Genomic DNA, 56651 nt, shown 5'->3' on the forward strand with positions numbered 1-56651 from the left:
GGCGGAAGACAGTTCAGCTCTTCAGGCCGAGCTGGTGCAGGGCTTGGGCTCGACGCTCAGCGTCAATGGCATTCAACTGACCAGTCGCCACGACCGGGTCCACGAAGCCCGCATCCAGGCTGCCAGTCTGGCGGAAAAGCCGCAGTTGCACGTCTATGGCACCGGCCTCGGCGATTTGCCAACGGTGCTGCTGGAGCGCGCCGGCCTTGAGCGGTTGTACGTGCATATCCTCAATGGCGCGTTGTTCGCGCTGGTGCTGCAACTGCTCGATCAGCGCCCGTGGCTGGAAGATCCGCGTGTGCAGCTGTTCTATGCCGGTGATCTGTCAGACATCTGCACACCGTTTTTCGCCCTGCCGGCCGAGATGCTGCTGGCTGATGACTTCAACGCGAAGATCCGCGATCGGCTGGTCAGCGAAGTGCACCTGAGCTTCAACAATCGTGAGTTCGATCCGCACTTGCCGTTCATTCAACAGCGTTTGCAGGACTGCCTGCCGGTGTTGCTCGGCGATGATGATGTGGCGCAGTTGTTCGGCAGCGCCAATGGCCGGGAAATCTATGTGATCGGCACCGGGCCGACGCTGGAAGGGCATTTCCAGCGTCTGGCGGCGGTGCATGCGCAGGCTGAACGTCCATTGTTGATGTGCGTCGATACCGCTTACCGGCCACTGCGCGAACACGGCATCGTCCCGGATCTGGTGGTCACCATCGATCAGCGCATCAGCTTCCGGCATTTGCCGTTCGAGGACTCCGCTGGCATCCCGCTGGTGTATCTGCCTATGAGCGATCCTGCGGTGCTGACCGCCTGGAAAGGCAAGCGCTATGGCGGTTACTCGGCCAGCCCGGTGTACGCCGCGTTGCGTGAGCAATATCCGCGCGGACAACTGCATGTCGGTGGCAGCGTGATTCATCCGGCGGTGGATCTGGCGGTGAAGATGGGCGCGTCGCGCATTACCCTGTTTGGCGCTGACTTCGCGTTCCCGATGAACAAGACCCATGCCGGTTGGAATGACGGTGATCTGGGCCCCGGTGTTGATCAGGCGCGGCATTGGGTGCAGGACGGCCATGGCCAGCGGGTCAGCACCCAGCTGAATTTTCGCGGCTATCTGTGCGTACTGGAGCGCTATATCGCCGCGCATCCGCAGGTGCAGTTTTTCAACAGCAGTCGAGCGGGCGCACTGATCGCCGGGACGCAGTTCAATCAGGAGTTTGTGCAATGAAGACGATTGAGCGCTGCGTCGACGAGTGCCGCCACTGCGCCGGGCTGTTTCGTCTAGGGCGTGATGTCGAGGCGGCGCTGGATATGGTCGAGGTGTTCGAGGGCGCGCAGCAGTTGTTGATAGCTGCGTCTACGCCGATTCAGCAGGACTGGTCCTTTGTACTCACGCACATGCTCGATTGTCAGGAGCGTCAGGACTGGTTGGGGCTGGCTGACTGGATGGAGTACGAGCTGATCGAAGTGTTGCAAAAAGCACGATCGGCAAAATGAGCGACCGCACTGGCCCGCGGCTTTGCGCGCGGGTCGGTTTTATGGCGTCATTTTTTCGCAGGTGGGAGGGCGCTAAGCCCTTGTTTTCTCGGGGGTGGCAGGGTGATGGCAAATTTTTTTCAAAAAGCCCTCAAGCAACTTGCCAACCCGACGATAACTATTACGAAGGTTCTCTAGGCCATTCCAGGCGGTTGCCAGGGCCGGAAGCCGCAGTACCCAACCAACGAGGAATTCGTCATGGCTTTAACAGTAAACACCAACACCACGTCGCTGAACGTTCAAAAGAACCTGAACCGCGCTTCCGACGCTCTGTCGACTTCGATGCAGCGCCTGTCTTCCGGCCTGAAAATCAACAGCGCAAAAGACGACGCTGCTGGCCTGCAGATCTCGAACCGTATGTCTTCGCAGATCCGTGGTAACACCCAAGCCATCCAGAACGCCAACGACGGTATCTCCGTTGCTCAGACCGCTGAAGGCGCTCTGCAAGCTTCGACCGACATCCTGCAGCGTATGCGTGAACTGGCTGTTAAAGCACGTAACGGCACCAACGGCACTGCTGACCAGACCGCAACCAACGCTGAATTCGCTCAGATGTCTGACGAAATCACCCGTATCTCGGCTGCTACCAACCTGAACGGCAAAAACCTGCTGGACGGTTCGGCTGGTACTGTAACCCTGCAAGTTGGCGCAAACACCGGTTCGGCTAACCACATCGACCTGGTACTGAGCTCCAAGTTCGACGCCGTCAGCCTGTCCGTAGGTAGCGGTACTGTAGTTCTGACTGGTACCACCGGTACTGGCGCTGGTTCTGCTTCGCAGAACATCGACAACGCGATCACTGCAATCGACGCCGCTATCGCTGCAATCGGTGCAACTCGTGCCAGCCTGGGTGCTTCGCAAAACCGTCTGACCAGCACCATCCAGAACTTGCAGAACATCACCGAGAACACCACTGCTGCACAAGGTCGCGTACAAGATACCGACTTCGCCGCAGAGACTGCTAACCTGACCAAGCAGCAAACCCTGCAACAGGCTTCGACCTCTGTTCTGGCTCAAGCCAACCAACTGCCTTCCGCTGTACTGAAGCTGCTTCAGTAATTTCGGAATGAGTTTGGGCGGGAGGGTGCGCTGGTCGCGCTCTCTCGCTTTTTTACGTTAGGAGGTGATGAGCATGGACATGAGCGTAAAGCTTAACGTGTCTTATCCGGCTCCCAAGCCAGCGACGCCTGTTGCTGATAAGCCGTCGGAGACGCCAAAAGTTGCACCGGTCGACGCTCCGGTCGCTGACAGGAAAAGTCAGCAAACGGATGACGCCAAGTTGAAACTGGCCGTGCAAGAGATCGAGAAGTTCGTTCAATCGATCAAGCGTAACCTGGAGTTCTCGATCGACGAGCACTCTGGCAAGGTCATCGTCAAGGTGATCGCAAGCGAGACGGGCGAGGTGGTACGCCAGATCCCCTCCGCAGAAGCACTCAAGCTCGCAGACAGCCTCGCCAACGCAAGCCATGTGTTGTTCGACGCCAAAGTCTGATAGCTGGCATGAATAGTGTTTGTCTTTCTTGAATGACGCCTGGATGGGTCAAAAGTCTGGCAACAATCTGAAGGGAGATGCACATGGCAAGTCCAATTCTACCGGGTTCCGGACTGGGTTCCGGCCTGGACATCGGCGCGATCGTGACCGCGCTGGTCAACGCCGACAAGTCGCCGAAGCAGACGCAGATCGATTCCGCGACCAAGACCAATACCCTGAAGATTTCCGGTGTCGGCACGTTGAAGAGTGCGCTGACCGCGTACCAGACGGCGATGACCAACCTGGGCAGCAAGACCAACCCGGCGTTTGCCGGTTTCACGGCAACCTCGAGCAACACAGCGATTCTCGGCGCCACCTCCGATAACACCGCGGTGTCGGGGACTTACAACGTTGTTGTCAATCAATTGGCCACTGGCTCGAAAGTTGCCAGCGCTTCTTTCGCCGGCGGTGCTGCCAGTGCCATTCCGAGTGGTACCCTGAAAATCAGTCAGAATGGCACTGATTACAATGTCACGATCCCGGCCAATGCGACCTTGCAGAGCACCCGTGACGCAATCAACACGGCTCAGGGCTCAAATGGTATTTCTGCCAACATCGTGACCGACAGCAGCGGTGCTTCACGCCTGGTGATCAGCTCGAACAAGACGGGCGCAGGTACCGACCTCTCTGTCAGCGGGATTGCCGGTCTGGAGATCGACGGTACTCAGCCGATGGGTACCAATCCGGCGGCAGGCGCCTCTGGCAACGTCAATGGCCCTGCACAAGATGCCAAGGTGACCATCGACGGCCTGCAGGTTTCCAGCAAGAGCAATACGGTCAGTGGTGCAATCAGCGGCCTGACCCTGAATCTGACCACTGTCAGTCCTCTCGTTGGTGGCGTTGCCACGCCGACCGTTGTCAGCGTCGATACCAACACCAAGGGGCTGCAGGCCTCGGTTCAGGCGTTTGTTGACGCCTACAACACCCTGAAGACCACCATCGACACGCTTTCCAAGGCTACGCCTGATGAAGACGGCAAACTGACAGTGCAGGCGGCGTTTACCGGTGACTCGTTGCCGCGTTCGCTGATCGCCGACATCCGTGGCCAGTTGACTGCTCCTGGTGCTGGTGCAAAGGGTTCTTTGTCCTATCTGTCGGAGATCGGTGTGATGACCGACCGCAACACCGGCAACCTGACATTTGATACTGCTGCGTTCACCAAAACCATGGCTCAGCCCGGCAAGGCTGGCCAGGTGCAGCAGATGTTCACCGGGACCGACGACACCAACGGTCTGCTGGCGCGCATGAACAAGGCAGTGGATCCGTATCTGAAGGCGCCTGCCGGTAGCGCCCCTACTGCCGTAGGCCTGCTTGATCAGCGCATGTCCATCCTGAACAACAACACCAAGAGCCTGACCAGCCAGCAATTGGCGCTGGATCTGCGTGTTGCCAACCTGACCAAGACGTTGACTGCCAAGTACAACGCCATGGACTTGCTGGTAGGGCAGATGAAGGCGACGGCGAGCAATATCACGTCGTTCTTCAGCTCGCTGAACGCTCAGCAATCCGCGAAGTAACAGGCAATAACGACAAAAACCCGGCTACGCTTTATCGGCGTGCGCCGGGTTTTTGTCTTTTGATCTAAAGTTCTGTGATTCGTTGGCGATACACTGGTTATACGAGTCATTGTGGCAATGAGGTAGAACATGAACCCAATGTTAGCCCTTCGGCAATATCAGAAAGTCGGCGCGCACGCCCAGACCTCCGAGGCGAGTCCGCACCGTCTGGTGCAAATGCTGATGGAAGGCGGGCTGGCCCGCATCGCTCAGGCCAAGGGTGCCATCGAGCGCAAGGACATTCCTGGCAAATGCACCTCGATCAGCAAGGCCATTGGCATTGTCAGCGGGCTGCGCGAAGGTCTGGATCTGGAAAAGTGTGCCGATGAACTGGCCGATCTGGACGGGCTGTACATCTACATGATGAAGCGACTCGCCGAGGCCAACATCAACAGCGATCCGCGCATTCTCGATGAGGTCGCGGGCTTGCTGAGCACGGTCAAAGAAGGCTGGGATGCCATCGCCCCCGAGCCTGCTCCGCAGTTTTAAAGGAGAGCACCATGAGTCTTGTATTGCAGCGAATCGCCGACACCCGTGAAGCGCTGGTCAGTGCGCTGGCCGAACGCAACTGGGAAGCCATTGGCGAGCTGGATCTGGCTTGCCGTTCCTGCATGGAAGACGTCATGGCCGAGGCCTCGCTGGATGAGGAGGCCTTGCGCAGTAACCTTGAGGAATTGCTCCATGTCTACAAGGAGCTTCTGGAGGCGGCGATGGGTGAGCGGCAGGCGATAGCCAATGAGATGTCGCAGATCACCCAAGCGCAAAAGGCGGCAAAGGTTTACCATCTGTTTGGTTAATTAACCCCCAGTTAATCCAGACATGTGCGCCATAAATTTGACTGTGCACGGTTTTTTGACTTAACTAGTGGCTGTTTTCAGATTTCAGGCGTCTACAGGCACAAGGTGTCCTGCAAGCGTCTCGCTTGCCCCATTTTTCGGGCATTGAGTTGACTAGGGAAGTTGCTATTGCATGTGGCGTGAAACCAAAATTCTGCTGATCGATGACGATAGCGTCCGCCGCCGCGACCTGGCGGTGATTTTAAATTTTCTCGGCGAAGAAAATTTACCCTGCGGCAGCCATGACTGGCAGCAGGCTGTCGGCTCTTTGTCATCGAGTCGTGAAGTCATCTGTGTACTGATCGGGACGGTAAATGCTCCGGGTGCACTTTTGGGCTTGTTAAAGACACTCTCGACGTGGGATGAGTTCCTTCCGGTTTTGCTGATGGGCGATAATTCTTCCGTCGACCTGCCGGAAGACCAGCGCCGCCGGGTGCTTTCGACCCTGGAAATGCCGCCCAGCTACAGCAAACTGCTCGACTCCCTGCACCGTGCCCAGGTCTATCGCGAGATGTACGACCAGGCCCGCGAGCGCGGTCGTCATCGCGAGCCCAACCTGTTCCGCAGCCTTGTCGGCACCAGCCGGGCGATTCAGCACGTCCGGCAGATGATGCAGCAAGTGGCTGATACCGACGCCAGCGTGCTGATCCTCGGCGAGTCCGGCACCGGCAAGGAAGTGGTTGCGCGCAACCTGCATTACCACTCCAAGCGTCGCGACGCGCCTTTCGTGCCGGTCAACTGCGGGGCGATCCCGGCAGAGCTGCTGGAAAGCGAACTGTTTGGCCACGAGAAGGGCGCCTTCACCGGTGCGATCACCAGCCGTGCCGGGCGTTTCGAGCTGGCCAACGGCGGTACGCTGTTCCTCGACGAAATCGGCGATATGCCGCTGCCGATGCAGGTCAAGCTGCTGCGCGTGCTGCAGGAACGCACTTTCGAACGCGTGGGCAGCAACAAGACCCAGAGCGTCGACGTGCGCATCATTGCCGCGACCCACAAGAATCTCGAAAGCATGATCGAGATCGGCACCTTCCGCGAAGACCTCTACTATCGCCTGAACGTGTTCCCGATCGAGATGGCGCCGCTGCGTGAGCGCGTCGAAGACATCCCGCTGTTGATGAACGAACTGATCTCGCGCATGGAACACGAAAAGCGCGGTTCGATCCGTTTCAACTCGGCGGCGATCATGTCGCTGTGCCGTCACGGCTGGCCGGGCAACGTCCGCGAGCTGGCCAACCTGGTGGAGCGCATGGCGATCATGCATCCATACGGGGTGATCGGCGTGGTCGAGTTGCCGAAGAAATTCCGCTACGTCGACGACGAAGACGAGCAGATGGTCGACAGCCTGCGCAGCGATCTCGAAGAGCGCGTGGCGATCAACGGTCATACGCCGGACTTCACCGCCAACGCGATGCTGCCGCCGGAAGGCCTGGACCTCAAGGACTACCTCGGTGGTCTGGAACAGGGCCTGATCCAGCAGGCGCTGGACGACGCCAATGGCATCGTGGCGCGTGCCGCCGAACGCCTGCGTATTCGTCGCACCACGTTGGTGGAGAAGATGCGCAAGTACGGCATGAGCCGGCGCGAAGGAGACGAACAGGCGGATGATTGACGCCTGTTTTTCAACGCCTTCATTTATAAGCAGTTTTTTTTAGGCACGGGTATTGCTACATCCCTCGCAACGTTCCGTTTAACTGACGGTCAGCCAAGCGAGAGAACACAATGCCCCACGCCCAGATGTCATCTGCCTCCCATGCCGAGGGGCAACCGTCGTCCGTAGAGCAGGCGAGCCGTCAGGGTCTTGAGCACGCGTTCGCGCTGTTCAATCAGATGTCCAGTCAACTGACCGATTCCTACAGCATGCTTGAAGCCCGGGTTACCGAGCTCAAGGGCGAGCTGGCGGTGGTCAGTGCCCAGCGCATGCAGGAGCTGGCCGAAAAAGAACGCTTGGCCAACCGTCTGCAAAACCTCCTCGATCTGTTGCCCGGTGGCGTCATCGTGATCGACGGCCACGGCATGGTGCGCGAAGCCAACCCGGCGGCGATCGATTTGTTGGGGCTGCCGCTGGAAGGCGAGTTGTGGCGCCACGTCATCGCCCGTTGCTTCGCCCCGCGTGAAGACGACGGTCATGAAATTTCTCTGAAAAACGGTCGACGCCTGTCGATTGCCACCCGCTCGCTGGATGCCGAGCCGGGGCAGTTGGTGCTGCTCAACGACCTGACAGAAACCCGCCACCTTCAAGATCAACTGGCGCGCCACGAGCGCCTGTCGTCGCTGGGACGGATGGTCGCCTCGCTGGCCCATCAGATCCGCACGCCGTTGTCCGCTGCGTTGCTCTACGCCAGTCATTTGACTGAGCAGGAATTGCCCGTCGCCACCCAGCAGCGCTTCGCCGGCCGCCTCAAGGAGCGCCTGCATGAGCTGGAGCATCAGGTGCGCGACATGCTGGTGTTCGCCCGTGGCGAGCTGCCACTGACCGACCGCATCACCCCGAATACTCTGATGCAGGCGCTGCAAGCGGCGGCGCTGACCCATGTGCAGGATCTGCCAATCCGCTGGCAGTGCGACAGCCATGCCGGCGAACTGCTGTGCAACCGCGACACCCTGGTCGGGGCGATTCTCAATCTGATCGAAAACGCGATTCAGGCCAGCGATGGCAACGTGCGCCTGAAGGTGCACTGCTACACCCGCGACAACAGCCTGCGCCTGTGCGTCAGCGACAGCGGCAGCGGCATCGAGCCGCTGGTGCTGGAGCGTCTCGGCGAGCCATTTTTTACTACCAAAGTCACCGGCACCGGGCTTGGCCTGACCGTGGTCAAGGCTGTGGCGCGGGCACATCAGGGAGAATTGCAGCTGCGCTCGCGAGTCGGGCGCGGCACGTGCGCGCAGGTGATCCTGCCGCTGTTTTCCGCTGTACACGGAGCTGAGTAAACGTCATGGGCATCAAGGTTTTGCTGGTCGAGGATGACCGCTCGTTGCGCGAAGCGCTGGCCGATACGCTGTTGCTGGCGGGCCACGACTACCATGCAGTCGGCAGCGCCGAAGAGGCGTTGCAGGCGGTCGAGCGCGAAGCGTTCAGTCTGGTGGTCAGCGACGTCAACATGCCCGGCATGGATGGCCATCAACTGCTCGGTTTGCTGCGTGCCCGGCAGCCGCAATTGCCGGTGTTGCTGATGACTGCGCACGGCGCGGTCGAGCGTGCGGTGGATGCGATGCGTCAGGGCGCGGCGGATTACCTGGTCAAGCCATTTGAACCCAAGGCGTTGCTGGATCTGGTGTCGCGGCATGCTCTGGGCTGCATCAGTGTGACGGAGAGTGAAGGTCCGGTGGCGGTCGAGCCGGCCAGTGCGCAGTTGCTCGAACTGGCGGCGCGGGTGGCACGCAGTGATTCCACGGTGCTGATCTCCGGCGAGTCCGGCACCGGCAAGGAAGTGTTGGCGCGTTACATCCACCAGCATTCCCATCGTGCCAATCAGCCGTTCATCGCGATCAACTGCGCGGCGATTCCTGACAACATGCTTGAAGCCACGCTGTTTGGTCACGAGAAAGGCTCGTTCACCGGCGCCATTGCGGCTCAGGCCGGCAAATTCGAGCAGGCCGATGGCGGCACCATTCTGCTCGACGAAATTTCCGAAATGCCCTTGGGCCTGCAAGCCAAGTTGCTGCGGGTGCTGCAGGAGCGTGAAGTCGAGCGTGTCGGTGCGCGCAAGCCGATCACCCTGGACATTCGCGTGGTCGCCACCACCAACCGTGATCTGGCCGGCGAAGTGGCGGCGGGGCGTTTCCGTGAAGACCTTTTTTACCGTCTGTCGGTTTTTCCCCTGGCCTGGCGTCCACTTCGCGAGCGCACTGCCGATATCCTGCCGCTGGCCGAGCGGTTGCTGAACAAACACGTCAATAAAATGAAGCATGCGGCGGCGAAACTTTCGCCGGAAGCCCAGGCTTGCCTGACCGGTTACCCATGGCCGGGCAATGTGCGTGAGCTGGATAACGCGATTCAACGGGCGCTGATTCTGCAGCAGGGTGGTTTGATCCAGCCGCAGGATTTTTGTCTGACGGGCGCGGTGACGTTCAGCGCAGCGCCGGTCGTTGCGCCGCTGCAGCCGTTGGTACGCGAGATCGAAGTCGAGGCCGAATCCGCCGGGGCGCTGGGCGATGACCTGCGGCGCCGGGAGTTTCAGATGATCATCGACACCCTGCGCACCGAGCGTGGCCGGCGCAAGGAGGCTGCGGAAAAGCTCGGTATCAGCCCGCGTACCCTGCGTTACAAACTGGCGCAGATGCGTGATGCCGGGATGGACGTCGAAGGTTATCTGTTCGCCACCTGAAAGTTGACGCGAATAACGGTGGGAGGGGGCTTGCTCCCGAAGAGGTCAGGTCTGTCACATCATTGTTGAATGACACGCCGCCTTCGGGAGCAAGCCCCCTCCCACAGTTGTTTTGCGGTGATCCCGACATAGCGCACAGACCACAACGGCATTTATGAAACAAGACCAGCCGAGCTGGCACCCTTGTTGCTAACACCTGTGTACCCGCCGAGTGAGTGTCAAAAAATTGCGGGCCGCCCAAGAGAGTAGACCATGAGCCAAGGTATTGAATTCAATCGGTTGATGATGGACATGAAGGCCATGAAAATGGACGCCATGGCCACGCCGAAATCGACTGCCGCCGTCCCTGAACTGGCAGGCAGCAGCTTTTCCGACATGCTCGGTCAGGCCATCAACAAAGTCAGCGATACCCAACAGGCGTCGACTCAGTTGGCCAACGCATTTGAAATCGGCAAGAGCGGCGTCGATCTGACGGACGTGATGATCGCCTCGCAGAAAGCCAGCGTGTCGTTCCAGGCTCTGACCCAGGTGCGCAACAAACTGGTTCAGGCTTATCAAGACATCATGCAGATGCCGGTTTAAGGACGAGATTGAGTCATGGCAGAAGCAGTCGCCGATAACGTTCCGGCCAAGGCCACCCCGATAGACGGCAAACCGCCGCTGTTCGGCCTGTCCTTCCTGGAAAACCTCTCCGAGATGACCATGCTGCGTCAGGTGGGCCTGTTGGTCGGCCTGGCTGCGAGCGTGGCGATTGGCTTTGCCGTGGTGCTGTGGTCGCAGCAGCCGGATTACCGTCCGTTGTACGGCAGCCTTGCCGGCATGGACGCCAAGCAGGTCATGGACACCCTGGCCTCCGCCGACATCCCTTACACCGTCGAGCCGAACTCCGGCGCCTTGCTGGTCAAGGCTGACGACCTGTCCCGTGCGCGGATGAAACTCGCGGCCGCTGGTGTCACTCCCAGCGACGGCAACATCGGTTTCGAAATCCTCGACAAGGAACAGGGTCTGGGCACCAGCCAGTTCATGGAAGCGACGCGTTACCGTCGCGGCCTCGAGGGCGAACTGGCGCGCACCATCTCCAGCCTGAACAACGTCAAGGGCGCCCGCGTGCACCTGGCGATTCCGAAAAGTTCGGTGTTCGTGCGTGATGAACGCAAGCCAAGCGCTTCGGTATTGGTCGAGCTGTACTCCGGGCGTTCGCTGGAGCCGGGTCAGGTGGTGGCGATCATCAACCTGGTGGCGACCTCCGTGCCTGAATTGAGCAAATCGCAGATCACCGTCGTCGATCAGAAGGGCAACCTGCTCTCCGATCAGGCGGAAAACTCCGAAATGACCATGGCCGGCAAGCAGTTCGATTACAGCCGCCGCATGGAAAGCATGCTCACTCAGCGCGTGCACAACATTCTGCAACCGGTACTGGGCAACGATCGCTACAAGGCTGAAGTCTCGGCCGACATCGATTTCAGTGCCGTCGAATCGACCGCCGAGCAGTTCAACCCGGACCAACCGGCGTTGCGCAGCGAGCAGTCGGTCAACGAACAACGCACCGCCAGCAATGGCCCGCAAGGTGTACCGGGTGCCCTGAGCAACCAGCCGCCGGCGCCGGCCTCGGCCCCGCAAACCACCGGTGGTGCGCAAGGCTCTACCGGGATGATTCAGCCAGGTCAGCCACTGGTCGATGCCAACGGTCAGCAGATCATGGACCCGGCCACTGGCCAGCCGATGCTCGCGCCGTACCCGGCGGACAAGCGTCAACAATCCACCAAGAACTTCGAGCTCGACCGTTCCATCAGCCACACCAAACAGCAGCAGGGTCGCCTGAATCGTCTGTCGGTGTCGGTGGTGGTCGACGATCAGGTCAAGGTCAATGCGGCCAACGGCGAAACCACCCGCGCGCCGTGGAGCGCCGATGAGCTGGCGCGCTTCACCCGTCTGGTGCAGGACGCGGTCGGTTTCGACGCCAGCCGTGGCGACAGCGTCAGCGTGATCAACATGCCGTTCTCCGCCGAACGCGGTGAAGTGGTTGCCGATATTCCGTTCTACTCCCAGCCATGGTTCTGGGACATCGTCAAACAAGTGCTGGGTGTGTTGTTCATCCTGGTGCTGGTGTTTGGTGTGCTGCGTCCGGTGTTGAACAACATCACCGGCGGCGGCAAAGGCAAGGAGCTGGCCGGTCTGGGCAGCGACGTGGAACTCGGTGGCATGGGCGGCCTGGACGGCGACCTGGCCAACGACCGCGTGAGCCTCGGTGGTCCGCAGAGCATTCTGTTGCCGAGCCCGAGTGAGGGTTACGACGCACAACTGAATGCAATCAAGAGCTTGGTGGCCGAGGATCCGGGTCGCGTGGCTCAGGTCGTGAAAGAGTGGATTAACGCAGATGAGTGATAACCGAGCCGCAACCGTCAAACTGAACAAGGTCGACAAAGCCGCGATTCTGCTGCTGTCCCTGGGTTCCACCGATGCCGCGCAAGTGCTGCGCCACATGGGCCCGAAAGAGGTTCAGCGGGTCGGTGTGGCCATGGCCCAGATGGGCAACGTCCATCGCGAGCAGGTCGAGCAGGTCATGAGCGAGTTCGTCGACATCGTCGGCGACCAGACCAGCCTCGGCGTCGGCTCCGACGACTACGTGCGCAAAATGCTTACCCAGGCGCTGGGTGAAGACAAGGCCAACGGCCTGATCGACCGCATCCTGCTCGGTGGCAACACCAGCGGCCTCGACAGCCTGAAATGGATGGAGCCGCGCGCGGTTGCCGACGTGATCCGTTACGAACACCCGCAGATCCAGGCGATCGTGGTGGCGTACCTCGATCCGGATCAGGCCGGTGAAGTACTGGGCAACTTTGACCACAAGGTGCGTCTGGACATCATCCTGCGCGTCTCGTCGTTGAATACCGTGCAACCGGCGGCGCTGAAAGAGCTGAACCAGATTCTCGAGAAGCAGTTCTCCGGCAACTCGAATGCCTCGCGCACCACCCTGGGTGGCATCAAGCGTGCGGCGGACATCATGAACTTCCTCGACAGCTCGATCGAAGGTCAGCTCATGGACTCGATCCGCGAAGTCGACGAAGACCTGTCCGGTCAGATCGAAGACCTCATGTTCGTGTTCAACAACCTCGCCGACGTCGACGACCGCGGCATCCAGGCGCTGTTGCGCGAAGTGTCCTCCGACGTGCTGGTGCTGGCCCTCAAGGGTTCGGACGAAGGCGTCAAAGAAAAGATCTTCAAGAACATGTCCAAGCGTGCGGCCGAACTGTTGCGCGACGACCTCGAGGCCAAAGGCCCAGTGCGCGTCAGCGACGTGGAAACCGCGCAGAAAGAAATCCTCACCATTGCCCGTCGCATGGCCGAAGCCGGCGAAATCGTGCTCGGTGGCAAGGGCGGCGAGGAAATGATCTAAGCCCATGGACAAGCATGACGAGTCAGTGACGGATCTGATCCGCGCCCGCGATGTCCGTGGTTTCGAATCCTGGGCACTGCCCAGCTTCGATCCGCCGAAACCGGAACCCGAGCCGGAACCGGAGCCCGAACCGCCGGAAATGGAAGAAGTGCCGCTGGAAGAAGTCCAGCCACTGACCCTGGAAGAACTCGAAAGCATCCGTCAGGAGGCTTACAACGAGGGCTTTGGCATCGGCGAGAAGGAAGGTTTTCACAGCGCCACCCTCAAGGTGCGTCAGGAAGCCGAAGTGGCGCTGGCGGCGAAACTCGCCAGCCTCGAGCAACTGATGACCCATCTGTTCGAGCCGATTGCCGAGCAAGACACGCAGATCGAAAAGTCGCTGGTCGACCTCGTGCAACACATCACCAGACAGGTGATCAAGCGCGAATTGGCCATCGATTCCAGCCAGATCGAACACGTCATGCGCGACGCGCTCAAGCTGCTGCCGTTGGGCGTGGACAACGTGCGTCTGTACGTCAATCCGCAGGACTTCGAGCAGGCCAAGGCCTTGCGCGAGCGTCATGAGGAATCCTGGCGCATTGTCGAAGACGACTCGCTGCTGCCGGGCGGGTGCCGGGTTGAAACCGAACACAGCCGCATCGACGCCAGCATCGAGACCCGCGTGACCCAGGTCATGGGCAAGCTGTTTGACCAGTTGCACGAACAGGCTCTGCACCCGGCCGCGCCGGACCTGAGCCTGGACATTCCTGAAGAAAGCCAACTGGCGGCTGCGCCGCAAGAGCCGCTCGCGGACACCCCCGATGCGCCTTGAACGCACCAGTTTCGCCAAGCGCCTCAGCACCTATGCCGACGCCACTGAAATCGCCGGCGCGCCGATTCTCGAAGGCCGCCTGCTGCGTATGGTCGGCCTCACCCTCGAAGCCGAAGGCCTGCGCGCCGCCATGGGCACGCGCTGCCTGGTCATCAATGACGACAGTTATCACCCGTCCCAGGTGGAAGCGGAAGTCATGGGCTTCTCTGGCAGCAAAGTCTTTCTGATGCCGGTCGGCAGCGTCGCCGGCATTGCCCCGGGCGCCCGCGTGGTGCCGCTGGCCGAAACCGGTCGCCTGCCGATGGGCATGAGCATGCTCGGTCGCGTACTCGATGGCGCCGGACGCGCGCTGGACGGCAAGGGCGGGATGAAGGCTGAAGACTGGGTGCCGATGGACGGCCCGACGATCAACCCGCTCAACCGTGACCCGATCCACGAACCACTGGATGTCGGCATTCGTTGCATCAACGGTTTGCTGACGGTCGGGCGTGGTCAGCGTCTGGGTCTGTTCGCCGGTACCGGTGTCGGTAAATCGGTGCTGCTGGGCATGATGACCCGCTTCACCGAGGCCGACATCATCGTCGTCGGCCTGATCGGTGAGCGGGGCCGAGAAGTTAAAGAGTTCATCGAGCACATCCTCGGTGAAGAAGGCCTCAAGCGTTCGGTGGTCGTCGCCTCGCCGGCGGACGATGCACCGCTGATGCGTCTGCGCGCGGCGATGTACTGCACGCGCATCGCCGAGTATTTCCGCGACAAAGGCAAGAACGTCCTGTTGCTGATGGATTCGCTGACCCGTTTCGCTCAGGCCCAGCGGGAAATCGCCCTGGCCATCGGCGAGCCGCCAGCGACCAAGGGTTATCCGCCCTCGGTGTTCGCCAAACTGCCGAAACTGGTGGAGCGCGCCGGTAACGCGGAAAAGGGCGGGGGTTCGATTACTGCGTTCTACACAGTGTTGTCCGAAGGCGATGACCAGCAGGACCCGATAGCCGACTCGGCGCGGGGCGTGCTCGACGGCCACATCGTGTTGTCCCGGCGTCTGGCCGAGGAAGGGCACTACCCGGCCATCGACATCGAAGCGTCGATCAGCCGGGTGATGCCGGCCGTGGTCTCGGCGGAGCACATGCAGCGCGCGCAGTACTTCAAGCAGCTGTGGTCGCGCTATCAGCAGAGCCGCGATCTGATCAGCGTCGGCGCTTACGTCGCCGGTGGCGACCGCGAGACCGATCTGGCGATCTCGCTGCAACCGCAATTGACCCGCTACCAGCGACAGGGCCTGAACGACAAGATCAACATGGGCGAGAGCCAGGCTTACCTCGAAACCCTGTTCGCGCCTGCGGCGGGCGGGTAACCGGCCATGGCCGTGAGCCGAGCTGCGCGTCTGGCACCGGTGGTGGAAATGGCCGAACAGGCCGAGAAAACCGCCGTGCAACGCCTGGGTTACTTTCAGGGTCAGGTCAAAGTCGCTGAAAGCAAACTCGCCGACCTCGACGCCTTTCGTCTGGATTATCAGGAACAGTGGATCGTGCGCGGCAGCGACGGAGTTTCCGGGCAATGGCTGCTGGGTTATCACGGCTTCCTCGCGCAACTGGACACCGCGATCGACCAGCAGCGCCAGAGCCTGGTCTGGCACCAGAACAACCTGATCAAGGCGCGCGATGCCTGGCAGCAGGCATTCGCCAAGGTCGAAGGCTTGCGCAAACTGGTGCAGCGCTACCGCGAAGAGGCGCAACGCCTCGAAGACAAGCGCGAGCAGAAGCTGCTGGATGAATTGTCGCAGCGCCTGCCGCGGCACGATCCGTATTAACGTGCCGCAGCAGTGGTGCTAGAGGATGGTCTGAGTCATTTGTCCAATATTGTGAAACTGAACATTGCGGAGAAACCTAGAAGCTTTGAGTCACTTACTACGGTGTAGAAAGCGAGTATCTGTTTGCCCACAATATCCCAATGATTGGCAGAATCGATATAAGCACCGTATGTCTCATGATCAGCAATGGTTGTATCAGTATGCAATGTGGGATAGACGGCGTCGCACACCAGGTAAAACGTGATTAGTTCGCCTTCTTTACCAGTGTATTTTGCCAGCAAGGCGGATTTACCCTTTAGGTATTCATCATGAGTGATGATGCTTGGTGACGCGGTGTTACGCAGGGACGGTGCTTCGAAAAGTGCATTAGGCGATTTCATGATGCAGTCCTTTGACCTGAGCGCAGCGAAATTGCTGCCGCTTGATTAAGGGCTATTCATATTTTCTCGGTCTACTGTCAGATCTGACAGTGGCGACAAGCGGCAGTCGCGGAGTGGCTGCAGGGCCTCGGTGCTCCTGCGCAAACGGGCGCAGCGCTACCGCGAAGAGGCGCAAGGCCTCGAAGACAAGCGCGAGCAGAAGCTGCTGGATCAGTTGTCGCAGCGCCCCCCGCGATACAACCCTTTTCAAATTGCCCAAAAACTCCCTGTGGGAGCGGGCTTGCTCGCGAAGGCGTCGTGTCAGTCAACACCTCAGTCAACTGACCGATTGCCTTCGCGAGCAAGCCCGCTCCCACATTTGCTTCTGCGCTGAGCCTTGCCCCAACCCTGTCCAGGTGCTAAACCTTGTACACGTTCGTCAATGACAAGGAAGCCAGTCAATGTCAGTCGTTACAGAAGTCTCTCCGGATGGTCAAAAACTGACGATTTCGGTCAAGGGGCGGTTCGATTTTGGGCGCCATCAGGAGTTTCGCGAGTCCTATGAGCGGCTTGACCAGAAACCCGACTCCATCGTGGTTGATCTGAAAGATGCCACCTACCTCGACAGCTCCGCGCTGGGCATGCTGCTCCTGCTGCGCGATCATGCCGGCGGCGACGAGTCGGACGTGCGCGTGATCAACAGCAACTCCGACGTGCGCAAGATTCTCGCCATCTCCAACTTCGACAAACTGTTCGACATCAGTTGACGGCCATGCAGGCGCAAGAGCCGCTGACGATCCTGATCGCCGAAGACAGCGCCGCCGACCGGTTACTGTTGTCGACCATCGTCCGCCGCCAGGGGCACGAAGTGCTGACCGCCGCCAATGGCGCCGAAGCGCTCGAGGTGTTCAAGCGTCAGCCACCGCATCTGGTGCTGATGGACGCGATGATGCCGGTGATGGACGGCTTCGAAGCGGCGCGGCAGATCAAGGCGCTGGCGGGGGAAACCCTGGTGCCGATCATCTTTCTGACTTCGCTGACCGAAAGTGAAGCGCTTGCTCGTTGTCTGGAGGCGGGTGGCGACGACTTTCTGGCGAAGCCTTACAACCAGGTGATCCTCGCCGCCAAAATCAAGGCGATGGATCGCTTGCGCCGTTTGCAGGCCACGGTGCTGCAGCAGCGCGACCTGATCGCCAGACATCACGATTACCTGCTCAATGAACAGCGCGTGGCCAAAGCTGTTTTCGACAAGGTCGCGCATTCCGGTTGCCTGAGCGCGCCGAACATCCGCTACCTGCAATCGCCCTATGCGTTGTTCAACGGCGACCTGCTGCTGGCGGCCTACACCCCGGCCGGCGACATGCATGTGCTGCTCGGTGATTTCACCGGTCACGGATTGCCGGCGGCGGTGGGGGCGATGCCGCTGGCCGAAGTGTTCTACGGCATGACTGCCAAGGGCTACGGCCTGGCCGAAACCCTGCGCGAGATGAACGCCAAGCTCAAGCGCATCCTGCCGGTGGACATGTTCTGCTGCGCGACCATGCTTTGTCTGAGTTTTCAGCGGCGTTCGGTAGAGGTGTGGAACGGCGGCATGCCTGACGGTTATCTGCACCGGATCGCCACCGGCGAACGGGTGCCGCTGGCGGCGCGCCATTTGCCGCTGGGGGTGCTCAGTCCGCAAGCGTTTGATGATCGCACCGAAGTACAGGCCATGGCCGTGGGTGACCGGGTGTTCCTGCTTTCGGACGGGGTGATCGATACCACTGACGCCGACGATCGCTTGTTCGGTGTCGAGCGTTTGCAGCAGCTGTTCGCCGCCAATCGTGAGCCGGACAACCTGTTCGCCGAGATCGAGCAGGCCTTGCACGCCTTTCGCGGCGAGCCCCGCGACGATGTGAGCATGGTCGAGATCAGCTTGCTTGAAGCGGCGCATGTCGTGCCGTCGGCGCCGGTGTATTCCGACAGCGGCCAGTCGAGCCCGCTGGACTGGTCGGTAAGCTTCGAGTTTCGCGGGGCGACGCTCAAACGCTTCAATCCTTTGCCGTATCTGCTGCAGTTGTTGCAGGAAGTGCACGGTTTGCGCACCCAGGGCGGGGCGATCTACAGCGTGCTCGCCGAGCTGTACTCCAACGCGCTGGAGCACGGTGTTCTTGGTCTGGATTCCAGCCTGAAGCGTGATGCCAGTGGCTTCGCTCGTTACTATGAACAGCGCAACGAGCGGCTCGAAGCCCTGCAGGACGGTTACGTGCGCGTGCATCTGCAGGTCAAGCCGCAAGGTGCCGGTGGTTGTCTGGTGATCCGCGTCGAGGACAGCGGCAAGGGTTTTGACGTGGCGCGGGTGATGGAGCGGCCGCTGGACGGTGTCCGTCTGTCGGGGCGCGGGGTCAGCCTGATCCGGCAGTTGGGGCATAACGCCAGTTGGTCGGACGAAGGTCGCAGTGCTTGCGTGGAGTTTTTCTGGGAGGGTTGAGGCATAATTCGCCGATTCTTGATCAAGGAGTGAACAAGTGACTGACACACATATTGATCGCGAGGCGCTGAGCGTACTGCGCGAAGTCATGGAGGAGGGTTATCCGGAGCTTCTGGATACCTTTCTGGCCGATTCCGAAAGTCGCTTGGCTGAGCTGCAGAACACGGCGGATGCCAAGGCTTTGTCTGAAGTTGCCCACAGCTTCAAGGGCAGCGCCAGCAACATGGGAGCTGTCCGGTTGGCGGCGCTCTGCCAGGAGCTGGAATCGGAAGCCAAAAATAAAAGCCCCTCGGATATTGCCAGGCTGGTGGCTGACATCAGTGGCGAGTTCGCCGATGTCCGCCCGATCTACGAAGACGAACGCCAGCACGCCCTGACCCATTGAACCCTGCCGTCCGGCGCTTTTCGCAAGCGCCGGACAAATCTGGCCCGACACTTGCAATATTCCTCGTCAACTGTACCTACGATCCCAGTGCAGCGGAGACCGTGTCATGCCTGCGACCCCCAATGTTCTTCTTCAATCTGCCGCCCAGGCCAAGGCGCAAGCCGCCGCCGCGAAAACGCCGGTCATGGCCGCAGACACCGGGGACAAGGCCTCAAGCTTCGCTCAGGTGTTCGCCGATCAAGGCCCGAAAAAGACTCTTGCGAACTCTGACAGTTCGTTGAAACCGGCGCGCGACAAGGTTGCCGACAACAGCGACAAGAAAGATTTCGCCAAGGATAAGTCTGCCGCCACGCAACAGACTGTTGCCGATAGCGGCAATGCCTTGCCAGCCGACAAGACCGCGTCGACCACCACCGATGATCAGGCCGCCACTGACAAGGCCGCCGCCGATGCGGCCGCTGACAGCGCGCAGATGCCAGTGGCCGACACCACCCCGGTGGATCCGGCGCTGGATCCGGCACTGGCGCAAACCGTGCAGCCGCTGGTGACCACGCCGGTGGTGGCAGCGCCAGTCGCTGCAACACCGGAACCGGCCAAAACCGAAACGCCGGTCGTGGCCGCCACCTTGGCGCCAGCCGTGGTCAAAGATCCGGCGGCATCAACCGATAGCGCGTTCGACCCGGCGGCCGATCCACTCGACTCGTTGCCGGCGCTGCGTATGGCGATGGAGCAGGGCGGGCACATTTCCGCCAGCAGCCAGGCCCAACCCAAAGCTACACCGGCCCAGGCTCAGGCCGACGGTGAATTGACTGCGGCGCAGAACTTCGCTGCCGGCATGGCGAGCATGCTCGACGTGCAGGCCGACAAGGACAGCACCAGTCAGAATGGTGAAAAGGCCTTCAGCGGCCTGATCGACGATGGCCTGAAAGATCTGAAGGCTGCTACCAGCGACACCCGTGTCGATGATTTCGCCAACCGTCTGGCGGCGCTGACTCAGGCGGCCACTCCGAAAACCGCGAACGCGGTGCCGGTGAATCAACCGATCGCCATGCATCAGAGCGGCTGGACCGAAGAAATCGTCAACCGCGTCATGTACCTGTCCAGCGCCAACCTGAAGGCGGCGGATATTCAATTGCAGCCGGCGGAACTGGGGCGTCTGGATATTCGGGTCAACATGGTGCCGGATCAGCAGACCCAGGTGACCTTCATGAGCGCGCACCCAAGTGTGCGCGAAGCGCTCGACGGTCAGATGCATCGCTTGCGTGACATGTTCACCCAGCAGGGCATGGGCCAGGTCGACGTCAATGTCTCCGACCAGAGCCGTGGCTGGCAGGGTCAGCAGGGTCAGGAACAGGCGCAGCAGGGCCAGAGTGGTCGCACCAGTGCTGCGGGTGGTCGACTGGATTCGGCGGAAGAGGAGCTGACGCCGGCGGCCGTGGCGGAAGCTGCTGCGCAAACCACCAGCGTGATCGGCAGCAGCGCCGTCGACTATTACGCCTGATACAACGCTGTATCCCCCTGTGGGAGCGGGCTTGCTCGCGAAAGCGGTATGACAGCCAACATAACTGTTGAATGTTAAACCGCTTTCGCGAGCAAGCCCGCTCCCACATTTGTTTTGTGGTGCTCTCCAGATCAATCCTCCGACACTTCTGGCATAACACTTGCTCTTGCCTTGCCGTGCGACTGTGAAAACCCGATTAGTGACGGATTATTGGCATGGCGAAGAGCGAAGCAGCAGCTGTAAAAGACCCCGCGACCAAAGGCAAACTCAAGATGATCATCCTGATCGTGGTGGCTTTGCTGCTGGCGATCGGTGTGTCCGTGGGCGCGACCTGGTACTTCATGCACAGCGCTCAGAGCAAGCCTGCCGCAGCGGCCGAGGCTGCGCCGGTCGGCAAGCAACCGGCGATCTTCGAGCCGATGGCGCCGGCGTTTGTCGCCAACTACAACCAGAACGGCCGTCAGCGCTACATGCAGGTGAGCATCACCATGCTGGCGCGTAACCAGGCCGATCTGGAAGCGCTCAAAGTGCACATGCCGGTGATCCGCAACAACCTGGTGATGCTCTTCTCCGGTCAGGATTTCGCCACGCTGGCGACCCCGGTCGGCCAGGAGATGTTGCGCCAGAAGGCTACCGCCAGCGTCCAGGAAGTGGCGCAGAAAGAGCTGGGCAAAGTGGTGATCGAACAGTTGCTTTTCACTAATTTCGTACTGCAGTAGGAACACGACATGGCCGTGCAGGATCTGCTGTCCCAGGATGAAATCGACGCGCTGTTGCATGGCGTCGACGATGGTCTGGTACAGACCGATAACGCTGCCGAACCCGGCAGTGTCAAAAGCTACGACCTGACCAGCCAGGATCGCATCGTCCGTGGACGCATGCCGACTCTGGAGATGATCAACGAGCGTTTTGCCCGTTACACCCGCATCAGCATGTTCAACATGCTGCGCCGCTCGGCGGACGTTGCCGTCGGTGGCGTCCAGGTGATGAAGTTCGGCGAATACGTGCACTCGCTGTACGTGCCGACCAGCCTCAACCTGGTCAAGATCAAACCGCTGCGCGGCACCGCGCTGTTCATCCTTGACGCCAAACTGGTGTTCAAACTGGTGGACAACTTCTTCGGCGGCGACGGCCGTCACGCCAAGATCGAGGGGCGTGAATTCACCCCGACCGAACTGCGTGTGGTGCGCATGGTGCTGGAGCAGGCCTTCGTCGATCTGAAGGAAGCCTGGCAGGCGATCATGGAAGTCAATTTCGAGTACATCAACTCGGAAGTGAACCCGGCCATGGCCAACATCGTTGGCCCGAGCGAAGCGATCGTGGTCTCCACCTTCCACATCGAACTCGATGGCGGTGGCGGCGACCTGCACGTGACCATGCCGTACTCGATGATCGAGCCGGTGCGCGAGATGCTCGACGCCGGTTTCCAGTCGGACCTCGACGATCAGGACGAGCGCTGGGTCAACGCCCTGCGTCAGGACGTGCTCGATGTCGACGTGCCGATCGGCGCCACCGTGGCCCGCCGCCAGTTGAAGCTGCGCGACATCCTGCACATGCAGCCGGGGGACGTGATCCCGGTCGAGATGCCGGAAGACATGATCATGCGCGCCAACGGCGTACCGGCCTTCAAGGTCAAGATGGGCTCGCACAAAGGCAACCTCGCGTTGCAGGTTATCGAGCCGATCGAGCGTCGCTGAAGCGGCGCTTTTCCCCCACGCATTTAACTGAATTGTTGCCCGCCGAGGACACATGATGAACGACGAAATGAACGCCCAGGACGATCAGGCACTGGCCGACGAATGGGCTGCGGCCCTGGAAGAGACCGGTGATGGCAGCCAGGCTGACATCGACGCACTGCTGGCCGCCGACGCTGGCGCTGCAAGCTCCAACCGTCTGCCGATGGAAGAGTTCGGTAGCGTGCCGAAGAACAACGATCCGGTGACGCTGGACGGTCCGAACCTGGACGTGATCCTCGACATCCCGGTGTCGATCTCGATGGAAGTGGGCAGCACCGACATCAACATCCGCAACCTGCTGCAACTGAACCAGGGTTCGGTGATCGAGCTCGATCGTCTGGCCGGCGAGCCGCTGGACGTACTGGTCAACGGCACGCTGATCGCGCACGGTGAAGTGGTGGTGGTCAACGAGAAGTTCGGCATCCGCCTGACCGACGTGATCAGCCCAAGCGAACGCATCAAGAAGCTGCGCTGAGTGAAACGGTTTCTCTGGGCTTTGCTGGCACTGCCATTGAGCGTGCTGGCCGCCGAGCCGTCGACGGCGACGACCGTGCCTGCTGCCACCGCGCCGATGGTCAGCAGCGGCGTGGCCGGGCAACTGACGCAACTGGTGTTCGGTCTGTTGCTGGTGCTGGGCTTGATCTTCTTCCTCGCCTGGCTGCTGCGCCGGGTGCAGCAATCGGGGCCAGCAGGCAAGGGCCAGGTGATCGAGCTGATCGGCTCCCGCGCACTCGGTCCGCGTGACCGGTTGATGCTGGTGCAGGTCGGCAACGAGCAGATTCTGCTCGGCTTGAGCCCTGGCACCATCACCGCGCTGCATGTGCTCAAGGAGCCGGTGCAAGTGCCGAGCAGCAGCGAAAAAGCGACCCCGGAATTTGCCCAGCATCTGCTGAAGATTCTCGGCAAGGATCAGAAGGATAAGAAGTAATGGGTGCGCTACGCATCGTCTTGACGCTGGCCTTGATGCTGGCCGCGCCGCTGGCGTTCGCCGCCGATCCGTTGTCGATCCCGGCGATCACGCTGGGCACCAACGCCGATGGCGCGCAGGAGTATTCGGTCAGCCTGCAGATCCTGCTGATCATGACGGCGCTGAGCTTCATTCCGGCGGCCGTGATCCTGATGACCAGTTTCACCCGGATCATCATCGTCTTCTCGATCCTGCGTCAGGCCCTCGGCCTGCAGCAGACGCCATCGAACCAGATTCTCACCGGCATGGCGCTGTTCCTCACCATGTTCATCATGGCCCCGGTGTTCGACCGGGTGAACAACGATGCGCTGCAGCCGTATCTGGCGGAAAAACTCACCGCCCAGCAAGCGGTGGAAAAGGCTCAGGTACCGATCAAGGACTTCATGCTCGCCCAGACCCGCACCAGCGATCTGGAGCTGTTCATGCGTCTGTCCAAGCGCACTGACATTGCCACCCCGGATCAGGCGCCGCTGACCATTCTGGTGCCGGCGTTTGTCACCTCCGAGCTTAAAACCGCCTTCCAGATCGGCTTCATGATCTTCATCCCGTTCCTGATCATCGACCTGGTCGTGGCCAGTGTGCTGATGGCGATGGGTATGATGATGCTCTCGCCGCTGATCATTTCACTGCCGTTCAAGATCATGCTGTTCGTGCTGGTGGATGGCTGGGCGCTGATTATTGGCACTCTGGCCAGCAGTTTCGGAGGTGTCTCGCCATGACGCCGGAAGTTGCGGTCGATATCTTTCGTGAAGCGCTGTGGCTGACCACTCTGATGGTCGCGATTCTGGTAGTGCCGAGCCTGTTGGTCGGTTTGCTGGTGGCGATGTTTCAGGCGGCGACGCAGATCAACGAACAGACCCTGAGCTTCCTGCCGCGTCTGCTGGTGATGCTGGTGACCCTGATCGTCGCCGGCCCGTGGATCGTGCAGACGTTCATGGAATACATCATTCAGTTGTACAAAAACATTCCGATGGTCATCGGCTAAGCCATGCAATCGCTGCTTCAGTTGACCGACACCCAGATCAGTACCTGGGTGGCGTCGTTCATGTTGCCACTGTTTCGCGTCGCCTCGATGCTGATGGTCATGCCGGTGTTCGGCACCACGCTGGTGTCGCGGCGGATACGCCTGTATTTCGCCGTGGCCATCACCGTATGCATTGCCCCGGGGCTGCCGCCGATGCCGGACGTCAGTCCGCTTGCTCTCAGCGGCTGGTTGCTGATTGCCGAGCAGATTCTGGTGGGTGCGGTGCTGGGGTTTTCCCTGCAACTGTTTTTCCAGGCATTTGCCGTGGCCGGGCAGATTGTCGCGATCCAGATGGGCATGGGCTTCGCCTCGATGGTTGACCCGGCCAACGGTGTCTCGGTGGCAGTGATCGGGCAGTTCTTCACGATGCTGGTGACCTTGCTGTTCCTGTCGATGAACGGCCATCTGGTGGTCTTCGAAGTACTCACCGAAAGCTTCACCACGCTGCCGGTCGGCGGCGGCTTGATGACGGCGCAATACTGGGAGCTGGCCGGCAAGCTTGGCTGGGTTCTCGGGGCGGCGTTGTTGCTGGTGCTGCCGGCGGTCACCGCGCTGCTGGTGGTCAACATCGCCTTCGGCGTGATGACCCGCGCCGCGCCGCAACTGAACATTTTCTCCATCGGTTTCCCGCTGACTCTGGTGCTGGGCCTGTTCATCGTCTGGGTCGGTCTGGCGGACATCCTCAATCAGTATCAACCGCTGGCCTCCGAGGCCTTGCAGTTGTTACGCGAACTGGCACGGGCGCGCTGAGCCATGGCAGAGAGCGAAAGCGGTCAGGACAAAACAGAAGACCCCACGGACAAACGAAAAAAGGACTCCCGTGAGAAGGGTGAGATTGCCCGTTCCAAAGAGCTCAACACCCTCGCCGTGATGATGGCCGGTGCCGGTGCGCTGCTGGTGTTCGGCGGCATGCTGGCCGAAGACCTGATGGAGCTGATGCGCCTGAACTTCACCCTCTCGCGCGAAGTGATCATGGACCAGGGGGCCATGGGCAGGTTCCTGTTGCAGTCGGGCCAGATGGCGCTGTTGGCGATCCAGCCGATCATGATCACCCTGTTGCTGGCGGCGCTGATCGGGCCGATCTCCCTCGGTGGCTGGCTGTTTGCGGCCGGCTCCATGGCACCCAAATTCAGCCGGATGAACCCGGCCGCGGGCCTGAAGCGGATGTTCTCGTTCAAGGCGGTGGTCGAACTGCTCAAGGCGCTGGCCAAGTTTCTGATCACCCTGGGGGTGGCGTTGGTGGTGTTGTCGGCGGACGTCGATGATTTCTTGCGGATCGCCCACGAGCCGCTCGAAATGGCGATCATTCACAGTGTCACGCTGGTCGGCTGGAGTACGTTGTGGCTGGCCTGCGGCCTGATCATCATTGCCGCCGTCGACGTGCCGGTGCAGCTCTGGGAAGCCCACAAGAAACTGCTGATGACCAAGCAGGAAGTGCGCGACGAGCACAAGGATCAGGAAGGCCGGCCGGAGGTCAAGCAGCGCATCCGCCAGACCCAGCGCGAGATGTCGCAGCGGCGGATGATGGCGGCGATTCCCGACGCCGACGTGGTCATCACCAACCCGACCCACTACGCCGTCGCGCTCAAGTACGACTCGGAGAAGGGCGGGGCGCCAGTGCTGCTGGCCAAGGGCAGCGACTTCCTCGCGCTGAAGATCCGCGAAATCGCCGTCGCCAACAACGTCATGCTCCTCGAATCGCCGGGGCTGGCGCGCTCGATCTACTACTCCACCGAACTCGAGCAGGAAATCCCCGGCGGCCTGTACCTGGCGGTCGCCCAGGTGCTGGCCTACGTCTACCAGATCCGCCAGTACCGCGCCGGCAAGGGCAAACGCCCGGATCCGCTGAAAGACGATCTGCCGATCCCGCCGGATCTGCGGCGCGATTCCTGATGCTGGGCTTCCTGCATTGATACCCTGTCTTTGCGCAGATCAGGGGAAGAATGAAAAGTGATCCAGCCCGATCCAATCGTGTGTATTGATCAGTATTTCAATCCTGGTTATTCCGTTTGCGCTGAATTCGACGAGATGGGCGTCATCTTGCGAACTAGTAAATGTTCTTTTTCCCAACAGTTGACCCGCTGTGTTGTAAAAAAAAGCGGTGATTCCAGTGTTTGTCCAGGTGTGCCAAAAACTGACTTTTGAATAGGTTGATTTGAGATCAATTCTGCACCGCTGTGGATACGTATCCTTATAGCCAAGATGCAGTAATTGCCCGCTACGTTTGCCGGGGAGTGGCGGATAGTCTAGAGAGCCATCAATTCCCATTTGTCCGCTACCTGAAATAAAGGTAATGGTCATGCTCGGGAGTTCGATGAGCTGGCCAACTGTGATGAGTCGAGTACGCGTGTTATCAAAGTCCTCATGTAGAGGGGGTGAAATGTTTTTTATGCTATAGGAGCGTAGCGGAAAGGTTACCGCGTTAGCTTTGATAGCGGACCCATCTAGGTTAGCCGCGCACGCTATCTTCAGCTCAGTCCCTTCTTTGAGTTCTTTCAACCACTCGATCGGCGCCGCCAGGGACAATCCATCCGGCGAGTCATTGGGCTCTCCCGACCTGACGTCGTTGGTTATCGGCTCGCCGTTCTTGTCAAAGCCTCTACAGGTTGCCCAGATCGGTTGTCCTGGTTCGAACAACGGCCATCTTTCCGCGAGAATCCGTGCGTCTGTTGTGAGGTCTTGAACGCTCAACTCTTTACTGGTGTTGCCGTCGATATTAGGTGTTGGAAGACGCGGGTCTTCATCGATAATTTTCAGCAGTCTCACCTTGATCGCGTCTGATTGGCCAGCGTGGCCACCGTTGCGATACAAGTTCCCGCGCAGCTCGATCACCGTTCCATGTCGCGCCGCCAGGAATGCGGGGCTCAACAGTGTGTTCACTCGCTTGTTGCTGTTGAATTCCACCAACGGAAACGGCGGCCAACCTGCCGGTGGATTGTCTTCCTCCAGGCATGCCTGGTCGCCGCTCAATGCTTCTGGGTATTCGATGCGCACCGTCACCCCGTCCGGGTAGGCCAGGACATCAATCGGATCTGTGGCCGGTGCTACAAGGAACGGTGGCGGCAGCTCCCCCAGCGCCGTCCCGATGCGCAACGTCAACTCATGAGAATGCCCCAGCGTCTCGCCCGCCCGCTGAATGCTGTAATCGGCGACCACCGTACCGTTCAGGTTGGTGGTCACGTATTTTTTCTCAACGGTAATCCGCACAGGCCTGCCGGCGGTGGCGGGGATCAGGTCGACATGACTACTGATGCTGCCGCCGCTGGCGGAGCCGCGCCAACGGTAATTCACGCGATCCTTGTCGCGGGTGCCGAGGTACGGCACCACCAGCGTGGCACCGGTGGGTGGCACGTTGTCCGGATCGAGCACGTCGTTGGCATCTGCGCCCTCGACTTCCGGCCGGTCGAACGTCGGCAGGGCGACGCCGACCTGCATCATGAATGGCAGCGAATCGCGAACGCTCAACAGCCCCGTTTCGCTGTTGGTGACGACGTAATAGACCTTGACGTTCAGGCCGTTGAAGCGCTGGATTTCGGCATTGCTCACGCTGCGCAGGACGGGCTGATTGTCCTCTACGTTGCCGACCGGGCGGGGATCTTCGTAATAAACGGTGTCGTTACCGGGCGCCTGGGCCGACCAGATCAGGTTGATCAGGTCGCTGCTGTTGCGACCGGGATACCAAGGGATCTGCACGGTTGCCCAGCGCGTTTCGGGTGGCAACGTTCCGCCCGGTGCCTCGTCGACGGTAGGGGCGACTAACTGGCTGATGTCGCCAATCACGGTGACGCTGGCATTTTTTGAGCGGCGGTCGCTTTCATCGCTGCGACGGCGCACATAGCCGACCGAGGCTGCGCCTTTGGCGATGGCTTTGACGGCGGCGTTGGGGATGGGGAAATCGAGCTGGAAGGGCACGTACGACACCTCTTTTTCCAGCGGCCCGACGATGATCTGCGAGCCTTGCGCCGGGGTGCCGATCCAGGTCAGGAGCACCTTGTCGCCCACCGCAAAATCGTCCTTGGTGATGTAAACGCGGGCGATCACATCGTCATCCCCGAGCTGGTCGAGGTCGATGCTGTCGGTTGGAATGCCGTTGACCAGCACCTGCGGTTCGTCCAGCCGATTGCCCCCCAGGTCCACCAGCAATTCACGCGTCGCTGACCACGGCGCACGTTCGTCCGGGTAATTACCGCAGCGGTCAATGACCTGATAAGCCACCGCGACACGATCACCGTCCCCGGCGGCGTCGATAACGGCGCGGCTGAAGACAACCTCGATCGAGTTTCTGATCGGGTCCTGGGCCTGTTCCGGCGTAACGATATGCACCTCTTGCTGGCTACCCCAGCGGGCGAGAATGCGGTCGTATCGGGTGAGGTTGCGGTAAGGCACGATGTGCATCGTCACCCCGCTGGGCGGCAGGTTTTCATCGACCTCGTCATGAGAGAGGGAGAACTTGAGATCGGAGTGGCCGTCATCGCCGGGAATGTCATCGTACCCCCGGGACGTGTGAGTTTGACCAGCAGGGTCATGACCGGTTTCGAGTCCTCCGGGGCGCCCTGGTTCTTGCGCGTGATCCGGTAGAACACTGGCGTGGCATCCCCCTCAAGTACCTGGCCCTTGGCAATGGTGAAAACCAGGTCCTGGTTGAGCTCGGCATCGTGCTCTAAGGTCTTGCTCCAGACCGCGGCGCTGTCATTGTCCCAGAACACCTCGGCCAGATCGCCAATGGACATGGTCAGCCAGGCGGGGATGATGCCTTGCAGATCGCCTTCCACGGCTCTGATGGGTATGCCGCCGTCATAGTGTTCGGCAGGGCTGAGGTTGACCAGTGCCGGAAGATACGGAGGTCTGAGGGCTTGAGGGGTTTGCTTGCTGGACATCTGGCGAACTCCGGTCGGGGGGCTGGGTGACGGAGTTATTGAGCGCGCGTTGGAGGAATTAGGCACCTGTCAGATCTAACAGGTGCTGGCGGGTTTCCGACAAGTGGTCATGTGGGCTGAAGAAAAGAGCCGACAAACCGCAGCCCGGTTAAATGAGGTGGCGGTTTTTTATGCCTGGAGACATGTGTCGGCTGTGAGGCCGCTTTCGCGAGCAAGCCCGCTCCCACCGGTTCGGCGTGCAGGCACAGGTTTGTGATCGACACCAATCCCTGTGGGAGCGGGCTTGCCCGCGAAGACGTCAGCAGCCACAACGCCTCACTCAGGGCTTGTCACAGATCCCTGCTACTGCGGCAACTGCAGATTATCCAGCGCCCGATTCACCGCCAACTCGCCGAGCATGATCAGTTGCGCGATCCCCAGCAGCGTCCTGCGCTGCGACGCCGATATCAGATGGGCGAAGTCATTGGCGATGGTTCTGGCTGAAGCGAGTGTTTCGCAGGCATCGGCCAGCAGTTCTTCGTTTTTGAAGTCTGCGGTCACGGCGTACATCGAACGGGTTTTACGTTGAATGGGCGTGGCGCCGGGCGAGCAGAGGTAGTGGTCGAGGGCGCGGTCGGCCGCTTCGTGGAGCTTTTTTGAATCGAGGGATTCGTAGGGGGAGGTGGCGTCGGTTTCGGGTGGGTTGGGTGTTGGTTTGATCATGGTGAAGCTCCTAGAGTCGACGGAGCTGCCACATTTCGCTGCGATACGAAAGGGAGGTGGCAGCTATACGCGGGTCGCAGACCGGGACTCTAGAACCGGCAGACCCAAAGGTCTCCCACGTACAGCCGCCATAAAACGAGGACGGAAGTTGTGCGTCTAGAAATCAGCGGGCTGCGAGACCCGATCGCTGATTCGTCAGCGACTGATCCACAATAGAACCCGCCCCCAAGGCGCACAAGCCGGCGGATTCTGGCGTAGCTGTAGGCAATGGCGCAAGGATGTGTAGCCCGCAAGGCGTGTCTGGAGGTGTCTTTTAAACGCCAGCGTTTAAAGGTGCTGCGCATGATTCTGTGGTGTCGCAGATGGCCTCTTCGCGAGCAAGCCCGCTCCCACAGGGGATCTGTGTGATACCGCCAATCTGTGTTCATTGCGGCGCGATTCCTGATAAATCAAAAGACCGCGGCCTTCCGTTTATCTGAAAAAGACCTCTACCTGTTAGTTCTGACAGTGGACACACAGGGCATTCAGCTATTCCATGTTCCCTGGCAGGTTTCTCGGGCAAGTCGCCTTCTGACCTGTCTTTAACATTCGCCAAGGAGAAGGACATGCCAGAGAATTACAGAAAGCTTGAAGGAATGAGGTTCGAGTTCGTTTCCGGGTCGGTGGTGAAAGAGTCTGATCATATCGCTTGCACGTTCACTTTTATGGCGATGTTGGACTTCACGCATTTCGTGCACATGAGCAATGCGTATGTGCCGGGCTATCTCGATTCGTATATCAATGCGATCAAGCCAAGGTTGGACGGGGTAGCCCACCATAGTCTCTACAACCGATTCAATAGTGCCGCTGGCAACATTGGCACTGTTGAAGAGTTGGTCAGGGTTTTCTCTTCGCCCAATAACTACTCCGATACATGGGGGAGCAATGGCACCGGCCTACTGATGCGTTATCACAAACCACAATTTCACATGGTCGGTGATCAGTTACAGGTCACGGGTGGGCAGGACTTTCGATGGGAGGTCGAGCCGCAGGTCGAGCGGAAGATCGAGCCGCAGGATGTGCCGGACATTTACTTTGTCTGGGCACTGATTGTGTTGAAGGCAGATCCCGACAATCCTTTTCATCAGCCTGAGGAAATCGTGACTTTGGGCGATTCTGAGGAGGCGCTTGTCGACGTGGGAGGGAAGCCGATCCGTAAGGGTACGCGCTACCTGGTGGGCCGCGATTTGCGTCTTGGTGCGATAAATCCAGAGCAAATTTTGACTGCCGGGTATCCGTGAGTGCGCGGGTTTTCTGATTTTTTTCACCTGGGCTAAGGGTGATAGCCGTCCTGCGTCTGTTTTGCGGTCGGCTCCATGGCGCCCAGCTTCTCTCAAGATACTTCCCCTGAGGCAAACCTCAATTTCAATCCCCGGCAAAAGTTGGAAGGCTTCTTGCAGTAGCCGCCGTGCGCCTGCGTTGGGCGTCAAAAGTTTGCTTTAAAGGAACGGGGAAAACCGGTGGATCGCTCTCAGTTATTCAACACTGCTCGCTCGAATGTTGCCGACCTCAGTCGAGGCAATCTAGGCGTGCCGTTGTTGCTGCTGGTCATGCTGGCGATGATGATGTTGCCGGTGCCGCCGTTCCTGCTGGACGTTTTTTTCACCTTCAACATCGCCCTGTCGATCGTCGTCCTGCTGGTCTGCGTGTATGCGCTGCGGCCGCTGGATTTCGCGGTGTTCCCGACCATTCTGCTGGTGGCGACGCTGCTGCGGCTGGCGTTGAACGTGGCCTCGACGCGGGTGGTGATGCTCCACGGTCAGGACGGCCACGCCGCTGCCGGTAAGGTGATTCAGGCCTTCGGTGAGGTGGTGATCGGCGGTAACTACGTGGTCGGTATCGTGGTGTTCGCGATCCTGATGATCATCAACTTCGTCGTGGTGACCAAGGGTGCCGGGCGGATTTCCGAGGTGAGCGCACGCTTTACCCTTGATGCGATGCCCGGCAAGCAAATGGCGATCGACGCCGACCTCAACGCCGGTCTGATCGACCAGAACCAGGCCAAGGCGCGCCGTCAGGAAGTCGCCCAAGAGGCCGAGTTCTACGGTTCGATGGACGGTGCCAGCAAGTTCGTCCGTGGTGACGCCATCGCCGGCCTGCTGATTCTGTTCATCAACCTGATCGGCGGCATGGCCGTCGGTATCTTCCAGCACAACATGACCTTCGCCGACGCGGGCAAGGTTTACGCCTTGCTGACCATCGGTGACGGTTTGGTGGCGCAATTGCCATCACTGTTGTTATCGACAGCGGCCGCGATCATGGTGACCCGTGCTTCCGGTTCGGAAGACATGGGCAAGCAGATCAATCGGCAGATGTTCGCTTCGCCCAAAGCGTTGGCGGTGGCGGCCGGTTTGATGGCGGTCATGGGCCTGGTGCCGGGCATGCCGCACTTCTCGTTCCTGAGCATGGCTGCGCTGGCCGCCGGTGGCGCGTACCTGTTCTGGAAGAAGCAGAACGTCGCCAAGGTTCAGGCACTGCAGGAAGTTCAGCGTCAGCAGGAACTGTTGCCGTCGCCGGCCCGCGCCATGGAAACCAAGGAGCTGGGCTGGGATGACGTGACGCCGATCGACATGATCGGCCTGGAAGTCGGTTACCGCCTGATCCCGTTGGTGGATCGCAATCAGGGCGGGCAGTTGCTGGCGCGGATCAAGGGCGTGCGCAAGAAGCTCTCGCAGGATCTGGGCTTCCTGATGCCGACCGTGCACATCCGCGACAACCTCGATCTGGCGCCGAGCGCCTATCGCCTGACTCTGATGGGGGTGATTCTGGCCGAAGCCGAGATCTACCCGGATCGCGAGCTGGCGATCAACCCGGGGCAGGTCTACGGCACGCTCAACGGCATTACCGCCAAAGATCCGGCTTTTGGCCTGGAGGCGGTGTGGATCGAAGTCAGCCAGCGTGCGCAGGCGCAATCGCTCGGTTACACCGTGGTCGACGCCAGTACCGTAGTCGCGACGCACTTGAATCAGATTCTGTACAAGCACTCCAGCGAGCTGATCGGCCACGAGGAAGTGCAGCAACTCATGCAATTGCTGGCCAAAAGCTCGCCGAAACTGGCTGAAGAGCTGGTGCCGGGTGTGGTTTCGCTGTCGCAGTTGCTCAAAGTGCTGCAGGCGTTGCTCGCCGAACACGTGCCGGTACGCGATATCCGCAGCATTGCCGAGGCTATCGCCAACAATGCCGCCAAGAGTCAAGATACCGCCGCCTTGGTCGCCGCAGTGCGCGTCGGCGTATCCCGCGCCATCGTCCAAAGCATTGTAGGCACTGACTCCGAGCTGCCTGTGATCACCCTGGAACCAAGGTTGGAACAAATATTGCTCAATAGTCTGCAGAAGGCAGGACAAGGCTCTGAAGAGGGCGTTCTGCTGGAGCCAAGCATGGCCGAGAAGCTGCAGCGTTCGCTTATCGAAGCGGCGCAGCGCCAGGAAATGCAAGGTCAACCGGTGATCCTGTTGGTAGCAGGCCCGATCCGCGCGATGCTCTCGCGTTTCGGTCGCCTCGCAGTTCCAGGGCTGCACGTGCTGGCCTACCAGGAAATTCCGGACAACAAGCAAGTGACCATCGTTGCGACAGTAGGGCCCAACGGCTGAGGTAGTGGTTTATGCAAGTTAAGCGTTTTTTCGCCGCCGATATGCGTCAGGCCATGAAGCTGGTTCGTGATGAGCTGGGCGCTGATGCCGCCATTATTGGCAACCGCCGCATTGCCGGCGGCGTCGAGCTGACGGCGGCGCTGGATTACAAATTGTCGGCGCTGGCGCCACGGGTTCCGAACATGGAACTCGAGGACGAGCTGCGCAAGACCCAGTCGCGCATCGTGACCGCCCAGGCCGAACTGAGCCTGCGTGGCGAAGCCGACGGCAACACCAATCGCCAGTTGTTCGCCGGGCTGCCGTTGACGGCCGGCCTGCCGCTGACCGCTGCCGAGCCGTTGAGCGAACCGACTTACGCCGCCCCGGCGCGTCCGGCGCCCGCGCCTGCCCAGTCGTCCGCCGGCATCGATCCGCGTGCGCTGGATTCGATGCGTTTCGAACTGAACAGTTTGCGTGAGCTGATGGAAGTGCAGCTCGGCACGCTGGCCTGGAATCAGCTGCAAGGCAGCCGTCCGGCACAAGCCAATCTGTATCGTCGTCTGCAACGCATCGGTCTGTCCGGGCCGTTGTCGCGCGATCTGCTGGCGATGATCACCGATATTGAAGAACCACGTCAGGCTTGGCGCATGCTGCTCGCGCACCTGGCGCGAATGATTGCCGTACCGGAAGTCGAGCCGCTGGAAGAGGGCGGGGTGATTGCCATGGTCGGTCCGGCCGGCATGGGCAAGACCACCACCCTGGCCAAACTCGCTGCGCGCTACGTGCTCAAGTACGGCGCGCAGAATGTCGCGCTGGTCAGCATGGACAGCTTCCGCATCGGCGCGCAGGAACAACTGAAGACGCTGGGGCGGATTCTCAATGTGCCGGTGACCCACGTCGATCCGGGCCAGTCGCTGGTTCAGGCGCTCGACCCGCTGCTGCGCAAGCGCGTGGTGCTGATCGATACCGCCGGCTTGCAGGCCAGCGATCCGGCCTTGCGCATGCAGCTGGAAAGTCTGGCCGGGCGTGGCATCCGTTCAAAAAATTATCTGGTGCTGGCAACCACCAGCCAGAAACAGGTTCTAACCGCCGCGTACCACAGTTACAAGCGTTGCGGGCTAGCCGGCTGCATCCTGACTAAACTGGATGAGACGGCCAGCCTTGGCGAAGTGTTGAGCCTGGCGATCAGTCATGAACTGCCGGTCGCGTACCTGACCGATGGCCCACGGATTCCGGATGATCTGCATCTGCCGCGCCGTCATCAACTGGTCAGCCGCGCCGTCAGCGTGCAAATGCAGGAAGAACCCAGCGAAGAAGCCATGGCTGACATGTTCGCTGATATCTACCACAGCCCGACCAAGCAGGTTGGCTGAGGTAATGAACCGTTTTTGTACCTACATCGATGGTCTGCCATGCATTGTTCCGGTTGAGAACGCGCAGCCAGTAATGTGGCCTCCGTCTATGCAAGACAAGGTAAAGAAATAACATGGGCAGCATGCATCCCGTACAGGTGATCGCGGTGACCGGCGGCAAAGGTGGCGTCGGCAAGACTAACGTGTCAGTGAACTTGTCTCTGGCGCTGGCAGAGCTTGGCCGTCGGGTCATGCTGCTGGACGCCGATCTGGGGCTGGCGAACGTCGACGTTCTGCTGGGACTGACCCCCAAACGTACTCTGGCCGATGTGATCGAAGGCCGCTGTGAGCTGCGCGACGTGCTGTTGCAGGGCCCCGGCGGGATCCGCATCGTGCCGGCCGCTTCCGGCACCCAAAGCATGGTGCACCTGAGCCCGGCGCAACATGCCGGTCTGATTCAGGCTTTCAGCGACATCGGCGACAACCTCGATGTGCTGGTGATCGACACCGCTGCGGGTATTGGTGACTCGGTAGTCAGTTTTGTCCGCGCCGCGCAGGAAGTGTTGCTGGTGGTCTGCGACGAGCCGACCTCGATCACCGACGCCTACGCGCTGATCAAACTGCTCAACCGCGACTACGGCATGAACCGCTTCCGCGTGCTGGCCAACATGGCGCAGAGCCCGCAGGAAGGGCGCAACCTGTTCGCCAAGTTGACCAAGGTCACGGATCGCTTCCTCGACGTCGCCTTACAATACGTCGGCGCCGTGCCGTACGACGAAAGCGTGCGCAAGGCAGTGCAGAAGCAGCGAGCGGTCTATGAAGCCTTTCCGCGTTCCAAGTGCGCGCTGGCGTTCAAGGCGATCGCGCAGAAGGTCGATACCTGGCCGCTGCCTGCCAACCCGCGTGGCCACCTTGAGTTTTTCGTCGAGCGCCTCGTGCAGCAAACAGCAGGGCCTGTGTTATGACCGCGAGCGGTATGAACTACTACAAGAAGTCGGCACGTGACGCGCAGTACGAGTTGATCGAGCGTTACGCGCCACTGGTCAAGCGCATTGCCTATCACTTGCTGGCGCGCTTGCCGGCGAGTGTGCAGGTTGAAGACCTGATTCAGGCCGGGATGATCGGCCTGCTCGAAGTCTCGACCAAATATGACGCCAGCAAAGGCGCCAGTTTCGAAACGTACGCGGGCATCCGGATCCGCGGCGCGATGCTCGATGAAGTGCGCAAAGGGGATTGGGCACCGCGCTCGGTTCACCGCAATACCCGTATGGTCAGCGATGCCATTCGCTCAATTGAAGCTAAAACCGGCCGTGACGCTAAAGATCACGAGGTTGCGGCCGAACTCCAATTGAGTCTCGACGATTACTACGGGATTTTGAATGACACCCTGGGCAGCCGGCTGTTCAGTTTCGACGACCTGTTGCAGGACGGCGAACACGAAGGGCTGCACGAGGATGGCGCCAGTGCTCATCTTGAGCCGTCACGCGATCTGGAAGATGAACGCTTCCAGGCGGCGCTGGCGGACGCGATTGCCAATTTGCCGGAGCGTGAGCGACTGGTGTTGGCGCTGTACTACGACGAAGAGCTGAACCTCAAGGAGATCGGTGAAGTCCTTGGCGTCAGTGAATCGCGGGTCAGCCAGTTACACAGCCAGTGCGCGGCCCGTTTGCGGGGGCGTTTGGGGGAGTGGCGAGCGCGCTGAAGGCAGTGTGGGGACACTGCGAACGAGGCTGGTGCGGTGAGAACGGCACCGGTCTTGCTCTGTTGTGCTCCAGACAGTCTTCGAGTGCTGCGCCGATTGATTGAAGTGGCGCGTCCAGGTGCTGGGCGCGTTTAAGACTGCTTGGAGGTCGAATTGAACAAAGACATGAAAATCCTCATCGTTGATGACTTCTCAACGATGCGGCGGATCATCAAGAACCTGCTGCGCGATCTCGGGTTCACCAACACCGTCGAGGCCGACGATGGCACTACCGCCATTCCGGTACTCAACAGCGGCAGCATCGACTTTCTGGTAACGGACTGGAACATGCCGGGCATGACCGGTATCGACTTGCTGCGCCACGTGCGTGCCGATGAAAAACTCAAGCATCTGCCGGTGCTGATGGTGACCGCTGAAGCCAAGCGCGAGCAAATCATCGAAGCCGCTCAGGCCGGTGTGAACGGCTACGTGGTCAAACCTTTCACGGCTCAGGCGTTGAAAGACAAAATCGAGAAGATTTTCGAACGCATCGGCTGATGACGCGCGGGGGAGCTATGGAGCATAACGAATCTTCACAGGGCGATTTCGAGTCGACCCTGAAAAAACACGCGGTCGAACTGGTCGAGAGCCTTGAAAAAGGCAGGTTCGGCGACGCTGTGCAACTGATCCATGAGCTCAATCAGACCCGTGACCGCGGCCTGTATCAGGAAGTGGGCAAGCTCACACGCGAACTGCACAGTGCGATCGTCAATTTCCAGATCGATCCGCACATGCCGCAGGCCGAGGAAGTGTCGCAAATCACCGACGCCACCGAACGCCTGGGCTATGTGGTCAAGCTGACCGAAGCCGCGGCCAACCGCACCATGGATCTGGTGGAAAGCGCCACCCCGGTAGTCAATGGCCTGGCTGAAGAAGCCCAGGCCCTGAGCACCGATTGGGGCCGCTTCATGCGTCGTGAGGTCGGAGCTGAAGAGTTCCGCGAACTGGCGCGCCGGGTCGACGGTTTTCTGTCACGCAGCAGCACGGACAACCGTGCGGTGTCGAGCAACCTCAACGACATCCTGCTGGCTCAGGATTACCAGGACCTCACAGGTCAGGTGATCAAGCGTGTGACCCAACTGGTCACCGAAGTCGAAAGCAATTTGCTCAAACTCGTCCTCATGGCCAGTCAGGTTGACCGCTTTGCGGGCATCGAACACGACCGTGCCGCGATGCTTGCAGAAAAAGATCCACAAAAACATCTCTCGCAGGGTGAAGGTCCGCAGATTCATGCCGATAAACGAGAAGACGTTGTGTCCGGTCAGGACGATGTGGACGATTTGTTATCCAGCCTCGGATTCTAGAGTTTTGGAATTTTAGGTTTTTTGGGTTTTTAGACCTGTAGGAGCACCCCATTAATGAGCTTCGGCGCCGATGAAGAGATCCTTCAGGATTTCCTGGTTGAGGCCGGCGAGATTCTTGAGCAACTGTCCGAACAACTGGTCGAGCTGGAAAGCCGCCCGGATGACGCAGATCTGCTCAACGCAATTTTTCGCGGTTTCCACACTGTAAAAGGGGGCGCCGGCTTCCTTCAGCTCAACGAGCTGGTGGAGTGCTGTCACATCGCCGAAAACGTGTTCGACATCCTGCGCAAGGGTGAGCGGCGCGTTGATGCAGAACTGATGGACGTGGTGCTTGAAGCGCTGGACGCGGTGAACAGCATGTTCAGCGAAGTCCGTGAACGTGCACCGATCACGGCGGCCACCCCGGAACTGCTGGCCGCCCTGGCGCGTCTGGCCGAGCCGCAAACGGCCGACGAAGCCCCGGCTTCGCCAGTGGCCGAGATGATCGAAGAACTGGTCGTCGAAGGCGATTCGAGCGATTCGGGCGACATCACCGATAACGAATTTGAACAGCTGCTGGATTCGCTGAACGCCGTCAAGGCCGAAGCCGAAGCCCCGGCTGCTGCTGCACCTGCGCCGGCTGCCGATGCGACCGCCAGCGATGAAATCACCGACGCCGAATTCGAGTCGTTGCTCGATCAACTGCACGGCAAAGGCCAGTTCGCGCCAGACGCCGTGGCACCGACCGCGACCGCTCCAGCGGCACCGGCGGCGGGCGACAGCTCGGACATCACCGACGACGAATTCGAAGCACTGCTCGATCAGTTGCATGGCAAGGGCAACTTTGCCGTGGAAGCGCTGGAATCGGCTATCGCTTCGGCACCGGTTGCGCCTGCCGCACCGGCGGCTGCCGCTGCCGGCAGCGATCTGATCAGCGATCACGAATTCGAATCGCTGCTTGACGAGCTGCACGGCAAAGGCAAGTTCACCGACGTTGGCGCCGCTGCTGCGGGCACCGCGTCGACCGTGGCCGCGCCAGCTGCCAAGGCCGCCGCCGCTCCGGCTGCTGCACCGAAAGCTGCACCCAAGCCTGAGCCGAAAGCCGAAGCGCCAAAACCGGCCGCCGCTGCTGCACCGGCGCCGGCTCGTGCCGCCGCTGCTCCGCCACCGGAAAAACCGGCCAGCGAAGCCGAGACCACCGTGCGGGTCGATACCGCGCGTCTCGACGAAATCATGAACATGGTCGGCGAGCTGGTGCTGGTGCGTAACCGTCTGGTGCGCCTGGGTCTCAACAGCGGCGACGAAGCCATGTCCAAGGCCGTGTCGAACCTCGACGTGGTCACGGCTGACTTGCAGACCGCGGTGATGAAGACCCGGATGCAGCCAATCAAGAAGGTCTTCGGGCGCTTCCCGCGTCTGGTTCGCGACCTCGCGCGTCAGCTGAAGAAAGAGATCAATCTGGAACTGGTGGGTGAAGAAACCGACCTCGACAAAAACCTGGTCGAGGCCCTGGCCGACCCGTTGGTCCACTTGGTGCGTAACGCGGTCGACCACGGCATCGAATCGCCGGAAGAACGCGAAGCTTCGGGCAAGGCCCGTGGCGGTCGCGTGGTGCTGGCAGCCGAGCAGGAAGGCGACCACATCCTGTTGTCGATCTCCGACGACGGCAAGGGCATGGACCCGAACGTCCTGCGTTCGATCGCGGTAAAACGCGGTGTGATGGACAAGGACGCGGCCGATCGCCTGAGCGATACCGAGTGCTACAACCTGATCTTCGCCCCGGGTTTCTCGACCAAGACCGAGATCTCCGACGTGTCCGGCCGCGGTGTCGGCATGGACGTGGTGAAGACCAAGATTTCCCAGCTCAACGGTTCGATCAACATCTACTCGACCAAGGGCCAGGGCTCGAAGATCGTCATCAAGGTGCCGCTGACCCTCGCGATCATGCCGACCCTGATGGTGATGCTCGGCAATCAGGCGTTTGCGTTCCCGTTGGTCAACGTCAACGAAATCTTCCACCTCGACCTGTCGACCACCAACGTGGTGGACGGCCAGGAAGTGGTGATCGTGCGGGACAAGGCGCTGCCATTGTTCTACCTCAAGCGCTGGCTGGTCAGCTCCGCCGCTCACGAAGAGCAGCGCGAAGGCCATGTGGTGATTCTTTCGGTGGGCACCCAGCGGATCGGCTTCGTCGTCGATCAACTGGTCGGCCAGGAAGAAGTGGTCATCAAGCCATTGGGCAAAATGCTGCAGGGCACTCCGGGCATGTCCGGCGCCACCATCACCGGTGACGGCCGCATCGCGCTGATTCTCGATGTTCCAAGCATGCTCAAGCGTTACGCGACGAAGCGTATTTGAATCCGGGGCAGCGGGGCGACGACGTCCCGCCGCACCTAATGGAGTGTTTATGGCAGTCAAAGTCCTGGTGGTGGACGATTCGGGTTTTTTCCGCCGCCGCGTCTCGGAAATTCTTTCAGCGGATCCGAGCATCCAGGTGGTCGGCACGGCCACCAACGGTAAAGAGGCGATCGATCAGGCCCTGGCCCTCAAGCCGGACGTGATCACCATGGACTACGAGATGCCGATGATGGATGGCATCACGGCGGTGCGGCACATCATGCAGCGCTGCCCGACCCCGGTGTTGATGTTCTCCTCGCTGACGCACGAAGGCGCCCGGGTCACCCTGGATGCGCTGGACGCCGGTGCGGTGGATTTCCTGCCGAAGAATTTCGAAGACATCTCGTGCAACCCCGAGAAGGTCAAGCAACTGCTGTGCGAGAAGGTTCACAGCATCTCGCGCAGTAATCGTCGTTTCAGTGCCTACAGTGCGCCGGCTCCGGCCGCTGCACCGACGCCTGCGCCAGCCCCGGCGGCTTCGAGCTTCATCAGCCACAGCGCTGCTGCACCGACGCGTCCGGCGCCTGCTCCAGCACCTGCGCGTGCGCCAGCCGCCAGCGCGTCGTCGCCGGCACCGAAACGCAAAGCCTACAAACTGGTTGCCATCGGGACTTCGACCGGTGGCCCGGTGGCCCTGCAACGGGTGCTGACCCAATTGCCGGCGAACTTCCCGGCGCCGATCGTGCTGATCCAGCACATGCCGGCGGCGTTCACCAAGGCGTTTGCCGAGCGTCTGGACAAGCTGTGCCGCATCAGCGTCAAGGAAGCCGAGGATGGCGACATCCTGCGTCCGGGCCTGGCGCTGCTGGCTCCGGGTGGCAAGCAGATGATGATCGACGGCCGTGGCGCGGTGAAAATCCTGCCGGGCGACGAGCGTCTGAACTACAAGCCGTGCGTGGACATCACCTTCGGTTCCGCAGCCAAGTCCTACGGTGACAAAGTTCTGGCGGTGGTGCTCACCGGCATGGGCGCCGACGGTCGTGAAGGCGCGCGTCTGCTCAAACAGGGCGGCAGCTCGGTATGGGCACAAGACGAAGCAAGCTGCGTGATCTACGGCATGCCGATGGCCATCGTCAAAGCCGATCTGGCTGACGCGGTCTACGGCCTGGACGACATCGGCAAGCACATCGTCGAGGCGTGTATCTGATGGATGTTTTAAGCCTTATCGGGATTATCCTGGCGTTCGTCGCCATCATCGGCGGCAACTTCCTTGAGGGCGGACACCTCGGCGCGCTGGCCAACGGCCCGGCGGCGCTGATCGTGCTCGGGGGCACCATCGGTGCCGCGCTGTTGCAATCGCCGATGAGCGCCTTCAAGCGCGCCATGCAGATTCTCGCCTGGATCCTGTTTCCGCCACGTGTGGATCTGGCCGGTGGCATCGACCGCGTGGTCAACTGGAGCCTCACCGCACGCAAGGAAGGCCTGCTCGGCCTGGAAGGCGTCGCCGATGCCGAACCGGACAACTACTCACGCAAGGGCCTGCAACTGCTGGTCGATGGCGCCGAACCGGAAGCGATCCGCAGCATCCTCGAAGTGGACTTCTACACCCAGGAAGCCCGCGACATCGAAGCGGCCAAAGTTTTCGAAAGCATGGGCGGCTACGCGCCGACCATCGGCATCATCGGTGCGGTGATGGGCCTGATTCATGTGATGGGCAACCTCGCTGATCCGACCCAATTGGGCAGCGGCATTGCCGTGGCATTCGTCGCGACCATCTACGGCGTGGCCAGTGCCAACCTGGTGTTGCTGCCGGTGGCGGCCAAGCTCAAGTCAATCGCGTTGCGGCAGTCGCGTTATCGCGAAATGTTGTTGGAAGGTATTTTGTCGATCGCCGAAGGTGAAAACCCTCGCTCTATCGAGCTGAAGCTTCAGGGCTTCATGGATTGATGGGGGTAATGGACTATGGCTCGCCGCAGGCATCAGGAAGAACACGTTAATCACGAGCGCTGGCTCGTGTCCTACGCGGATTTCATCACGCTGTTGTTCGCGTTCTTTGTGGTGATGTACTCGATCTCGTCGATCAACGAAGGCAAGTACAAGGTCATTTCCGAGGCGCTGATCGGGGTTTTCACTGACTCCGATCGCTCGCTCAAGCCGATCCCGATCGGTGAGGAACGGCCAAAGACCGTGACCCCGGCCAAGCCGTTGGTCAAGGACAGCGAGCAGGTCGATGCCGGTATCGCCGGGGCCAGCGATCCGCTGAAAAGTATTGCCGATGACATCAGTGCCGCGTTCGGCGACTTGATCGCTTCCAACCAGATGACCGTGCGCGGCAACGAGTTGTGGGTCGAGATCGAACTGAATTCCAGCTTGTTGTTCGGCAGTGGCGACGCAATGCCGAGTGATATCGCGTTCAACATCATCGACAAGGTGGCGGCGATCCTCAAACCGTTCGACAACCCGATCCACGTCGAAGGCTTCACCGACGATCAGCCGATCCGTACCGCGCAGTACCCGACCAACTGGGAACTGTCCTCGGCGCGTTCGGCGAGTATCGTGCGGATGCTGGCGATGCAGGGCGTCAACCCCGGGCGTCTGGCCTCGGTGGGCTACGGTGAGTTTCAGCCGGTGGCCAACAACGCCACCGCCGAAGGCCGGGCGAAAAACCGTCGTGTGGTGCTGGTGGTGTCGCGCAACCTCGATGTGCGCCGCAGTCTGACCGGTACCGGTACTGCCAATGCACAACCGGACGCGGCATTGAAGCGCGCTGGCACACAAACTGCACCGTCCCCGGTCAAGACGCCGGGACGCGAGAGTGCCGTCAATTCTCCGTCGCCCGCATTAATACGCTGAGCTATGTCTCGGTCGAGCATCTCGGCCGGGAGGAACGAACCGAATGAGAGTCTGGGCAGTCGCCAATCAAAAGGGTGGTGTCGGTAAAACCACATCTTCCATCGCTTTAGCCGGATTGCTGGCGGAGGCGGGCAAGCGCGTGGTTGTGGTCGATCTCGACCCGCACGGCTCGATGACCAGCTATTTCGGCTACGACCCCGACAGCCTGGAACACAGCAACTACGACCTGTTTCTGCACAAGGGCAGCGTGCCGCAAGGCTTGCCCGGGCAGCTGCTGCTGTCGACCAGCGACGAACGCATTTCCCTGTTGCCGTCGAGTACCGCACTCGCGACCCTTGAGCGCCAGTCGCCGGGGCAGAGTGGTTTGGGCCTGGTGATCGCCAAGAGTCTGGCGCAGCTGTGGCAGGATTTCGATTACGCGATCATCGACAGCCCGCCGTTGCTCGGTGTGCTGATGGTCAACGCCCTGGCCACGAGCCAGCAACTGGTGATCCCGGTGCAGACCGAGCACCTGGCCGTCAAAGGTCTGGAGCGCATGGTCAACACCCTGGCGATGATCAACCGCTCGCGCAAACAGGCGCTGCCGTTCAGCATCGTGCCGACCCTGTTCGACCGCCGCACCCAGGCATCGCTGGGCACCTTGCGCGTGCTGCGTGACAAATTCCCGGAAGAGATCTGGCAGGGTTACATCCCGGTCGACACGCGTCTGCGCGACGCCAGCCGGGCCGGGGTCACGCCTTCGCAGTTCGACGGCAAGAGTCGTGGCGTGCTGGCTTACCGCGCGCTGCTCAAGCATCTGTTGGCGCAACAACTTGTTCCGCAGGTGGCTTGAGCATGAATCGGCCGATCAAACTGACATCGCGTCCGCAACTGGCGTTGCAGTCCTATCTGGACAGCTTGCTGCAGGAAATCCCTGACGAGTTGCCGCCAGTGGAAGTGCAGGTCGAGGCGCCGGTCGAGGTGGTCGAAAGCGCTGCGGCGCTGGATGAATTCCAGGCTGCGGTACTGGAAGAGCAGGCGCGTGATGCGCAGAAAGCCGCCAAGCCTGCTGCCCCGGTTGCCGCGCCTGCCGCCGCACCGATCGCCAAGGCGCCAGTGGCGTTGATCGAAGAAGCCGAGCCGCCACGCGCGCCGGTATCGACACTCGCACCGCTGCTGCAAACCCAATTGCTGAAAACCGCGCCGGAACCGGTCGTGGCCGAACCGGCGCCGGTGGCACCGGCACCCGTCGAACAGACGCTGGTGCCGCCAGTGGTGGAAGTGCACCTGCCACCGAGCAACACGCCGCCACCGGTGGAAACCGATGGCCGTCCGGCCTGGGCTTCGGAAGCCTTCGAATGCCTGTTGTTCGATGTTGCCGGGCTGACGCTGGCGGTGCCGCTGGTGTGCCTCGGTTCGATCTATTCGCTGGCTGGCCACGAATTGACGCCGCTGTTCGGGCAGCCGGAATGGTTCCTCGGGATTCTGCCGAGCCAGGCCGGCAATCTGAAAGTGTTGGACACGGCGCGTTGGGTCATGCCGGATCGCTATCGCGATGACTTCCGTCAGGGCCTGCAGTACGTGATTTCGGTACAAGGTTACGAATGGGGCCTGGCGGTGCATCAGGTCAGCCGTTCGTTGCGTCTGGACCCGAATGAAATCAAATGGAGAAGTCACCGGGGTCAGCGGCCATGGCTTGCCGGCACGGTGATCGAGCACATGTGTGCATTACTTGATGTAGCCGCGCTGGCCGAGTTGATCGCCAGCGGCGGGGCAAAGCACTTGGGCGGCCACAAGCCGCTACATAAATCGACATAGCAGCCGACATAACAGTCAGGCGAAGGCATTTTTCAATGCCTCCACACAGAACACACACCGCCCAGTGCGGTTTTTTCGAGGGGTCAGGGTATGAGTAGTCAGGCGACGAATGCAAAAGGTTCTGAAGATCCGATCCTGCAATGGGTGACCTTCAAGCTGGACAACGAAACCTACGGCATCAACGTGATGCGCGTTCAGGAAGTCCTGCGTTACACCGAAATCGCGCCGGTACCGGGTGCGCCAAGCTACGTGCTGGGCATCATTAACCTGCGCGGTAACGTGGTCACCGTGATCGACACCCGTCAGCGCTTCGGCCTGAACAGCGGCGAGATCAGCGACAACACCCGTATCGTCATCATCGAAGCCGACAAGCAAGTGGTCGGGATCATGGTCGACAGCGTGGCCGAAGTGGTTTACCTGCGTCAGTCGGAAATCGAGACTGCGCCGAACGTCGGCAACGAAGAGTCGGCCAAGTTCATCCAGGGCGTGTGCAACAAGAACAACGAGTTGCTGATCCTGGTCGAACTGGACAAGATGATGAGCGAAGAAGAATGGTCGGAACTGGAGAGCATCTGATTGATTCTCGAGGTTGCGGTCATTGTCCTGTTCCTTTTCTGGGCAGGCACGCTGGCAATGTTTCTGGCGTACATCAAGGCGCAGCGGGTAATCGCTGCGCAACAGGCTCAGGGCGATGCGCTGCGTGATCAGCGCATCAAGGACCTGGCCAAGCGTGTCGACGACTATCAGAACGGCAACGTGCGCATGGGCGAAGCCCTGCACGAGCTGCGCTCGGTAGTCGGTCCGTTGCCGGACAAGATTGTCGCGCTGGAACAACGCGACCCGTCGAGCCTGTCGTTCGCCCAGGCGGCGAAACTGGTGGGCATGGGCGCGAGCGTCGATGAGCTGACCCAGTCCTGCGGCTTGACCCAGGCTGAGGCGGAGTTGATGCGCAAGCTGCACAGAAGTTGATATGCGTTGAGGCATGTCATTTGAATAAGAATCGCCGGTCATGCCGGCGATTTTTTTTGCGCTCGATTTTGTTGCCTGATTCGCCCATGGCCGTCTGTCTGAACTGTTATTTCTGACAGTAGAGAATTTCGCTCATCGCTCCTCACACTGCTCGTGACTCGCGATAGTCCCGTCGGCTTTTCAGGCAGACGCGTCTGATCGCCAATTCACCGATCCAGCCAATCGTGGAGTGGGTATGCATTTGCCAGCCAGAATCGAGCGCGCGAGAAAAGTGCAGTCACCCGGTGTTGCCGCCCTGTGGCTGGCAGTCGTGCTGCTCCTGACGGCTTGTCAGGCTCAGGTCAGCAGGCTTGCTCCAGAAGCCAATATGGCCGACCGGCAAAATTGTCACGGTGTCCACCTGGTCAATGTCGTTGCGCATATGGACGACGATCTGCTGTTTATTGATCCGCGGATTTCGCAAGTTCTGGCTGCCGGCGGCTGTGTGACCAGTATCTTCATGAACGGTGGCAGTTCTGGCGCCGGCTTCGACTATGTACTGAAGCGCGAAAGCGCATCGACAAAAGCCTATGAGAAAATGCTGGGTTTTGCGACCGGATGGACGCCTTACCTGATATTCACTGATTCAGCCATTGTGATGAGCGTCAAGGCCAATGAGCGACCTGGATTGAAGCTCATATTTTTGCGTGTGCCGGGAGGGGACGTTCGTGGTGGAGATGTGCCGCTGGCCGATTTGCTCGACCTCGATAAAACTGTTCGGAGTTGGCCCTATCTGGACTCGGCTTCAGGTCCGGTAAACCTCTACAGTCGAACATCTTTTGTGCAGCTCTTGACTGAGCTGATCGTCAATGAAGGAGCCACCCGGGTGTATGCACTCAATCCGGACACCGTCCCGTACACGGAGCATCCTGACCATATTTATTCGGCACGTTTGACGCGCCTGGCCTTGCGCGGGATCAGTGCAGATATCCCGGTGGTTTATCACGAGACCTATCCCTCGGCGGCCGTCGCTCCTGACGTGGACCCGGCAGCGGTGCAGGCGAAACGGCATGTTGTCGCCAGTTACTTTCATTTTGAAGGGGCTGAGCCAGTCAGCAGTGCGTACAGTGAAGCCACCTGGAATGGCAATTGGGTGGCGCGACTCAATTTCACGCTCAGCCATGCTCACGCTGCCGGGCCACTGGTCAATATCCCTTTCAGACCGCTAGTCAATTTCCAGACGCAACAGTGCCTGGTTGCCAATGGATTGGGGCAGCAGGTGACACTGGATGGATGTGAGCCAGACGCTGACCAGCGCTGGGCGTTTGTGCCCTCCGACATTGCAGTCGGCGCGAGCAGGGGAGTTGCACTGCTGAAAACAGCCTCTGGCCATTGCATAGCGCGTCAGAATGGCCAATTGGTCGAACGCGCATGTGAAAGCAATGAGCCCTCTCAACACTGGACTCCGTGGGATTTCGGGAAAATCTATGTTCCCGGAGCGCAGGGGCAATGCCTGGACGGAGTACAGCCGAGCTTGATAGCGGATTGCAGGGAGTTTGCGGGTTCTACGTTGTGGGTGCGCAGCATCGATAACATCGACAGCAATGATTCGATGGAAGTGGCGCTGACGGGGGATGTCATCGGTGACGGGACGAACCGGACGGTACAAGTGCAGCGCCGGCAGGATGGTCCAGGTGTCGATATTTGGGTCACGTCGCTGGACGCAGACGCGATTGCATCCGAGAAATGGTATGAGGACAGACTTCCATTTGATCCAGACTCTTTTGATTCCGGGTGTGCTACAGCCCTTTGCTACGACACTACGCGCTATCTGCTGGCGGATTTCACAGGTGACGGCAAGGCTGATCTGATGGCGATATCGCCCGGAAAAGCTGACGAAACCATTTTCAGGCTATTGAAGAATGAAGGCGGGCATTTTGCTGATCCGGTTATCTGGCGTTCGGTTCCGCAAGGACATGCCTACCGGCAAGCTCAGCAATATCTGGCTGGCGACTTCAGAGGCGTCGGCAAGCAAGATGTGTTGATCGTGCAAACCCTGAATAACACAGTGTCCGATTTTTGGCTGATGGAGAATAAAGGGGCGAGTCTGGGCGTTCCTGCTCACTGGGGAGATGCTCGAAAAAACCCATTGCCGGTCCATTTCTACAGCGCCAGGCTGGACAGCGATGGCAAAGATGATGTGCTCGCTGTTGATTCAAGTGCACAGTTCTTGAAGCTGCTCACCTACAGGAGCAGCGGCCGTTCTCTGGATTTTGAGAAAGCCTTGGAGTTGCGGGGCTTCTATTCTGCGCGTTCAAAGACCGCAGTGCTGGATTCGCCGATTACCAAACTGACCGATGTATGGGTGCTGCACGCTCGATCAGACGGTAGTGATATCAATTTCTGGAAAGTCGCAAATCCTGGCGGCGGAGAGTTCGAAGAGCCTTCGTCTCCGGCTTTCGAGACGAGCGTGCTTAATTGGGCCGACGTGCGGCCTTATGGGCTGGGGACGGGCAGGCAGATCCTGCTTCCCTATCGCGTCAACGATCCTGTGCATGAGTATTACTGGCGAATCGGGAAAATCGGCTTCAAGGCACTGAATCTGTCCGAGCAAGGTAGGCCCCTCGGGATCAGGGATTATGGACGTTCACCACGGTTTGAATGGGCGAACCTGCAGTGGCGAGCGCGCTTGAACTGAATGTCGAGCGGGGACGCGTGCACTTGAGCTTGTATCCGGCGCGGCCTAGTAATCAGCCCCGCGTTCGGTAACGTCCTTCTCGACCATCGGCGCATCCGGGTCCTGTCCCTCGGGGAATTTCCCCTTCAGGTTCCACGCGAACGCGATGATCTCGGCGATCGTGCGGTACAGCTCCTCGGGAATGCTGTCACCCAGTTCCATCCGCGCCAACAGCCGCACCAGCTCGGCGTTTTCATAGATCGGCACTTCACAGTCGCGGGCAATGCGCAGGATTTCTTCGGCCAGTTCCTCGTCGCCCTTGGCGGTGAGGGTCGGGGCGTGGTTGCCGTCGTATTTGAGGGCGATGGCCTGGCGTGGAGCAGTGGAATCGTTCATGCGGTTTCATCGACCCAGCGGTGCTCGAGGCGGGTTTGATTGCCTTGCGGCGGGGTGCCGAGGTGGCAGTCGAGATCGCCGACATTCAGCCCGCGATCGAGCAGGCGCTGACGCAGCGCGAACAGATTATTGCCGATCAGGTCGGCGGTGTATGGGCGTTCGGCCCAGAGCTGGCTCGACAGGCTGCCGGCAATCAACTGCGCCTGAATCTGCATCGGCCCCAACGGCTCCATGTCGAACGCCAGGTCGACGCGCCACAGCTGCTGTCTGGGTTCGCGTTCGTCACGGCGTTCGTTGGGTTGCGGTTCTCTTTCCGGCGCTTCTTCGCGCTGAAACTTGACCTGCAACGGCACGATGTCCTGCAGGTTGCGCATGGGGATTTCCAGCTGCCAGGTGCTGAGCAGACGGCCGTCATCGGTGACACCGGTCTGTTCCAGGCTCGACAGCTGATGGCTTTGCAGGCGCGACACGGCGGCTGCAGCGAGGCGCAGCAGATGTTCCAGATCGCCTTCACCTTCGAGGCTTTGCAGCAGGCGGTCGGGCAGCGGGAAACTGCTGGGCAGCGGTTTGGCGCTGACCTGACCGAGGGTGCCGAGGGCGTTGCGCACGAAACTCGGCAGCGCTTGCGCCAGGGTGTTGGCGGCGATGATCGCGTTGAAACTGGCGTTCCCCGGCGCACCCGGCGACAGCTGCGCGATCAGTTTGAGCAGATCGGCTTTCATGTCCGGGGCCAGCGCCGGATTCTGTCCGGTCAGCAATTTGGCTTCGAGGAAGGCGCCGCTGTTGGCCAGGGCCAGCGCCACGCCTTTGGCGGTGCTCATTTGCTGCACATCGGGCAGGTTGGCGAGCAGGCGCGTGACGGCAGCGCGCAGATCCTGCGAGGTCTGATCGTCGTCGCTCGGCAGGTTTTGCAAAGCATTGAGCAAACCGTCCAGCGAACCTTGGCGAGTCTGCTGGCCGAGCAGTTGCTGGCTCACCGCCAATTGCTCCTGACGGCTGCTCAGTGGCACGAACTTGAGGGTTTGCGAATCTTCGACCAGTGCCGAGAGCAGGGTGCCGATGCGCAGTGGCGTCGGGCTGTCGATGTCCAGTGTGGCGCCACTTTGCGCGGTGTTGAGCAGGCTCACCAGCGAGCGGTACACCGTCGGCTGTCCCGGCACTTGCGGCAGTGTCTGCGAGGTCAGCACCTTGCCTTGCAGCAGCGTGCCAACCGGCAACTGCGCCGTATCGATGCGGGTGAGGGCGGCGACGCTGCTGGCAATCGCCTGTTGCACGGTGATCGCCAGATTGCCCGCCGACGGCTGAGTGACGGCCAGGTTGGTGCCGGTCGGCAACGGCAGGTTGCTGCTGGCTTGCACGGTGGTCTGCCGGCCGCCGTCGACGGTGACCTTGAGCAGCAGTTGAAAGGTCTGATCCGCCTGCTTGAGTGACAACACCTCGGCCTGGGCGCTTTGCCCGGCGCCGATCAGGCCTTCGACCGGGGTCAGCAGCTTGAGCAACTCACCGCTCATCACCAGCGGACGCGCGTTCGCCGGGGTGGTGGGCGGGAGCGGGAGGATATTCATTTCGCCTGTCATACGCGGACACAACCTGAGGAAATTGCGCTCTTGGGAGTAAGGCACGGCATGTATAATGCCGCGCGTCTTGCGCTTCGTTCAGAAAACATAGCAATTGTTTGATCCAGCTCTCTGCTTCGCACCGTCATTGCATTTATCCTGCATCTCTTTAACGGCCGCGCCAGAGCCGACTTGAACCGTATAAGGCCCGTGATCCCTTGACCAGTCCTGTCCTGCAAACCGTTGCCCTTGCCTGTGAGCGAGACCTGCGCCTGCTCTTCGAAAATCTCGAATTAAGACTGGCCAGTGGCGATATGGTGCAGATCAGCGGCCCCAACGGCAGCGGCAAGACCAGTCTGCTGCGTCTGTTGTCCGGGTTGATGCAGCCGACCAGCGGTCAGGTGCTGCTCAACGGCCAGCCCTTGACCGCCCAGCCGAGTGAACTGGCGCGCAACCTGTTGTGGATCGGCCACGCTGCCGGGATCAAGGACCTGCTGACCCCGGAAGAGAACCTGTCCTGGCTCTGCGCCCTGCATCGGCCGGCCGGGCGCGAGGCGATCTGGCAGGCGCTGGCAGCCGTAGGATTGCGCGGATTCGAAGATGTTCCCTGCCACACCCTGTCCGCCGGTCAGCAACGCCGCGTGGCGCTGGCGCGGCTGTATCTGGACAGCCCGCCGTTGTGGATTCTCGACGAGCCGTTCACCGCGCTCGACAAACAGGGCGTGGCGCAGCTTGAAGAACACCTGGCCGGGCACTGCGAGCGCGGCGGTCTGGTGGTGCTGACCACGCACCACACACTGAGCCGGATGCCGGCCGGTTATCGCGATATCGATCTGGGGAACTGGGCAGTATGAGTGTGTTCGGCCTGCTGGTTGCCCGTGAGTCCCGTTTGCTGTTTCGTCGCCCGGCGGAACTGGCCAATCCGCTGATTTTCTTCGCCATCGTCATCGCCTTGTTCCCGCTGGCCGTCGGCCCGGAAACTCAAGTCTTGCAAAACCTGTCCCCGGGGTTAGTCTGGGTGGCCGCGTTGTTGTCGGTCCTGCTTTCGCTGGACGGATTGTTTCGCAGTGATTTCGAAGATGGCTCCCTGGAACAGTGGGTCCTTTCGCCGCACCCGCTGCCCCTACTGGTGCTGGCCAAGGTACTGGCACACTGGCTGTTCTCGGGACTGGCACTGGTTCTGCTCTCGCCGTTGCTGGCGTTGATGCTCGGTTTGCCGGTCGCCTGCCTGCCGGTGTTGCTGTTGTCGTTGCTGCTGGGTACACCGGTGCTGAGCCTGCTCGGTGCGGTGGGCGCGGCGCTGACGGTTGGTTTGAAACGCGGCGGCCTGTTGCTGGCGCTGCTGATTCTGCCGTTGTACATCCCGGTGTTGATCCTGGGCAGTGGCGCTTTGCAGGCCGCCCTGCAAGGGATGCCGGCGACCGGGTATCTGCTGTGGCTGGGTAGCCTGACCGCCCTGGCGATCACCCTGACACCTTTTGCAATAGCGGCTGGCCTGAAGATCAGCGTCGGCGAATAATGAGGTCTGGTTAAAATTTAACCAGCAAAGACCCTGAGACTGCTCACACCGATGAGCGGCACCCGTGATGGAAACAGTATGAACTGGACCTGGTTTCACAAGCTCGGCTCGCCCAAGTGGTTCTACGGCATCAGCAGCAGGTTTCTGCCGTGGCTGAGCATTGCCGCGTTGCTGCTGATCAGCATTGGCGTCGTCTGGGGCCTGGCCTTCGCGCCGCCGGATTATCAGCAGGGCAACAGCTTCCGCATCATCTACATCCACGTGCCTGCGGCGATGCTCGCGCAGTCGATCTACGTGATGCTGGCGGTGTGCGGCGTGGTCGGGCTGGTGTGGAAAATGAAACTGGCTGACGTCGCCCTGCAATGCGCGGCACCGATCGGCGCGTGGATGACTGCCGTGGCGCTGGTCACCGGAGCGATCTGGGGCAAGCCGACCTGGGGCTCGTGGTGGGTCTGGGATGCGCGGCTGACGTCGATGCTGATTCTGCTGTTCCTGTATTTCGGGGTGATCGCGCTGGGCAACGCCATCAGCAATCGCGACAGCGCCGCCAAGGCCTGCGCGGTGCTGGCGATCGTCGGGGTGATCAACATCCCGATCATCAAATACTCGGTGGAGTGGTGGAACACTCTGCACCAGGGCGCGACCTTCACCCTCACTGAGAAACCGGCGATGCCCGCTGAAATGTGGCTGCCGCTGTTGCTGACGGTGCTGGGTTTCTACTGTTTCTTCGGCGCCGTGCTGTTGTTGCGCATGCGTCTTGAAGTGCTCAAGCGCGAAGCCCGCGCCAGTTGGGTGAAAGAAGAAGTGCAGAACAGCCTGGAGGCCGCGCGATGAGTTTTGCTTCATTCGGCGACTTCCTCGCCATGGGCCACCATGGCCTGTATGTCTGGTCGGCCTACGGCATCTGTCTGGCGGTGCTGATCCTCAACGTGGTCGCACCGATCGCGGCCCGCAAGCGCTATCTGCAACAAGAGGCGCGTCGTCTGCGCCGGGAGAACGGCAAGTGAATCCGCTGCGCAAAAAACGTCTGACCATCATTCTGGCGATCCTGGTCGGGGTCGGCGCTGCCGTCGGCCTGGCCCTCAGCGCCCTGCAGGAAAACATCAACCTGTTTTACACGCCGACCCAGATCGCCAACGGTGAAGCGCCGCACGACACGCGCATCCGCGCCGGCGGCATGGTCGAGAAGGGCTCGCTGCAGCGTTCGCCGGACTCGCTGGACGTCAAATTCGTTGTCACCGACTTCAACAAAGCCGTGACCATCACCTACCGCGGGATCCTCCCGGATCTGTTCCGCGAAGGGCAGGGCATCGTCGCATTGGGCAAACTCAACGCCGACGGCGTGGTGGTGGCCGATGAAGTGCTGGCCAAGCACGACGAGAAGTACATGCCGCCGGAAGTGACCAAAGCGCTGAAAGACAGTGGTCAATCGGCACCGACCCAAGCGAAGGAGGGTTGATCGATGACTTCTGCACTGTTTATTCCCGAGCTCGGCCATCTGGCGATGATTCTGGCGCTGTGTTTTGCGCTGGTGCAGGCCGTGGTGCCGCTGTTCGGTGCGTGGCGCGGCGATCGTATGTGGATGGGCCTGGCTCAGCCGGCAGCGTGGGGCCAGTTTGCGTTCCTGCTGTTTGCCTTCGGTTGCCTGACCTACGCGTTCATGACCGACGACTTCTCGGTCGGCTACGTTGCGATGAACTCCAACAGCGCCTTGCCGTGGTACTACAAGTTCAGCGCGGTGTGGGGCGCCCACGAAGGTTCGCTGCTGCTGTGGGCGTTGATCCTCGGTGGCTGGACCTTCGCCGTGTCGGTGTTCTCCCGGCAGTTGCCGCAAGTCATGCTCGCCCGTGTGCTGGCGGTGATGGGCATGATCAGCACCGGTTTCCTGTTGTTCCTGATCCTCACCTCCAACCCGTTCTCGCGGATCCTGCCGCAGATTCCGGCCGACGGGCGTGACCTCAATCCGCTGCTGCAAGACATCGGCCTGATCGTCCATCCGCCGATGCTCTATATGGGTTATGTCGGGTTCTCGGTGGCCTTCGCCTTCGCCATCGCCGCTTTGCTCGGTGGTCGTCTCGACGCCGCGTGGGCACGCTGGTCGCGCCCTTGGACGATTGTCGCCTGGGCCTTCCTCGGCATCGGCATCACCCTCGGTTCGTGGTGGGCTTACTACGAACTCGGCTGGGGCGGCTGGTGGTTCTGGGACCCGGTGGAAAACGCCTCGTTCATGCCATGGCTGGTCGGCACCGCGCTGATTCACTCGCTGGCAGTCACGGAAAAACGTGGGGTGTTCAAGAGCTGGACGGTGTTGCTGGCGATTGCCGCATTTTCGTTGAGCCTGCTCGGTACGTTCCTCGTGCGCTCCGGCGTGCTGACTTCGGTACATGCGTTTGCCTCGGACCCTGAGCGCGGCGTGTTCATTCTGATCTTCCTGCTGTTTGTGGTCGGCGGTTCGCTGACGCTGTTTGCGTTGCGCGCTCCGGTGGTCAAGAGTCAGGTCGGCTTCAATCTGTGGTCGCGGGAAACCCTGCTGCTGGGCAACAACCTGGTGCTGGTGGTGGCGGCGTCGATGATTCTGCTCGGCACCCTGTATCCGCTGATTCTCGATGCCTTGAGCGGCGCCAAACTGTCGGTTGGCCCACCGTACTTCAACGCGTTGTTCATCCCGTTGATGGCGTTGCTGATGGTGGTGATGGCGGTCGGCGTGATCGTGCGTTGGAAGGACACCCCGGTGAAGTGGCTGGCGAACATGCTGACCCCGGTGTTGCTCGGCAGTGTCGCATTGGCCGTGGTGGCTGGTGTCGCTTACGGCGATTTCAACTGGGCGGTGATCGCGACGTTCCTGCTCGCCGCGTGGGTGTTGCTCGCCGGGGTGCGCGACATCTTCGACAAGACTCGCCACAAGGGCCTGATCAAAGGTCTGCCAACCCTGACCCGCAGCTACTGGGGCATGCAGATCGCGCACTTGGGCATCGCCGTGTGCGCCCTCGGCGTGGTGCTGTCGAGTCAGAACAGTGCCGAGCGCGACCTGCGTCTGGCGCCGGGCGAATCGATGTCCCTGGCCGGTTATCAGTTTGTGTTCGAAGGTGCCAAGCACTTCGAAGGGCCGAACTTCACCTCCGACAAGGGCACCGTTCGGGTGATCCGCGACGGCAAGGAAATCAGCGTACTGCACCCGGAAAAACGCCTGTACACCGTGCAGAGTTCGATGATGACCGAGGCCGGGATCGACGCCGGTTTCACCCGCGATCTCTACGTCGCATTGGGCGAGCCGCTGGAAAACGGCGCGTGGGCGGTACGGGTTCACGTCAAACCGTTCGTGCGCTGGATCTGGTTCGGCGGTCTGCTGACCGGTCTGGGCGGATTGCTGGCGGCGCTGGATCGGCGTTATCGAGTCAAGGTCAAAGCCAAGGTGCGTGAAGCCCTCGGCCTGCAAGGAGCGGCTGCATGAGACGTTGGTTGATGCTGGTACCCCTGGCGATTTTCCTGCTGGTGGCGGTGTTTCTTTATCGCGGTCTGTACCTCGATCCGGCGGAACTGCCGTCGGCGATGATCAACAAGCCCTTCCCGGAATTCAGCCTGCCGAATGTGCAGGGCGACAAGACCCTGACCAAGGCTGACATTCTCGGCAAACCGGCGCTGGTCAACGTCTGGGGCACCTGGTGCATTTCCTGCCGGGTCGAGCACCCGGTGCTGAACAAACTGGCCGAGCGCGGTGTGGTGATCTACGGCATCAACTACAAGGACACCAACGCCGATGCGTTGAAGTGGCTGGCCGAATTCCACAACCCGTACCTACTGGATATTCGTGACGACGAAGGTTCGCTGGGCCTGAACCTCGGCGTGTACGGCGCGCCGGAAACCTTCTTCATCGACGCCAAGGGCATCATCCGCGACAAGTACGTCGGGGTGATCGACGAGCAGGTCTGGCGCGAAAAACTTGCAGCCAAATATCAGGCGCTGGTCGATGAGGCCAAGCCATGAAGCGCTTTATCGCTGCCGTGGTCTTGGGCCTGAGTCTGGCCGGCGTGGCGCATGCCGCGATCGACACTTACGAGTTCGCCAAGGAAGGCGATCGCGAGCGTTTCCGCGAGTTGACCAAGGAACTGCGCTGCCCCAAGTGCCAGAACCAGGACATCGCCGACTCCAACGCACCGATCGCCGCTGACCTGCGCAAAGAGATTTTTCGCATGCTCGGCGAGGGCAAGGACAATCAGCAGATCATCGATTTCATGGTCGATCGCTACGGTGATTTCGTCCGCTACAAACCGGCGCTCAATGCCAAGACAGCACTGCTGTGGTTCGGCCCGGCCGGCCTGTTGTTCGGCGGTCTGGTGGTGATCGCAGTGATCGTTCGCCGGCGTCGCGCACAGCGCACCGAGACCCCGCCATCGCTGTCCACCGAAGAGCGTCAGCGCCTCGACCAACTGTTGGATAAAAACCAAGAATGATTGATTTCTGGCTTGCCGCAGGGCTGTTGCTTCTGGTCGCCCTGAGTTTTCTGCTGATCCCGGTTTTGCGTGGCCGTCGCGCCCAGCGTGAAGAGGATCGAACTGCCCTGAACGTGGCGCTGTATCAGGAGCGCGTGGCCGAGCTGCAAGCGCAGCAGGCTGAAGGTGTACTCGATGTGGCGCAAATGGACAGCGGGCGCGCGGAAGCTGCGCGTGAGCTGCTCGCCGATACCGAAGGCGTTGCCGCACCGCGTGTGTCGAAACTGGGCAAGCCGTTGCCGCTGCTGGCGGCGGTGCTGGTGCCGGTGTTGGGCCTGGGTCTGTA

The 56651-nt window shown here is 60.5% G+C and carries 59 protein-coding genes and 1 pseudogene (2 of these 60 running past the window's edge); 54 read left to right on the plus strand and 6 right to left on the minus strand.

Annotation, left to right across the window (positions count from 1 at the left end):
* From AC3WMV_RS22615 to fliJ, 16 genes are all read left to right on the plus strand, one after another.
* Positions 1–1219, plus strand: the 3' portion of a protein-coding gene (locus AC3WMV_RS22615) for a motility associated factor glycosyltransferase family protein (RefSeq protein ID WP_103368117.1). Its footprint begins 71 nt before the window's first position; only the last 1219 of its 1290 coding nucleotides appear in the window; its start codon lies off the left edge, out of view; it ends in the stop codon at positions 1217–1219.
* Positions 1216–1488: a hypothetical protein gene (locus AC3WMV_RS22620; RefSeq protein ID WP_103368116.1), complete on the plus strand. Its 273-nt coding sequence runs from the start codon at positions 1216–1218 to the stop codon at positions 1486–1488. The genes AC3WMV_RS22615 and AC3WMV_RS22620 overlap by 4 nt, the downstream gene beginning before the upstream one ends.
* Before the next feature lie 237 nt (positions 1489–1725).
* Positions 1726–2586, plus strand: a complete 861-nt coding sequence (locus AC3WMV_RS22625) for a flagellin domain-containing protein (protein ID WP_007958307.1) — start codon at positions 1726–1728, stop codon at positions 2584–2586.
* A gap of 73 nt (positions 2587–2659) precedes the next feature.
* Positions 2660–3019 carry a flagellar protein FlaG gene (locus tag AC3WMV_RS22630; RefSeq protein WP_097090143.1) on the plus strand — a complete coding sequence of 120 codons (360 nt, stop codon included), beginning with the start codon at positions 2660–2662 and terminating at the stop codon, positions 3017–3019.
* A gap of 83 nt (positions 3020–3102) precedes the next feature.
* Positions 3103–4575, plus strand: a complete 1473-nt coding sequence (fliD, locus tag AC3WMV_RS22635) for a flagellar filament capping protein FliD (protein WP_103368115.1) — start codon at positions 3103–3105, stop codon at positions 4573–4575.
* 129 nt (positions 4576–4704) lie between these two features.
* Complete coding sequence (gene fliS, locus AC3WMV_RS22640) at positions 4705–5103, plus strand: flagellar export chaperone FliS (protein ID WP_027614233.1); 399 nt, start codon at positions 4705–4707, stop codon at positions 5101–5103.
* A gap of 11 nt (positions 5104–5114) precedes the next feature.
* Positions 5115–5411 (plus strand): flagellar protein FliT, encoded by a 297-nt coding sequence (fliT, locus tag AC3WMV_RS22645; protein WP_007966233.1) that lies wholly within the window; start codon positions 5115–5117, stop codon positions 5409–5411.
* A gap of 172 nt (positions 5412–5583) precedes the next feature.
* Positions 5584–7059: a sigma-54 dependent transcriptional regulator gene (locus tag AC3WMV_RS22650; RefSeq protein WP_003222863.1), complete on the plus strand. Its 1476-nt coding sequence runs from the start codon at positions 5584–5586 to the stop codon at positions 7057–7059.
* Positions 7060–7184: 125 nt separating this feature from the next.
* The gene (locus tag AC3WMV_RS22655; RefSeq protein WP_167797091.1) at positions 7185–8378 is read left to right on the plus strand and encodes a sensor histidine kinase; all 1194 of its coding nucleotides are present in this window, start codon (positions 7185–7187) and stop codon (positions 8376–8378) included.
* Positions 8379–8383: 5 nt separating this feature from the next.
* Positions 8384–9775, plus strand: coding sequence for a sigma-54-dependent transcriptional regulator (locus AC3WMV_RS22660; RefSeq protein ID WP_103368113.1), 1392 nt, complete (start codon positions 8384–8386; stop codon positions 9773–9775).
* Positions 9776–10027: 252 nt separating this feature from the next.
* Positions 10028–10357, plus strand: a complete 330-nt coding sequence (fliE, locus tag AC3WMV_RS22665) for a flagellar hook-basal body complex protein FliE (RefSeq protein WP_003222869.1) — start codon at positions 10028–10030, stop codon at positions 10355–10357.
* A 15-nt stretch (positions 10358–10372) separates the two neighbouring features.
* A complete protein-coding gene (gene fliF, locus AC3WMV_RS22670; protein ID WP_027614236.1) occupies positions 10373–12160 on the plus strand; it encodes a flagellar basal-body MS-ring/collar protein FliF in 1788 nt (595 codons plus the stop codon).
* The gene (gene fliG / locus AC3WMV_RS22675) at positions 12153–13172 is read left to right on the plus strand and encodes a flagellar motor switch protein FliG (protein WP_007920042.1); all 1020 of its coding nucleotides are present in this window, start codon (positions 12153–12155) and stop codon (positions 13170–13172) included. The genes fliF and fliG overlap by 8 nt, the downstream gene beginning before the upstream one ends.
* Before the next feature lie 4 nt (positions 13173–13176).
* Complete coding sequence (gene fliH / locus AC3WMV_RS22680) at positions 13177–13983, plus strand: flagellar assembly protein FliH (RefSeq protein ID WP_103368112.1); 807 nt, start codon at positions 13177–13179, stop codon at positions 13981–13983.
* Positions 13973–15331 carry a flagellar protein export ATPase FliI gene (gene fliI / locus AC3WMV_RS22685; protein ID WP_007966241.1) on the plus strand — a complete coding sequence of 453 codons (1359 nt, stop codon included), beginning with the start codon at positions 13973–13975 and terminating at the stop codon, positions 15329–15331. Before fliH ends, fliI begins: the two co-directional genes overlap by 11 nt.
* A 6-nt stretch (positions 15332–15337) precedes the next feature.
* Entirely contained in the window at positions 15338–15787 is a 450-nt protein-coding gene (gene fliJ, locus AC3WMV_RS22690; protein ID WP_095139370.1) for a flagellar export protein FliJ, read from the plus strand.
* 35 nt (positions 15788–15822) lie between these two features.
* Here fliJ and AC3WMV_RS22695 read toward each other — a convergent pair whose 3' ends face one another.
* Positions 15823–16167: a hypothetical protein gene (locus tag AC3WMV_RS22695; RefSeq protein ID WP_103368111.1), complete on the minus strand. Its 345-nt coding sequence runs from the start codon at positions 16165–16167 to the stop codon at positions 15823–15825.
* A gap of 136 nt (positions 16168–16303) precedes the next feature.
* On the opposite strand from AC3WMV_RS22695, the pseudogene AC3WMV_RS22700 reads away from it, so the two are divergent.
* The 13 genes and pseudogenes from AC3WMV_RS22700 to flhB form a co-directional block, all read left to right on the plus strand.
* Positions 16304–16414 (plus strand): annotated as a pseudogene (locus tag AC3WMV_RS22700) (flagellar export protein FliJ); the annotation flags it as partial.
* Between the two features lie 193 nt (positions 16415–16607).
* Entirely contained in the window at positions 16608–16913 is a 306-nt protein-coding gene (locus tag AC3WMV_RS22705) for an STAS domain-containing protein (RefSeq protein WP_103368110.1), read from the plus strand.
* A 5-nt stretch (positions 16914–16918) separates the two neighbouring features.
* A complete protein-coding gene (locus tag AC3WMV_RS22710) occupies positions 16919–18616 on the plus strand; it encodes an ATP-binding SpoIIE family protein phosphatase (protein ID WP_103368109.1) in 1698 nt (565 codons plus the stop codon).
* 37 nt (positions 18617–18653) lie between these two features.
* On the plus strand, positions 18654–19001 hold the full coding sequence (locus AC3WMV_RS22715) for an Hpt domain-containing protein (protein ID WP_027613911.1): 348 nt from the start codon (positions 18654–18656) through the stop codon (positions 18999–19001).
* Positions 19002–19107: 106 nt separating this feature from the next.
* Complete coding sequence (locus AC3WMV_RS22720; RefSeq protein ID WP_103368108.1) at positions 19108–20502, plus strand: flagellar hook-length control protein FliK; 1395 nt, start codon at positions 19108–19110, stop codon at positions 20500–20502.
* A gap of 215 nt (positions 20503–20717) precedes the next feature.
* Entirely contained in the window at positions 20718–21221 is a 504-nt protein-coding gene (gene fliL, locus AC3WMV_RS22725) for a flagellar basal body-associated protein FliL (RefSeq protein WP_047599975.1), read from the plus strand.
* 9 nt (positions 21222–21230) lie between these two features.
* On the plus strand, positions 21231–22199 hold the full coding sequence (gene fliM, locus AC3WMV_RS22730; RefSeq protein WP_003222890.1) for a flagellar motor switch protein FliM: 969 nt from the start codon (positions 21231–21233) through the stop codon (positions 22197–22199).
* Positions 22200–22254: 55 nt separating this feature from the next.
* Complete coding sequence (gene fliN, locus AC3WMV_RS22735; protein WP_003222891.1) at positions 22255–22713, plus strand: flagellar motor switch protein FliN; 459 nt, start codon at positions 22255–22257, stop codon at positions 22711–22713.
* The gene (fliO, locus tag AC3WMV_RS22740) at positions 22714–23166 is read left to right on the plus strand and encodes a flagellar biosynthetic protein FliO (protein WP_103368107.1); all 453 of its coding nucleotides are present in this window, start codon (positions 22714–22716) and stop codon (positions 23164–23166) included. It begins immediately after the preceding gene.
* Positions 23166–23924 (plus strand): flagellar type III secretion system pore protein FliP, encoded by a 759-nt coding sequence (fliP, locus tag AC3WMV_RS22745; protein ID WP_003222895.1) that lies wholly within the window; start codon positions 23166–23168, stop codon positions 23922–23924. The genes fliO and fliP overlap by 1 nt, the downstream gene beginning before the upstream one ends.
* Positions 23921–24190, plus strand: coding sequence for a flagellar biosynthesis protein FliQ (fliQ, locus tag AC3WMV_RS22750; RefSeq protein WP_007920026.1), 270 nt, complete (start codon positions 23921–23923; stop codon positions 24188–24190). Before fliP ends, fliQ begins: the two co-directional genes overlap by 4 nt.
* A gap of 3 nt (positions 24191–24193) precedes the next feature.
* Entirely contained in the window at positions 24194–24979 is a 786-nt protein-coding gene (gene fliR, locus AC3WMV_RS22755) for a flagellar biosynthetic protein FliR (RefSeq protein WP_027613914.1), read from the plus strand.
* 3 nt (positions 24980–24982) lie between these two features.
* Complete coding sequence (flhB, locus tag AC3WMV_RS22760) at positions 24983–26122, plus strand: flagellar biosynthesis protein FlhB (RefSeq protein WP_027613915.1); 1140 nt, start codon at positions 24983–24985, stop codon at positions 26120–26122.
* A 39-nt stretch (positions 26123–26161) separates the two neighbouring features.
* On the opposite strand, the gene AC3WMV_RS22765 is transcribed toward flhB, so the two are convergent.
* The 3 genes from AC3WMV_RS22765 to AC3WMV_RS22775 form a co-directional block, all read right to left on the minus strand.
* A complete protein-coding gene (locus AC3WMV_RS22765; RefSeq protein ID WP_103368106.1) occupies positions 26162–28624 on the minus strand; it encodes an MATH domain-containing protein in 2463 nt (820 codons plus the stop codon).
* Positions 28625–28626: 2 nt separating this feature from the next.
* Entirely contained in the window at positions 28627–29106 is a 480-nt protein-coding gene (locus AC3WMV_RS22770) for a hypothetical protein (RefSeq protein WP_103368105.1), read from the minus strand.
* 342 nt (positions 29107–29448) lie between these two features.
* A complete protein-coding gene (locus tag AC3WMV_RS22775) occupies positions 29449–29808 on the minus strand; it encodes a DUF6124 family protein (RefSeq protein ID WP_103368104.1) in 360 nt (119 codons plus the stop codon).
* 605 nt (positions 29809–30413) lie between these two features.
* Between AC3WMV_RS22775 and AC3WMV_RS22780 the strand changes: the two genes are divergently transcribed.
* From AC3WMV_RS22780 to AC3WMV_RS22855, 16 genes are all read left to right on the plus strand, one after another.
* Positions 30414–31088, plus strand: a complete 675-nt coding sequence (locus AC3WMV_RS22780) for a hypothetical protein (protein ID WP_103368103.1) — start codon at positions 30414–30416, stop codon at positions 31086–31088.
* 219 nt (positions 31089–31307) lie between these two features.
* Positions 31308–33437, plus strand: coding sequence for a flagellar biosynthesis protein FlhA (flhA, locus tag AC3WMV_RS22785; protein ID WP_027613918.1), 2130 nt, complete (start codon positions 31308–31310; stop codon positions 33435–33437).
* Between the two features lie 11 nt (positions 33438–33448).
* On the plus strand, positions 33449–34789 hold the full coding sequence (flhF, locus tag AC3WMV_RS22790; protein ID WP_003222914.1) for a flagellar biosynthesis GTPase FlhF: 1341 nt from the start codon (positions 33449–33451) through the stop codon (positions 34787–34789).
* A gap of 113 nt (positions 34790–34902) precedes the next feature.
* Positions 34903–35733 carry a flagellar synthesis regulator FleN gene (gene fleN / locus AC3WMV_RS22795; protein ID WP_003222917.1) on the plus strand — a complete coding sequence of 277 codons (831 nt, stop codon included), beginning with the start codon at positions 34903–34905 and terminating at the stop codon, positions 35731–35733.
* Complete coding sequence (gene fliA / locus AC3WMV_RS22800; protein WP_007920004.1) at positions 35730–36470, plus strand: RNA polymerase sigma factor FliA; 741 nt, start codon at positions 35730–35732, stop codon at positions 36468–36470. The genes fleN and fliA overlap by 4 nt, the downstream gene beginning before the upstream one ends.
* Positions 36471–36635: 165 nt before the next feature.
* Positions 36636–37007 (plus strand): chemotaxis response regulator CheY, encoded by a 372-nt coding sequence (locus AC3WMV_RS22805; RefSeq protein ID WP_024012118.1) that lies wholly within the window; start codon positions 36636–36638, stop codon positions 37005–37007.
* A gap of 17 nt (positions 37008–37024) precedes the next feature.
* A complete protein-coding gene (locus AC3WMV_RS22810; protein WP_027613919.1) occupies positions 37025–37813 on the plus strand; it encodes a protein phosphatase CheZ in 789 nt (262 codons plus the stop codon).
* 54 nt (positions 37814–37867) lie between these two features.
* Positions 37868–40150, plus strand: a complete 2283-nt coding sequence (locus tag AC3WMV_RS22815; RefSeq protein WP_103368102.1) for a chemotaxis protein CheA — start codon at positions 37868–37870, stop codon at positions 40148–40150.
* Between the two features lie 49 nt (positions 40151–40199).
* On the plus strand, positions 40200–41336 hold the full coding sequence (locus AC3WMV_RS22820) for a protein-glutamate methylesterase/protein-glutamine glutaminase (protein ID WP_103368101.1): 1137 nt from the start codon (positions 40200–40202) through the stop codon (positions 41334–41336).
* Positions 41336–42076, plus strand: a complete 741-nt coding sequence (locus AC3WMV_RS22825) for a flagellar motor protein (protein ID WP_007967839.1) — start codon at positions 41336–41338, stop codon at positions 42074–42076. The genes AC3WMV_RS22820 and AC3WMV_RS22825 overlap by 1 nt, the downstream gene beginning before the upstream one ends.
* A gap of 15 nt (positions 42077–42091) precedes the next feature.
* Positions 42092–42982, plus strand: a complete 891-nt coding sequence (motD, locus tag AC3WMV_RS22830) for a flagellar motor protein MotD (RefSeq protein ID WP_027613922.1) — start codon at positions 42092–42094, stop codon at positions 42980–42982.
* Positions 42983–43025: 43 nt separating this feature from the next.
* Positions 43026–43814 carry a ParA family protein gene (locus AC3WMV_RS22835; RefSeq protein WP_103368100.1) on the plus strand — a complete coding sequence of 263 codons (789 nt, stop codon included), beginning with the start codon at positions 43026–43028 and terminating at the stop codon, positions 43812–43814.
* A 2-nt stretch (positions 43815–43816) separates the two neighbouring features.
* Entirely contained in the window at positions 43817–44779 is a 963-nt protein-coding gene (locus AC3WMV_RS22840; protein WP_103368099.1) for a CheW domain-containing protein, read from the plus strand.
* A 90-nt stretch (positions 44780–44869) separates the two neighbouring features.
* The gene (locus tag AC3WMV_RS22845) at positions 44870–45355 is read left to right on the plus strand and encodes a chemotaxis protein CheW (protein ID WP_003222936.1); all 486 of its coding nucleotides are present in this window, start codon (positions 44870–44872) and stop codon (positions 45353–45355) included.
* Entirely contained in the window at positions 45356–45748 is a 393-nt protein-coding gene (locus AC3WMV_RS22850) for a DUF2802 domain-containing protein (protein WP_007961680.1), read from the plus strand. It abuts the gene before it with no gap.
* Between the two features lie 235 nt (positions 45749–45983).
* Positions 45984–48425, plus strand: a complete 2442-nt coding sequence (locus AC3WMV_RS22855) for an RICIN domain-containing protein (RefSeq protein ID WP_103368098.1) — start codon at positions 45984–45986, stop codon at positions 48423–48425.
* Positions 48426–48470: 45 nt separating this feature from the next.
* Here AC3WMV_RS22855 and AC3WMV_RS22860 read toward each other — a convergent pair whose 3' ends face one another.
* Both AC3WMV_RS22860 and fliK read right to left on the minus strand, forming a co-directional pair.
* Positions 48471–48800 (minus strand): EscU/YscU/HrcU family type III secretion system export apparatus switch protein, encoded by a 330-nt coding sequence (locus tag AC3WMV_RS22860; protein ID WP_007961677.1) that lies wholly within the window; start codon positions 48798–48800, stop codon positions 48471–48473.
* On the minus strand, positions 48797–50377 hold the full coding sequence (gene fliK, locus AC3WMV_RS22865) for a flagellar hook-length control protein FliK (RefSeq protein WP_103368097.1): 1581 nt from the start codon (positions 50375–50377) through the stop codon (positions 48797–48799). Before fliK ends, AC3WMV_RS22860 begins: the two co-directional genes overlap by 4 nt.
* A 197-nt stretch (positions 50378–50574) precedes the next feature.
* Here fliK and ccmA point away from each other — a divergent pair, with 197 nt between their 5' ends.
* The 9 genes from ccmA to ccmI form a co-directional block, all read left to right on the plus strand.
* Complete coding sequence (gene ccmA, locus AC3WMV_RS22870; protein ID WP_027613927.1) at positions 50575–51210, plus strand: cytochrome c biogenesis heme-transporting ATPase CcmA; 636 nt, start codon at positions 50575–50577, stop codon at positions 51208–51210.
* Positions 51207–51875: a heme exporter protein CcmB gene (gene ccmB / locus AC3WMV_RS22875; RefSeq protein ID WP_003222942.1), complete on the plus strand. Its 669-nt coding sequence runs from the start codon at positions 51207–51209 to the stop codon at positions 51873–51875. Before ccmA ends, ccmB begins: the two co-directional genes overlap by 4 nt.
* 78 nt (positions 51876–51953) lie before the next feature.
* Positions 51954–52709: a heme ABC transporter permease gene (locus AC3WMV_RS22880; RefSeq protein WP_047599963.1), complete on the plus strand. Its 756-nt coding sequence runs from the start codon at positions 51954–51956 to the stop codon at positions 52707–52709.
* Complete coding sequence (gene ccmD / locus AC3WMV_RS22885; protein ID WP_003222944.1) at positions 52706–52882, plus strand: heme exporter protein CcmD; 177 nt, start codon at positions 52706–52708, stop codon at positions 52880–52882. The genes AC3WMV_RS22880 and ccmD overlap by 4 nt, the downstream gene beginning before the upstream one ends.
* On the plus strand, positions 52879–53334 hold the full coding sequence (ccmE, locus tag AC3WMV_RS22890; RefSeq protein WP_096796249.1) for a cytochrome c maturation protein CcmE: 456 nt from the start codon (positions 52879–52881) through the stop codon (positions 53332–53334). The genes ccmD and ccmE overlap by 4 nt, the downstream gene beginning before the upstream one ends.
* 3 nt (positions 53335–53337) lie before the next feature.
* Positions 53338–55326 (plus strand): heme lyase CcmF/NrfE family subunit, encoded by a 1989-nt coding sequence (locus AC3WMV_RS22895; RefSeq protein WP_103368096.1) that lies wholly within the window; start codon positions 53338–53340, stop codon positions 55324–55326.
* Positions 55323–55859, plus strand: coding sequence for a DsbE family thiol:disulfide interchange protein (locus AC3WMV_RS22900; RefSeq protein WP_041072930.1), 537 nt, complete (start codon positions 55323–55325; stop codon positions 55857–55859). The genes AC3WMV_RS22895 and AC3WMV_RS22900 overlap by 4 nt, the downstream gene beginning before the upstream one ends.
* A complete protein-coding gene (locus tag AC3WMV_RS22905) occupies positions 55856–56326 on the plus strand; it encodes a cytochrome c-type biogenesis protein (RefSeq protein ID WP_003222948.1) in 471 nt (156 codons plus the stop codon). Before AC3WMV_RS22900 ends, AC3WMV_RS22905 begins: the two co-directional genes overlap by 4 nt.
* Positions 56323–56651 carry the start of a c-type cytochrome biogenesis protein CcmI gene (ccmI, locus tag AC3WMV_RS22910; RefSeq protein WP_103368095.1) on the plus strand. 874 nt of this gene lie beyond the right edge of the window, so the window shows 329 of its 1203 coding nt (coding positions 1–329); the start codon lies at positions 56323–56325; the stop codon falls past the right edge of the window. Before AC3WMV_RS22905 ends, ccmI begins: the two co-directional genes overlap by 4 nt.

It is taken from the genome of Pseudomonas sp. FW305-3-2-15-E-TSA4 (genome assembly GCF_058787295.1).

Coding starts and splice junctions, on each gene's coding strand:
- AC3WMV_RS22775 (WP_103368104.1), bottom strand. CDS start 29,808: ATGATCAAACCAACACCCAACCCACCCGAAACCGACGCCACCTCCCCC.
- fliM (WP_003222890.1), top strand. CDS start 21,231: ATGGCCGTGCAGGATCTGCTGTCCCAGGATGAAATCGACGCGCTGTTG.
- AC3WMV_RS22625 (WP_007958307.1), top strand. CDS start 1,726: ATGGCTTTAACAGTAAACACCAACACCACGTCGCTGAACGTTCAAAAG.
- AC3WMV_RS22815 (WP_103368102.1), top strand. CDS start 37,868: ATGAGCTTCGGCGCCGATGAAGAGATCCTTCAGGATTTCCTGGTTGAG.
- AC3WMV_RS22840 (WP_103368099.1), top strand. CDS start 43,817: ATGAATCGGCCGATCAAACTGACATCGCGTCCGCAACTGGCGTTGCAG.
- AC3WMV_RS22655 (WP_167797091.1), top strand. CDS start 7,185: ATGTCATCTGCCTCCCATGCCGAGGGGCAACCGTCGTCCGTAGAGCAG.
- AC3WMV_RS22630 (WP_097090143.1), top strand. CDS start 2,660: ATGGACATGAGCGTAAAGCTTAACGTGTCTTATCCGGCTCCCAAGCCA.
- AC3WMV_RS22765 (WP_103368106.1), bottom strand. CDS start 28,624: ATGCACATCGTGCCTTACCGCAACCTCACCCGATACGACCGCATTCTC.
- AC3WMV_RS22710 (WP_103368109.1), top strand. CDS start 16,919: ATGCAGGCGCAAGAGCCGCTGACGATCCTGATCGCCGAAGACAGCGCC.
- AC3WMV_RS22905 (WP_003222948.1), top strand. CDS start 55,856: ATGAAGCGCTTTATCGCTGCCGTGGTCTTGGGCCTGAGTCTGGCCGGC.
- flhF (WP_003222914.1), top strand. CDS start 33,449: ATGCAAGTTAAGCGTTTTTTCGCCGCCGATATGCGTCAGGCCATGAAG.
- fliN (WP_003222891.1), top strand. CDS start 22,255: ATGAACGACGAAATGAACGCCCAGGACGATCAGGCACTGGCCGACGAA.
- AC3WMV_RS22835 (WP_103368100.1), top strand. CDS start 43,026: ATGAGAGTCTGGGCAGTCGCCAATCAAAAGGGTGGTGTCGGTAAAACC.
- fliK (WP_103368097.1), bottom strand. CDS start 50,377: ATGACAGGCGAAATGAATATCCTCCCGCTCCCGCCCACCACCCCGGCG.
- AC3WMV_RS22845 (WP_003222936.1), top strand. CDS start 44,870: ATGAGTAGTCAGGCGACGAATGCAAAAGGTTCTGAAGATCCGATCCTG.
- AC3WMV_RS22620 (WP_103368116.1), top strand. CDS start 1,216: ATGAAGACGATTGAGCGCTGCGTCGACGAGTGCCGCCACTGCGCCGGG.
- ccmB (WP_003222942.1), top strand. CDS start 51,207: ATGAGTGTGTTCGGCCTGCTGGTTGCCCGTGAGTCCCGTTTGCTGTTT.
- fliH (WP_103368112.1), top strand. CDS start 13,177: ATGGACAAGCATGACGAGTCAGTGACGGATCTGATCCGCGCCCGCGAT.
- AC3WMV_RS22880 (WP_047599963.1), top strand. CDS start 51,954: ATGAACTGGACCTGGTTTCACAAGCTCGGCTCGCCCAAGTGGTTCTAC.
- fliG (WP_007920042.1), top strand. CDS start 12,153: ATGAGTGATAACCGAGCCGCAACCGTCAAACTGAACAAGGTCGACAAA.
- fliJ (WP_095139370.1), top strand. CDS start 15,338: ATGGCCGTGAGCCGAGCTGCGCGTCTGGCACCGGTGGTGGAAATGGCC.
- fliS (WP_027614233.1), top strand. CDS start 4,705: ATGAACCCAATGTTAGCCCTTCGGCAATATCAGAAAGTCGGCGCGCAC.
- fliE (WP_003222869.1), top strand. CDS start 10,028: ATGAGCCAAGGTATTGAATTCAATCGGTTGATGATGGACATGAAGGCC.
- AC3WMV_RS22820 (WP_103368101.1), top strand. CDS start 40,200: ATGGCAGTCAAAGTCCTGGTGGTGGACGATTCGGGTTTTTTCCGCCGC.
- fliA (WP_007920004.1), top strand. CDS start 35,730: ATGACCGCGAGCGGTATGAACTACTACAAGAAGTCGGCACGTGACGCG.
- fliF (WP_027614236.1), top strand. CDS start 10,373: ATGGCAGAAGCAGTCGCCGATAACGTTCCGGCCAAGGCCACCCCGATA.
- AC3WMV_RS22660 (WP_103368113.1), top strand. CDS start 8,384: ATGGGCATCAAGGTTTTGCTGGTCGAGGATGACCGCTCGTTGCGCGAA.
- fliQ (WP_007920026.1), top strand. CDS start 23,921: ATGACGCCGGAAGTTGCGGTCGATATCTTTCGTGAAGCGCTGTGGCTG.
- AC3WMV_RS22695 (WP_103368111.1), bottom strand. CDS start 16,167: ATGAAATCGCCTAATGCACTTTTCGAAGCACCGTCCCTGCGTAACACC.
- fliI (WP_007966241.1), top strand. CDS start 13,973: ATGCGCCTTGAACGCACCAGTTTCGCCAAGCGCCTCAGCACCTATGCC.
- AC3WMV_RS22805 (WP_024012118.1), top strand. CDS start 36,636: ATGAAAATCCTCATCGTTGATGACTTCTCAACGATGCGGCGGATCATC.
- AC3WMV_RS22855 (WP_103368098.1), top strand. CDS start 45,984: ATGCATTTGCCAGCCAGAATCGAGCGCGCGAGAAAAGTGCAGTCACCC.
- AC3WMV_RS22720 (WP_103368108.1), top strand. CDS start 19,108: ATGCCTGCGACCCCCAATGTTCTTCTTCAATCTGCCGCCCAGGCCAAG.
- fleN (WP_003222917.1), top strand. CDS start 34,903: ATGGGCAGCATGCATCCCGTACAGGTGATCGCGGTGACCGGCGGCAAA.
- AC3WMV_RS22770 (WP_103368105.1), bottom strand. CDS start 29,106: ATGTCCAGCAAGCAAACCCCTCAAGCCCTCAGACCTCCGTATCTTCCG.
- flhB (WP_027613915.1), top strand. CDS start 24,983: ATGGCAGAGAGCGAAAGCGGTCAGGACAAAACAGAAGACCCCACGGAC.
- fliD (WP_103368115.1), top strand. CDS start 3,103: ATGGCAAGTCCAATTCTACCGGGTTCCGGACTGGGTTCCGGCCTGGAC.
- AC3WMV_RS22895 (WP_103368096.1), top strand. CDS start 53,338: ATGACTTCTGCACTGTTTATTCCCGAGCTCGGCCATCTGGCGATGATT.
- AC3WMV_RS22825 (WP_007967839.1), top strand. CDS start 41,336: ATGGATGTTTTAAGCCTTATCGGGATTATCCTGGCGTTCGTCGCCATC.
- fliR (WP_027613914.1), top strand. CDS start 24,194: ATGCAATCGCTGCTTCAGTTGACCGACACCCAGATCAGTACCTGGGTG.
- motD (WP_027613922.1), top strand. CDS start 42,092: ATGGCTCGCCGCAGGCATCAGGAAGAACACGTTAATCACGAGCGCTGG.
- AC3WMV_RS22900 (WP_041072930.1), top strand. CDS start 55,323: ATGAGACGTTGGTTGATGCTGGTACCCCTGGCGATTTTCCTGCTGGTG.
- AC3WMV_RS22860 (WP_007961677.1), bottom strand. CDS start 48,800: ATGAACGATTCCACTGCTCCACGCCAGGCCATCGCCCTCAAATACGAC.
- fliT (WP_007966233.1), top strand. CDS start 5,115: ATGAGTCTTGTATTGCAGCGAATCGCCGACACCCGTGAAGCGCTGGTC.
- AC3WMV_RS22650 (WP_003222863.1), top strand. CDS start 5,584: ATGTGGCGTGAAACCAAAATTCTGCTGATCGATGACGATAGCGTCCGC.
- fliP (WP_003222895.1), top strand. CDS start 23,166: ATGGGTGCGCTACGCATCGTCTTGACGCTGGCCTTGATGCTGGCCGCG.
- AC3WMV_RS22705 (WP_103368110.1), top strand. CDS start 16,608: ATGTCAGTCGTTACAGAAGTCTCTCCGGATGGTCAAAAACTGACGATT.
- AC3WMV_RS22810 (WP_027613919.1), top strand. CDS start 37,025: ATGGAGCATAACGAATCTTCACAGGGCGATTTCGAGTCGACCCTGAAA.
- AC3WMV_RS22780 (WP_103368103.1), top strand. CDS start 30,414: ATGCCAGAGAATTACAGAAAGCTTGAAGGAATGAGGTTCGAGTTCGTT.
- ccmD (WP_003222944.1), top strand. CDS start 52,706: ATGAGTTTTGCTTCATTCGGCGACTTCCTCGCCATGGGCCACCATGGC.
- fliL (WP_047599975.1), top strand. CDS start 20,718: ATGGCGAAGAGCGAAGCAGCAGCTGTAAAAGACCCCGCGACCAAAGGC.